This is a genomic window from Bacteroides sp. An269 (assembly GCF_002159755.1).
Lineage (GTDB): Bacteria > Bacteroidota > Bacteroidia > Bacteroidales > Bacteroidaceae > Phocaeicola > Phocaeicola intestinalis.
The window spans coordinates 1-57,671 of sequence record NZ_NFJG01000008.1 but is presented as its reverse complement, the minus strand read 5'-3'; the positions used below and the strand labels follow the sequence as shown (position 1 = coordinate 57,671).

Sequence of the window (57,671 nt, the reverse complement as noted above, 5' to 3'; positions counted from 1 at the left end):
TAAGGAGGAAGCGTCATGAAGATAACAGTTATTACGGGAAGTCCACGCAAGCATGGCAACAGCTTTGCCATGACGGACGCATTTATCAGGGAAGCGGAGACACTCGGCCACACGGTGCGACGATTTGATGCCGCACTGATGAAGATAGGCGGTTGCCGTGCCTGCCAGACCTGCTTCAAGACGGGCAAGGCTTGTTCGTTCGACGACGATTTCAACCTTATCGCACCTGCCATTATGGAAGCCGATGCTGTTGTATTCACCATGCCAACCTACTGGTATTCCATCCCGGCACAGATAAAGGGTGTGATTGACCGCCTGTTTTCATTCGTGGTGGGCGGAAAGGATATCGCCGGAAAGAAATGCGGACTGATAGCCTGCTGCGAAGAAAACGACGTGACGGTAATGGACGGCATCCGTATGCCGCTGGAACGTTCTGCCGCTCTGCTGAAATGGGAGATGGCTGGCGAAGTGCTTATTACCGGAGTATTGAACGAAGGTGACATCAACAAGACGGACGGCTGCAAGCAAGCGGCTGAACTGGCGCATAAATTCTGAACGTATGAAGGTATTGTTGATTAATGGCAGCCCGAATCAAACGGGCTGCACCTATACCGCCCTGCACGAAGTGGAAACCACCTTGCAGGCAAACGGCATTGAGACGGAATTGCTGTATTTAGGCAAGAAGCCCATAGCGGGCTGCATCGCCTGTGGAGCCTGCATGAATACAGGACATTGTTTCCGCGACGACCTCGTGCAAGAGATACAGAAACGGCTGGATGAATTTGATGCCATCGTCATCGGTTCTCCGGTTTATTACAGTGCACCAACGGGGCAACTCGTTTCGTTCCTGAACCGCCTGTTCTTCGCCACGGAGAACCGCATGGCGGGCAAGCTCGGCGCATCAGTAGTATCGTGCCGCCGTGGTGGAGCCTCCGCCACCTTCGAGCAATTGAATCAATATTTCACTATTGCGAATATGCCTATCGTAGCATCGCAATACTGGAACTCGGTACACGGCTTCACACCCGACGATGTGCGCAAGGACAAGGAAGGCTTGCAGACCATGCGCATCTTGGGGCAAAATATGGCGTGGTTGCTAAAGTGCATTGAAAGCGGACGGAAGAACGGCGTTCGCAAGCCGGAATATGAACCGAGAATGCGGACGCACTTCATCCAAGACAAATATGAATAACCAAACTTAACAAGAAAACTTATAGATTTTTGAGTAGAGGATGTTTCCTGTCCGATTTTGAATTTAACCAATGGGAGGATAGCAAGCGGTTTTGGTCTGCCCCAAACACAAACTTGCTACCCTCCCGTTGGCATCGTTTATAATCTCATGCCCTTGTCTCTCCTAAGCGGTTTAACAGTCCTTTTAATGGATGAGAACAGCCTGCCAAACTGTTCCTTGAACCATTCGCCAATCAGTTGCCCATTGATGGCAAGCGCAAGTTTGGATTTGTCTTTCGGGTCTTTCACCACTTGGAAGCCTGCTTCCTCGGTCGTGAACTTCCGCCTGTGCTCCTCCGAATAGAGTTCGCCCTCATAGAACAACGGCTTGCCGCTGATGAGCGTGGCGGTCTGCCGCTCGTTGAAGCCGACTTTAAGGCAGAATTTCTCCATGTACACCAACTCTTGGAACAGCGGAAACCATTTCTTGGCTTTTTGGATGATGGATTTCAGGAATGACACTTCCCTTTGGTGTTCCGCTTCCTTGTCCGCCATTTCTCTGCGGTGCTTGGCTTGCAGTTCCATCAGTTGACGGCTGTGTTCATCCTGCTGCCGCTGCATCTGTTGTTGCAACAACTCGATGCTTTCGTCACGGGCTGCAACCTCATTTTGCAGGGTGCGGTTGTCGGCTTCAAGTTCTTTCAGCTTGCCGCTTCCCAAAAGAGAACCGACCTTTGCCACAAGTGCCGTTTTCGCTTCGGTCTTGGCGGCTTCCAGCTTCTCCGACTTGATTTCCTTCCTGACTTCGGCAAGCAGCCGTTCCGCTTGTTTCTGTTCGGTCTGCAACTGCCTTACGTTGGTTTCAAGCTCTCCCGTCTGCCGTTTCAAGTCACGGTAGTATTGGGCTGTGGTGGTATGCCGTGCCTCTGACCCACGTATGCCACGATGCAAGCCGTACTTTGCCATCGCTTCAGCATAGCTATCGTGGTAGGCAACAAGCCGTTCACGGGTCAAGAGGTCATCTGCGCACAGGCGCACGGCGTTGGCTTTCTTGCGGTAGGTGCGTTTGCCCTCCGCTTGCTTCTTCCTCGCTTTCCTGCGCTCTCCCGTCACTATCGGAACGACCGTGGCATGGATATGTGGAGTGTGTTCGTCCATGTGCAGCACTGCCGAAACGGTGTTCTCCCTGCCGAACGTGCGGTGCAGCCATTGCAGGTTGTCATCGCACCATTCGGATAGTCTACCCTCGTCTTGTACTTTCACCATATCCTCATGCGTACCTGAAAGCACGATGCGGATTGCCCTCACTTGGTCGGACGTTATCTTACGCCTGATGCCAGCCGTGCGGATGCGGTGGCTTATCGCTTCGGTACGGTCTGCCACGCCATCGGGGAATTGCACCAGTTCACGGTTGAGATGGGTGCGTGTGGGGTCTGTGTTCTTGGGCGTGGTCTTGCGTTCGATATGGTCGGATGCGCCCGTGTCAGCCGACCCTTTCGCCTTGTTGATTTGGATGCTGATATATCCCATGTTCGTTTCTTGTTTTTGAGGTTGTACAAACTTGTTTGTCGGTGTCCGCCTGTCTGCGGTCATAGCCGCACGGGGCAAGCGGGGGTGTCCAGAGGGGTGCAACCCCGCTGGCTCATTGGGGTGTTTTTAGCATTAGCGTCAGCGGTGCGTGAAGAAAACGCCCTAATGAGCTATGGCTTTTTGTTCCCAAAAGCCTGAGGCGGTGTCGGTGGTTGCCGGGTGCCTTTTTCCTTCCTCCCCTTGCTCCGCTCCCCGATTTTCCCTACCTTTGCAAACGAAACAACCAGTAAAAATATGAGCATCATCAAGCCGCAAAATATATTATCCATACAAAGCCGCGACGAATTTCGCCAATGGCTCATGACGCATCATGCCATCGAGAGGGAGTGTTGGGTAAAAGTCAAGCGCGGGCGTCCTATGGACGACGGGACATTCTGGTACATCGATGCAGTGGAGGAAGCGATGTGTTTCGGCTGGATTGACAGTACTTTGAAACGGCTGGACGGCGAGGCATACCAACGGTTTGCGCCACGCACAAAAGGCAGCTTGTGGTCGGAACTGAACAAGGAGCGATGCCGGCGCATGGAGCGGTTGGGGCGCATGACAGATATGGGACGCGCCGTGCTGCCCGACATGTCGCCCGGAGGTTTCACCATCGACGATGAAATCCTGTCAGTCCTCCGGCAAGACCCCATCGTGTGGCGGAACTTCCAGAACTTCCCACCCCTATACCGGCGTGTGCGCATCGACACGATACAAATTAAGAAAAAACAACGCCCTCTCTTTGAAAGCCGCCTGAAAAAGTTCATCGACAATACCCGTCTCGGCATCATGTACGGTGAATGGAATGACAACGGGAGATTAATCGAATGAAGAATAGAAACACCCTTGCCCACGTCAAAATTTCTTTCTATCTTGCGCCCGTTCCCAGCCGGAGGGGAGAAGTCTCCGGCACAAGTCAATAACCACTCCCGAAGGCGGCCGACCTCAGTCCGGCACAGAGATACCCTTAGTCCGGCACCAAGGCTATCACCATGCCGAAGGGAGCCAAAACGCGAAAGATATGGCTTTTTACAAGAAACGTCAGCAGAAGACAAACGGGTTGTGGTATCCGCAATCCATTACCGTGGGCAAGCCTGCTTCGACCGATGAAGTGGCCGACCGCTTGTCCAAAATTTCCACCGTCAGCCGCGCCGACACCTACGCCGTGCTGAAGGACCTCGGCGGCGTGCTGGGCGACATCATGGCAAGCGGCCGCACCGTGAAGCTCGAAGGGCTGGGCACGTTCTACTACACGGCGAACACCGCGAAGCAGGGCGTGGAGTCGGCCGATGAGGTGAGCCCCAAGCAGATAACCGGCGTGCGCGTCCGCTTCATTCCCGAAACCACGCGCAATAGCAGCAATCAAGTCGTGACACGCTCGCTCGTGTCGAACAACATCTTTGGGGAAGAATGGGGCGGCACGACTGGCGGCACCACCACATCGGGCGGCTCGACAGACGACGAGGGTTACACCGAAAACCAACTGGGCTGACGGCAAGCCCGGAAATTTTCAAGAAGCACTGTCCGTCCGGGGGACGGTGCCTGAAAACTTCCGCAAGCCTTGTCCCCGTCGGGGATGGGGCTTACATTTTTCTGCAACCGCCGTTCCCGTGCGGGGACAAGGATTAAAATCTTTCTGCGCACCTGTCCCCGGCGGGGACGGGACTTAAAATCTTCCGGAGGAGTTATCCCCGTTTCGAACGGTACGGCAACCCTGCCGTACTCGTCCATCGTGATTGTTGCCCGTTCCATAGACTGTGCGTTATATGGCGAAACGTCCGCTTACCTTGCTTTCGAAAGCGGATATGTCGTTTTCAAGTTTCGTGTTGGTCACCTTCGCGTAAATTTGCGTCGTGGTGATATTCGTATGCCCCAAAATCTTGCTTACGCTCTCTATCGGCATACCGTAATTCAATGCCAAAACAGCGAATGAATGGCGGCTCAGATGGAATGAAACCGTCTTTTCTATACCGCATCTTTTAGCTATTTTCTTGATGCGCTTGTTCACCATGTCAAGCGAGCCGATATTGAACAGCCGCTTGTCAGTCCTGAACGCTTCATGCCGCTTGATAATCTGCATCGGGATGTCCATCAACTTGATTTGGAACGGTACGCCCGTCTTTTGGCGTTTCGACACAATCCACGATGCACCATTCATTTCAATGATGTTGTCGGTGGTCAGGTTCTTGATGTCCGTGAACGAGATTCCCGTCCAACAACCGAACAGGAACAGGTCTCTTGCCAATGCAAAGTTGGGATTGTCCAGCTTGATTGCACTCAACGCCTGAATTTCATCCTCCGTGAGAAAGCCACGCTCCTTGTGGTCAGGGTCAAGATGGTACATCGCAAACGGGTTTCTCGCTATCTTCCCGTTATAGTGGGCTGCGGTGACGATGTGTTTCAACGGTATGGAGTATACACACACGGATGATTGTTCCAGCCCGACTTCGTTGCGCAGGTACAGGCAGTAGTCACGGATGAAGTCCTCGGTCAGTTCGTTCATCGCTATGTCCGTCCGCTTGTATTTCTTCTTGATAAACTCCGCAACATATCTCCTGACAATGACATGTTTCAGATATGTGCGTTTGGAACGGTCTTTGCCCACCCGTTTGGCGAATGCCTCGTTCTCCTTATCAAAGGCACGCAACAATGTTTCATACTCCGTGCCTACACCTTGATAGGCATTGCGTACCATTTCTGCCGTGACAAACGCCTCACGGTCGGAAAGCCGCTGGTAGTGCTTCGTTATCTGCGCCTTGATGTTGTCAAGGGCATAATTGACCGCCACCGCCTCTCGGCTCTTGCCTTTCGCCCTGTTGCCTTTGGCATCCCAAAGTTCTTTTGAGATGCTCTGTTTGCAACTGAACTGTGCGATAGTCCCGTTGATTGTAACCCGTCCCATGATGGGGACAATTCCGTTCTTCTCTTTGCTTCCGTTTACATAAAAAACGGTCTTGAATGTACTCCTCATAATCCTTGCTTTTTGTTTGGTGCAAAATTAGTTTACGGGAGTTGTAAAGGCAGAATGTAAACCTACGCAGAACGCAGAAATAGAGACCGTTAGTGTTAAATGTGCATCAGGTGTCGGGTAATGATTTGGAAGTGCATCTATTTCTGCAATCTGCCTAAATCCGTTTTCCCGACCTTATGCCAATTTGTTCCATCCAAAGTCAAACTCTCTGACTGTCAGCGAGAATACTCAAATTTGCTTTATTCTGCGTTTTATCCTATTATTTTGTCGTAAAATCAGATACTTTTGTCATCCAGTACGATTTTTTCGGCATTACTTGCCGCATGCTACAGCAACCTTACGTCTTATCAGTCTGCGCATGGGGATACGGGCACATGTGAAAGCCCCTAGTGAGCTTGCGGTAAATACGATACCCGTAGAAAGCATGATGTCGCCGATACCCACCAACGGAGAAACAATGCCGCCAAAAGCAAAGCCTAACGCACCCAATACCGCAGATGCCGTTCCGGCATGTTGGCGTTCGGCGTTCATGGCTAAGGTGTTGGACGATGTGAATGTCAGCCCCAGTATCACCAACAGGCAGAGCAACAATGTTTCGTAAATCCAAAAGCTGCACGAGGAACCCATCGCTGCCAGCAGGAGGATGGAAACGGCCAGCATGCCCTGGCTTCCGCGATAGAGTACCAGCTCCGGATGGCGGAACCTGACAGATAATGCCGCCGAGAAGACAATTGCCAGCGCATTGGCACCGAAGCATACGCTGAACGTCATCGGCGAGAAGCCATAATGTTCTTGCATGATAAACGGGGCGGACGATATGTTGGCGAATAACACGCCCTGAGCAAACCCGAACTGCAGGATGTAGCATAAGTACTGGCGGTTACGCAAGACCGCGCCGAAACCGCGGAACACATCTGCCCAGTCTGTTTTTCTCCGGTTAGCTGCCGGAAGTGACTCGGTCAGGTGGAAGCTGCCTGCCAGAAGCAGGATGCCTATGCAGAACAAGCACCAGAAAATGCCTTGTCAGCCGATGCTTTCCGCCAGCATCCCTCCTCCCATCGGAGCAGCTACGGGAGCCACTCCGTTGATGGCGCCTATGATGCCTAACATCTTTGCCAGTTCGCGTCCGGCATATTTGTCGGCGGCTATCGAGCGCGATATCACAATCCCGCTTGCCCCGGCTATCCCCTGCACCAGCCGCCAGCCTACAAACTGCAGGGCGGTCTGCGAATATACGCATCCCAGCGTAGAAATCAGGAACAGAAACATGCCGGCAATCAGCAACGGGCGTCTCCCGTACTTGTCGCTCAGCGGTCCGAAGAACAATTGCCCCGCCGCCAGGCCTATCATGCTGGCGGTCAAGCCCAGTTGGACCATCGAAGAAGATGTGTGAAAAAAATCTGCCATCTCGGGGAAAGTAGGCAGATACATATCGGTGACAAACGGCCCGAAGGCGGTAAGCATACCCAAAAAGATTAAAATAAATACACGTGAGTTTTGTCTAGCCATTAATTATCCTTTCTTTTACCGCTGCAAAAGTACCAAAAATGTCGCGTGTACCTCTCTTGTTTGTCACACCCTTTGGCATAAAAAAACATTCTATAACAATATGAGGGGAACGGGCTTTCCCAAGCATGCAGAGGACACAGAACCCCGAGGCTTGTGCAAAGCCTTGGAATTCTGTGTGCCCTTAAAACCAATTCTCCTTGTCAGCTATCAATGATTGTAAGCCGACTCGCCGTGTTCGTAGATGTCGAGCCCTTCTTCTTCTACGCGCTTGTCTACGCGGAGCCCGATGGTAGCGTCTACTATCTTGAACAGGATGAAGGTAATGACCGCGCTGAACACGATAGATACCACGGTTGCTACAATCTGAACCCAAAGCTGGTGCCAGTCGCCGTAGAGAGCGCCTTGAACGCCGTCTTCGCCCGAAATGAAGCGGGTAGCGAATATACCGGTCAGGATAGAACCGATGATACCGCCTATGCCGTGTACGCCGAACGCATCGAGTGCATCGTCATACTTGAATTTCGGCTTGACCGCAGCTACCATGAAGAAGCATACTATCGGCGTGATGATACCGATGCAGAACGCGCCCAGCAGGTCTACCGTGCCTGCCGCCGGAGTGATTGCCACCAGTCCGGCTACGGCTCCCGTACAGGCGCCGATGGTGGTGGGTTTCTTGTTGCAGAGCCAGTCGATGACCATCCACGTGATAGCCGCCATAGCCGTTGCCACATGGGTTACGAGGAAGGCGTTTGCGGCAAGCCCGTCGGCGGCAAGCCCGCTTCCGGCATTGAAGCCGAACCATCCCAGCCACAGGAACGAAGTGCCCATGAAGACGAAGGTCACGTTATGCGGCGTAATGGGATGCCCTACCTTATAGTCCATGCGCTTGCCCAGCATAATCGCCATGATTAATGCCGAAATCCCGGCATTGATGTGCACCACCGTACCTCCGGCAAAGTCGATGGCTCCCATTTGCTGCAGGAAGCCTCCGCCCCATACCCAGTGTGCCATCGGGAAGTAGGCAAGGATTACCCACAACGTGATGAACACGATATAGCCCGAAAACTTGATACGTTCGGCAAAGGCACCCAATATCAGCGCGGGGGTGATGATGGCAAACATGCACTGGAACATCACGAATACCAGTTCGGGAATGTTGCCCGCGGTCAGCGTATCCAGGGTGATGCCGTGGAGGAACGCCTTGTCGAATCCGCCTATCACACACGCCAGCGGGTTTCCTGCATCGGCAAAGCTGGTATCGAACGCCCAGCTATACCCGAAGGCTATCCATAAGATGCTGACCACGCCTACGATGAAGAGGGTTTGCATAATGACACTCAATACATTCTTCTGGCGCACCAAGCCGCCATAGAACAGGGCAATGCCCGGAATGCTCATCAATAACACTAAGATGGAAGAGGTCAGAATCCACGCTGTATTGCCCGAATCGAGCGCGGGCATATCCGCTCCGCTTGCCTCCTGTGCCAGCAGGGAAGGCGTGGAAATCAAAAGCATAAGAATCGCCGCGGCATACCTCATCCAGCATCTGCCGCCTTTTGTATATGTATCCATAATAAAATCTCGTTTAGATATTGTATTTGTATGACTTATGTGGCTTATTTCTCTTGTTCGGCGTTATAGAGCGCAATGTCCCCCCGTTCGCCGGTACGGATGCGGATGGCGTCCTCTACCGGGATGACGAAGATGCGCCCGTCGCCTATCTCGCCCGTCTGGGCGGCTTTCAGTATCGCCTGGATGGTTTTCTCTACATTCTTTTCGCGCACCACGATGGAGAGCAGGATGCGCTCTATCGAGCTTGTGTCGTACACCACGCCGCGGTAAATGCGGCCTTCGCGGGTCTTTCCTACGCCCCGCACGTCGTAATAGGAGAACCACTCGATGTCGGCATCCAGCAATGCTTGTTTCACATCGTCGAACCGTGTTCTCCGGATAATCGCTTCAATCTTTTTCATCTTGTATTTGTATTTTGTAGTTAGTACTTTGCCAGAAATGTTATCCCTCAATCTTTTACCTCTCGTTTATCCTATCAAAAACTTAAGCCTGCCACGAAATAGGCGCCTTCTGTTGCCGGGTTCCATATCGCCTGCGCAAAGACGGGCAGGGTCCACGAATCGGTGATTTTCAGTTCCTTGGTGGCTTTAATGCCTACCTCGCTCACGGCAAATCCGTTCTTGCCTCCGTTGTAGAAATCGTTCTCCCAGGGCGTGGCGCCTACCGTGGCTTCCCAGTCAAGCCCGCCCAGACGGAAAGGAGCCGAAAGGGCGATGTATGAAGCATACGCGCGGTCGCCGTCCGAATTATACCCTACATTGCCGGCGAAATTGGTGTACCAGTTTACGGCAAGCACGCCGAAATCATATCCCACTTGCGCCTCGAACGTGTGGTTCGTGTCGTGTGCTCCGTAATGGAAATACGCCGGCCCGTTGTTGAACCAATAGTCCGTTACAGATACGCTGAACCCGCCGATGCCATACCCCAGCGTAAGGTCGAACTCTTTCGTATCTGACTTCTCGAACCCTACCGACCCCCAAGCCGAGAGCGAGAACCCTTTGTAGGCGATGGAGAGCGAGGGTTGGATGCTGACATTCCCCAAATCTTGCCCGCGCCAGATATATCCGCTCACCAGGTCGGCTCCCACACTTGCTTCCACTTTGTCTTGTGCCATCAGCACTGCTGGAGATAGTATTGCAACTGCAATCCATGCTCCTCCTTTTTTAAGTAATCCTTTCATAGTTTCCTGATTTAATCATTCATACCATTTAAACTAACACATTTACAGTTGTTATCCCGGATAAACATCTTTTTGTTTTTATTACACTGCAAATTTATGTCTTTTTGTTTTTGTTTTAAGCTGAATGAGTGCACTTTTTAAGCATAATAGCTTGTTGTGTTTTAAATTGAAAGGATTTTCTATATAATGTGTTGCAAAATGAAAAATATTTTGATGAATTGTGGACGAAATGAAATCAAATAAAGATTTAATGTAAGTAAAAAGATTCAGTATTCCTTGTTTTGTTTTCTTTTTGTTTCTTGTGGGTGAGATTTTGTGTGCAAAAAGAAATGTCAGAAACTGTTTTGAATTTATTGTGTACTGATTTGGAATATGTTTTTGAGAACCCTTCCCGACCTTCCATTATGGGGGGAGGCTGGGAAGGGATGTAATGAGGAAGATAGCGGGTTGTTTGTTTTTTACCTGTTTCCCATATTTATTCGTCGGTAAGTTTCCGGGTCATCATGAGCTATCCCTTCTTCGTCCAATTCGTCAAGAATCATTGTGTCGGATGTTAATTCAACAATTAGAAAAGCTTCCTCATAATTACCGTATTCGTCTGTCCATGAAATATACAAACGGTCTCCATTTAGATAGTAAGTGCCATACTCATCTTCAGAAACAACCTGTCCATCGCTCATAAATATCCATATGCGGGAAGTATGAATTTCAGATTGCCATGCGCCTACAATCGAACTTTCAAGGTCATTATCATCATCCGAGCAGCTTACTGCCATCAATGCCATAACAGTAAATAGCCAAAATAATCGAATTGTTTTCATAAGTATTAAGATTAAAGAAGGTGTGCCGAAATAGGATTTGGCACACCTTACTCTTTGTTTGGTTTATATATCAGAAGTTTAGTCCCAATGTAATGGAAGTGGTTGCGAATTTTGTTTTTTCGGCTATCTCGTTGAAGTCGGTTCCATATTCTACTCCTACATGTAGTACACGGTAATCAAATCCTACACCAAGATGCCAGCCGGCTTGGAAGCGTCCCCAAGCTTCGTTGTCCATATCGTCATCGTCAAACAAATTCCAATCTTCCGAATCTGTATTACCGTCATAACTTATCTCGTATTTGTTTTTACCAAGCAAATTAATGCGAAAATCCAATCCGAAATAAGGACTGATAGAAAAATCATCTGTGATGTTGAACCGATACAATAAATTTACAGGAATATTCAGCGACAACATGTTGTATTTGTCAGAATAGCTGGCTTCATATCCGCCATAAGAATCAGATTCTTCGTCCTTATAGCTTCTGTACTGAACGCCTGCACCTACCTCCATGTACAAGGGTAACTTTTGGGTAAGCCCGAAGCCTCTTAACCAACCAACGGTCAATCCTTTGAATTTTATATCATCCGCATCGTCATAATCAAATTTCAACTTTGAAGGATTGTACGATACATAGATGCGATTCCATCCGCTAGTCTTTACGGAAGTGACATCAAATGAACTGCTGTTTGATGTGCTACTGGATGTGCCTGAATTAACGAACTGTGCAGAAGCACTGGTTGCCAAGCCTATAAAAGCCAACAACACAAATAACTTAAACTTTTTCATGATACATAAATTTAAAAGGTATTAGTAATTAAAGTTCATTCGCCAGATATTGGCTGTACCTGAGGTACTTCCACGTTGGGAAATAAAATAGATGTATTTCCCGTCTCTGCTCCATACGGGGCTGAGGTCATCGGCGGCATGGTAGGTGAGTTGTGTCATGTCCGTGCCGTCTGTTCTTGCTACAAATATGTCGGTATTCAAATAAGTGAATGTCCCTGATGTTATTTTGCTGCTTCCTACAAACAACAGCCATTTCCCATCGGGTGAAATTATTGGAGAAGTGAAACTTCGTTCGGGGTCAGAGATAATGCATTCCTCTGTGCCTGTATGATAATTTATTTTCCATATTTCGCTTTTTCCTGCTGCATTGGGACGGGTACATACAAATGCTTGTTCTGATTTTACAGGATACGGATTCATGCCACTGGTGAATGTTGAAAGGAAATTGTTTTGTACATTATAACTCCAGATACTGACACTTTTCAGCTCTTGTCTGGCAAAGAATATTTGTGTCATGTTTGTTGAATAAACGGGGGAATAATCTTGACTTCCACTGGTGATTTGCCGACACACATATCCCTCTTTGGCATCGGTGCGGAATATCTGGTTTGTTCCCCCGCGAGTTTCTGAAAAACAAATGTATTTTCCATCGGGTGAATAAGAAAAGTCCAGCACAGCCGAACGATTGGTTCGTTGTACAGAACCTCCTTGTTTGTTTAAATCTTTTATAAAGATGTTGGTCGTGTTGTTGCGTGCTGAAAGATAGGCGATATGTTGCCCGTCGGTTGAAGTGTCTAATATGCGATTGGAGAGCCAGTCAATGCGTTTGTTCCCGTTCCGTTTTACGATGGGCATACATACACAATCGGCATCTGATGTGATACGGATGAATTGGTTACTGGATTCTTCTGGAACTGAAACTACGGAGTAGTCTACTTGTTGTGCTTGGATATATCCGCCGAATCCGGTGAAAATGCATATGCTTGTCAATATAATTTGCTTTACTTTGTTGTTCATATTTTGTGTGTTTGACTGTTTAGATATACAAAGAAAAAAATATATATTAACAAAATGAAGTAAAAGTGTCCCCAATAAGTGTATATGTTTATATATTGGGGACATTTTACTTTAATTCATTCGAATAGCTGGCAAAGAAATCGTGCTTTAATAAAATGGAAATGCGCAATAACAAATCAGTGTCGATGGATTTCTTGTCGTATATTTTGTATACATTTGTTCTGCAATACGACAATTCTCTGGCCAGCCAAGATACTGTTTTTCCTTGTTTGTCCATTTCTTGTTTGATGAGTTGACCGATATGCATTGTTTTCATATATAATTAAGGTATAACAAAAATATAGGTAAACATTAAAAAAGATATGGGAATCTGTTTTCCGGTTTGTCTTGTTTCTTGAGAGTTTGCGTTATTCCCTTAGGAAAAGACAAGTATGAATGTCTTCATTCCGGAAAGATTGACATATCTTCATTTTGTTATCTTTTATCAGTTATGTTTTGCAATTATACTCTGCGCGGTATGGATTTGTGCATTTTTGTTGATGTTGTCACGGAACACAAGGGCTCACAGGCAACACTGCAAAGACAATTCCTTTTTTGTTTTTACAATATTCAGGAAGTAAAAGATAAACGCATGAAAAATATCTTTCTTTACATGTAATACCGTCTGCCATTATTCATAGTAATTGGTTAGACATAACAAAGATATAAGTAATCATGGAAAATTCAAAATTTTCATACATGCAATTTGTCAAAAACGGAATTTTTTTCATACATTTTTCCTATATGCTGGAGGAAATGTATGATAAGATGGTGTGCTGAAATAGGATTGAACTATCAAAAAGTATGTCTGGAGGAGCATAGCGAAGGATTTCGTATGCATCGGTTTATGTTTTCGAAATCCTTCACTGTGCTGGCAGTGATAAAATGAAAGCAGACTTTTATTTTGGTGCGGCTTCATGTCAGTAGTTCGGTTTCAGGTCCTACTTGGTTGTTCGTGGGTCTCGCGTTTCCATTGTTCTATCGGCATGCTATAGAGCCAGGAGGTTTTCTCCTCTTTGCGTTCTACGAAATAGACGTACGAGATATCGTTTTCCACAATATGGATGTTGTCGTTGGGCGTCACTACAAGGAGTTGGAGATGGAGTTGCTTGCACAGGGTGATGAGGTAGCGTGCCTTGTCTTCGTCCTGTGCCTTGAATGCCTCGTCGATTGCCACGAACCGGAACGAATCACTTTGCAATCCACTTTTGGTAAGTCCGAACTGGTAGGCAATGGCGGAACCGAGGATGGTATACGTCAGCTGCGCTTTTTCTCCTCCCGAAAGGTGTCCCATATTCTCATAGGTGGTTTCCTTGTGTCCGCTCTGGCGGTTGAATTCTTCTGCTTTGTAGGTGAACCAGAAGCGTACGTCCATAACTTTGGCTCGCCATTCCTCGTCTGCCAGACGGCTCATAAACGGTTCTACGTGTTCGTAGAAGTGTATTCGCCTGCCGTCGGATGTGGCATTGATTTTCTGTACATTCGGAACCGCTTCGTCCATAAGCCGTCTGAACTCGCTGGCTTCTTCACTGATTTGTGTAAGGGCGGTGAGCTGGATGTAGGTAACGGGACGCATCCGGTAATCGATGGCTTTCAACGAGTCATTGAGCATATCGATGTTGCTCTTGATGGTATGCATCCAGTTGATGAAGAACATCCGGAACTCGCCCACTTTATCGGTGAGTGTCTTTTGCAGATAGCCGTCGAATTGCTTTTCGTACTTGGGCAGGTTTTCTTTTTCCAGCCTTTCCAGCATTTGCCGGTAGGCGTCTATCAGTTCGATATGAGTGGCATCAGGCAAAGTGTCTACATCGGCACGCCAGTCTTTAAAACGGGTGAGGATATCCTCATCGGGATGCTTGAAGGCGGTAATTTTCACTTTTGCCTCGTCTTCGTATCCGCGTTTTTCCGTTTCCAGTTTTTTGCGCTCACGTTCGTTCTTTGCCTGGAACTTGCCGCGCTCTTGTTTCAATTGGTCGTAAGAAAGTTCGCACAAGTAGGCATAATTCTTTTCGAAATCAGTGAAGAGTAATGACCGGATGGACGAAATTACCCGTTGGTTTTCGTCTATTTCCCGTTGCAACTGTTCGATGCGGTATTCGGCATGAATCATTTTCCGGGTGTGTTCCGGAATGTCAGTCACCGAGAGGCGGTGCTGTTCTTCGTGTACATTTTCCAGTTGTGTCTGGAGGGTGTGCAGATGGTCATTCCCTTTTTCCAAGGCTTCTTTTTCTTCCTGTTTGCGTTGGATTTCGCCTACGAAGCTTTGCCAGTCTATTTTCTTGAAGTCAGGGAATAAGTCTACCAATCGGCGGTGCAAGGCACACCGGGCTTCTCCTTCTGCAGCTTCTTGCCGGATGCGGTCTATCTCTCGTGCAAGCGTGGCGTCCTGTTCCTGAAGTTGGAGCAATTCTTGTTGCAAGAGACGTATCTTTTCTTTATTCTCCCAGCCCAGAACAAAATTCTCACGGCGCAAGATGTGTGGACGATCGTCTTTCTCGTGGCGTTCGCCGGCAAATTTGACCAGTCCTTCGCGGGTAACCACTTTTTCTCGGTAACGCTCGAATGCGGACAGTGTATCGGCACATGTGTAGTTGTATTTTTCCAGAATCATGTCGCGCACCCATTCTTCGTATTCGCTATCGGGACGGATTTCAATCTTGTCGATGACTTGTCCTTCTTCGCCAGCGGAAAGCTGGTACGTCTGCATACCGGCAAGCGAACCTGAGGGCGTATAGCGGTAGAACATCACCCGTCCTTTCAAGTTGGTGGTATTTACGTATTCGTTGACCTGATGGTAATATTTGTCGGGCACAATAAGGTGGAGTGCGAAGTGGTGCAGGATTTTTTCCAGTGCTATTTCCCATTCTTTTTCGTCTTCAGCCACCCGGCATAATTCGCCAACGAAAGGAATTTCTTCTTTCGAAGCTCCTGTATGCGCTAAAATGGCGTCACGGATTTCGGTTTCGCGCAAGGGAATGTTGTTCTTGTTTTTCTGGAGCATTTCTACTGTGTGTACCAGCTCTTCTACCTGCTGTGCCAGTTTTTTCTGTTCATTTTCTGTCTGGACTTGTTTTCGGATACATGTTTCCTTGGTTTCCGTCCATTCTTCAATCTGTTGTGCAGCCTGGGCCCGCTGGGCATTGAAGGTCTTTTCGTCGGGGTTGGGTGAGAATCCGGATTTGCTGGCAAGTTCGTTGTAAGTGTCCATTGATGCCATTCGCTCGTTGCGCACTTTTGAGAGGCGTTCGATGTCAGTTTCCAATTCTTTCAGTTTACGTCCGACTTCGTCTTTCTCGATGGCAAGCGAGAGTGTGCGTTCTTCCTGCTTCAGTTTTTCTTCACGCTGGCGCAGGTGTGCGATTTCGGTTTCCAGTTTTTCTTTTTCCTTCATTGCCACATCGAGTTTCTCCTTGGCAAGGTCTATCAGTTGTTTGGCAAACCAATAGACAGCTGTGTCTTTGTCGGTCATCAGCTGGTGAAGCCGTTCGTCGGCACTTTCTATTTGGGATGCCAGGCTGGCTATCGGCTGGAGCATCTCTATTTGGGTGCGTGCTTTCTCAATGTTGACTTTGGCGTCTATCAGGGTAGTAAAACTATCTTTCAGTTGTAGGTACTGGGATTCGGCATCGTGTTCTTCCAGCATATTGATGCGGATAAATTCATCGAGGTCGTCAAGCACTTTCACGCCCACAATCTGGTTGAACAGGCTCAGTGCCTTGACCGAACGCATACCGAACAGTTGGGTGATGCGCTCGGCATAGCCTACTGGTCCGTCGAAGAACTCAACCAGCGTGCGTGCTCCTTTGTAGGATGCCTCCAGCCTGCGCCGCCATACACCTTTGCCATCGAAGGGCTGAAAGTCTTTTTGTATTTCCAGGGGGACATGGGCAAGCCCGAAACTACGTCTCAGTTCTCCACCCGAGAACCAGCGCACCTGGAAGATGGTAACTACCCGCTGGTCTGTATTCGAAAACGAGGCGAGCAGCACCGAGTAGGCGCTTTTGTCACGTAAGGCTTGCGTGGTGACTCCCCGTTCACCTTCTTTCTGTATATTACCGTAATGTCCCAGTACATAGGTTTCTTCGGTACGGTTCCCTTTCTTTTCCACGCCCGAAGACTGATTATAGAAACGGTCTTTCTTAGCTGGCACCAGTAAAGTGAGCAACGCATCGATGATGGTGCTTTTGCCCGAAGCATTGGCTCCGGTAAGCAAGGCATTGTTGCCTTGTGGGGCAAGTCGGAAGATGCGTTCGTGGAATGTGCCCCAGTTATAGATTTCCATATAGTCGAGGCGGAACCCCGCCGTATCCGAAGATGTACTAAACAGATTCAACATAGCTTTCGAGTTTCTTTTTAAATTCTACCAATTGGTCGAGTGTGACCTTTTCTTTGATAATGCGGTGGATTTGATAAAAGGTACGCCCTTCTTGCTCTCTTTCTATCAGGAACCCCAGTTGCACCATACGGGCGATGTACGAGTCAAGTTCGTTTAAGAGCTTGACACGGTTGAAGCGTTCGGGGAGGAACAGTTCGATGCGTTCTTTCAGTTCCTTGCCGGTGATGTAGCATGCGGTGGTATATAGCTCGTCAAGGTTGCTGTCGAATTCTTCGAGCACCTCACGGAGGATGATGGCGAGCACTGAACATTCGAACCCCAGCGGCTTGCGGGGCACCAGTCCCAGGGTATTGCCACTCTCGTCGGTCATCTGTTTCAGGTAAGCGAATCCTTCGTCGCGTTTTACAATCAGTTCCAGCCCGATTTGTGAAATATATTTCTGGATTTCTGTCTGGTAATGTAACAGGTCGTTCCAGCATCGGTCGGTGGTATTTACCGGACCTTTCAACAGGCAGACCACTGCCCGTGCGTATGGGGAAATGTAAGATTCTAAGTTCATTCGTTTTTGAGTTTTAAGTTCTTGGGTTTTGGAGTTTGGGCTTACCACAGAGGAAATAATTGAAATACTCAGTGTCCTCTGTAAACATGCACTTCATCGCACGACAATGATTTCGGGAATAACAATTGCTTTGTGCTGTGTTTCGTCGAACGTTACGGTCTGTGTCCGCTCGGCATGGATGATATGCCGGAAATCGCGTATTACACTGATGTAGCCGAATAATTCCGACAAGCCCTGCTGCAAGCCACCATTTTCCTGGATGACATCGCCTAATGTAGTCTGACGCTTGTGTCGCAAGGCATGCTGAATGTGTTGTTTCAATGTGCGTCGGTCTATACGGTTTTGCACGAACAGGTTCTCTGCCGAATGGGCTTCGCTGATGTCCGAACTTGCCATTTCCAATGCTTGTCGATAGATGACTTCTACGTTTCGTTCCAAGGTAAGTTTCCGTTCCAGAGGCATATTGATATCAGGTAGTGTTTCTACTTCCAGCGATACATCGGGCGTGATGCCTTTTTGTGCCAATGCTAACAGGGACGACTGGATGTCGGTTATCACCCGTTGGGTGGCAATGGTAGGTATCGTTCCGTTTTCGCAGATGATGCGGCTTAGTTTCTCTGCCATCTTGTCATTTGCCTGATATACTTTTTTCCCGGCGGAATAGAGGTATTGCTTCATATTTTTCAGGAAGGTGTCGTTCACCTCCAACCGCTTGTCGTCCAGCGTGTCGTAGAGGTGTTCCACCAGTTCATCCCATGTGTGTTGTAATGAAGGGGTCAGCAGGAAATCCCAAAAGGCATAAAAGCTTTTGCCTTGCGGACTCTGTTGTAGGTTTGCCAAGGCATCGAAGGTAAAGCCCAGGATGTCACCTTTTGAATATGCTCCATCGGCATGTCGGCGGTAGATGTCCTTGGTAATGCTTTTAAAGTTTTCTTCTACCTCTTTGAAGTCGGAAAGCAATTCTTTTGCCGACTGGCTGATTTGCTTGAAGCGAGGCAATATCTGGTATTCCTCGAATATCTGTGCGTCACCTCCTGCACGGATGGACTGAATCTGGTGTTCTATCTCGCGCTTTTTCTCTTCCAGCATCCGTATGCGCTCTTCCTTGTCTTCGTTGGTAAACTCTACCAGTTCCTTCAGTTGTCCGAAGAGATTCATGAATTTCGATTCCGTGCCCACGAATTCCTCACGTTTCAGGCTCAGCAGCCAGTCGATGGTTTTGCTGGTAAAGAGTGATAGCTCGTAAAATACTTCGCCTGTTTCTTCCTGATAGTTGCGCAAGAATCCTTTGTCGGTCCACCGTTGGATGTATTTGCCTGCCTTTTCCTCGAATGAATCGAATTCTGTGATGCCGCTTTCTTCGTCCTGTTCTAGTCGTACAGCGCTCAGGTAGTCGGCCAGTTGCATGCGTAAGGATTCGAAAGGCACGGCGGTCTGCCTATGATAGAACATTTTGAAAAGAAATAGGATAATCAGTTGCCGGTTGCGCAAGCGGAGCAGTTCCACGCAAGGCGAAGTTCGCAGGATTTCGGATAACACTTCAGTTTGTAACGCCATTCTTATTTTCAATTAGTGTGCAAAATTACAAACTTCTTGTGGAAATCAATGGCAGTGCTTGTGGAAAATTTTAAGGACTTCCGGAGAATATCCTATTCATATATCACCACAGAGGCCATGGGTAAAATGATTTCAGTGTGTCCTCTGTGGTGAATCGGTGTATCAGATACAGTTGAGGCAGGGTTATTCCGCCAGCGTGAAGTCGAGCTGCTTCTTCTCCAGGTTGGCGCGTGCCACCTTGATTTTCACCGGGTCGCCCAGGCTGAACTTGCGGTGATGGCGGCGTCCGATGAGGCAGTAATTTTTCTCGTCGAACTCGTAGTAATCATCGCCCAAGTCGCGCATCGGCACCATGCCTTCGCACTTGTTCTCGTTGATTTCCACGTAGATGCCCCATTCGGTGACGCCCGAGATGACACCGTCGTACACGTTGCCGATACGTTCGCCCATAAACTCTACTTGTTTGTACTTCACGGAGGCGCGTTCGGCGCTTGCCGCGGTCTGCTCCATGGCGGAGCTGTGGTCGCACAATTCCTCGTACTTGTCGGCTTGGGCGGTGCGACCTCCGGCTTCGTAGCGGGTGAGGAGGCGGTGCACCATCAGGTCGGGATAGCGGCGGATGGGCGAGGTGAAGTGGGTGTAATAGTCGAACGCCAGCCCGTAGTGCCCGATGTTATGGATGGAGTAGCGGGCTTTCTGCATGGCGCGGAGCGATACCGTCTCGATGAGGTTCTGCTCTTTCTTGCCCGACACGTCGCTGAGCAGGCGGTTGAGCGAGCGCGACACTTCGGTCTTGCTTCCCCCCGTGCGTATCTTGTAGCCGAAGCGGGCGATGAACTGGTTCAGGTTTTCCAGCTTCATCGGGTCGGGCAGGTCGTGGATACGGTAGGGGAATACTTTCGGCTTCTTGTTTTTGGGCACTTTGCCGATGTGTTCCGCCACGGTGCGGTTTGCCAGCAGCATGAATTCCTCTATCAGCTTGTTGGCTTCTTTCGATTGTTTGAAGTACACGCTCAGCGGCTTGCCTTTTTCGTCGATTTCGAATTTCACTTCCACGCGGTCGAAGTCGATGGAGCCTGCTGCCATGCGCCGTGCGCGGAGCTGCTGGGCGAGGCGGTTCAGTTCCAGTATTTCGTAGGTATAGTCGCCCGTTCCGGTCTCGATGATGGCTTGCGCCTCTTCGTAGGTGAAGCGGCGGTCCGACTTGATGACCGTGTGGCGGATGCGGTAATCCTTCACTTCGGCGTTGTCGTTGAGGGTGAAGATGACCGAGTAGGCGAGCTTCTCCTCGTTGGGGCGGAGCGAGCAGATGAAGTTGCACAGGCGTTCGGGAAGCATCGGGATGGTGCGGTCGACCAGGTATACCGAGGTGGCGCGCTTCACGGCCTCCTTGTCGATGGCGCCGCCTTCCTTCACGTAGTGCGACACGTCGGCGATATGCACGCCCACTTCCCACAGCCCCGGCTTCAGCGGGCGGATGGAGAGGGCGTCGTCGAAGTCTTTCGCGTCCTTGGGGTCGATGGTGAAGGTGGTCACGGTGCGGAAGTCCTCACGCTCGGCATAGTCCTCGGGGGTGATTTCCGCCGGGAGCTTCTCCGCCGCGGCTTCCACCGATGCCGGATAGGTATAGGGCAGCCCGTATTCCGCCAGGATGGCATGCATCTCGGTATTGTTGTCGCCTGCCTTGCCCAGCACGTCCACTACTTCGCCGAAAGGATTCTTCGCCTCGTCGGGCCACTCGGTGATGCGCACCACCGCCTTGTCGCCGTTCTTTCCGCCTTTCAGCTTTTCCTTCGGGATGAAGATGTCGTTTGCCAGCGTGCTCGATTCGGTGAGCAGGAAAGCGTAGTTCTTGGTCACTTTCAGCGTGCCTACGAAGGTGGTTTTGGCGTGTTCCAGGATTTCGATGACCTGCCCTTCGGGTTCTTTGCGCTTGCGGCGTGCACAAAGGCTCACTTTTACCCTGTCACCGTTCATGGCGTGTGCCGCGTTGCGTTCGGCGATGAAGATGGGTTCTCCTCCGTCATCGGGCGTAAACGAGTTCTTACCGTTGCTTTTGCGCTGGAAGATACCGGTCAGCACTTGTCCTTTATCGTTCAGTTTATATTGTCCGTCTTCGGTTTTGATGAGGAATCCGTCCTCAGCCATTTCTTGCAGGATATCCGTGCAGAGCATTTTCAAGGGGTGTGTAGTGAGTTTCAACCCCCTGAACAATTGTTTCAGCCCGAAGGCCTGTCCTGCCCGCAGTTGGAAATAACTGATGAGCAGTTCGGCGAGTTCTTTTTTCTTCATGCGTTTCCCGCCTTTTTTTTCTTTCTTCTTCTTAGCCATAGTCGGTAGTTTTTTTTCTTCCTACAAAGTAAAGAAAATAAATGGAATCTTGTTTGTTTTGAGGCATTTTTATTTAGATAGTCTTCAATCGTGGCAGATATTCATGAAGGCTAATTGTAATTGTAATGATTGTAACGCCTTTTGTGTAATCTGTGGTGAGAACTAAGCTCCGAAGTCTCCCCGCAACGTCCGCTTGATGCGCCGGATGGCTTTCGCCCAAAAGCCGTTGGTGCGGTGATAATAGCGGGCGAAGGCACGGCGGGCTTCTTGGTTCTCCGCGATGGGGGAAATAGGGACGACGGGGAGCGGATGCATCCACAGGTCGGAAGCATAGAGGCCTCCGCCTCCGCAATTCGTGCCCGTGCCGTCGAATCCGGTGTTCTGCACCAGCGATTTGCCCACGTTCAGCGAAAGGATACCGGCGAGGAACAGGCTGGCGTTCCAGCGTATTGCCCACGAATTGTTCTTGCCGGCTATCTGGCGGCGCAGCATGCGGGTGAAGGGATAATTCCCGTTGAAATCAAAGGTGTGGGTCAGGCGGCGTTCTTCCAGCTGGGCGAGCAAGGCTTTCCCATCGGGATTGAAATGCCGCCAGGCACGTGCCCACGTTGCCCAGCCCCAGCTTCCGGTCCACTTGATAAGGAAGGTGTCGGGCAGCGAAGGGTCTTTCGTGAAGTCGCACGCCTGGATATGTCCTACTCGCTCTTCGTCCTTGTACGTCTCCAGCGCATCGTTCATAAAGCGCAGGAAGTAGGGCGACACCACCAGGTCGTCTTCCAGCACAATCACACGCCCGTAGGCATTGACCTGCGTGCTTACGCCATCGATGATGTTGCGGGCAAGACCCCAGTTCTCGGAGCGTTCGATAAGTGTAACCTGTTTAAAGCCTCCGATGCTCCGGATGTACCGGCGCACTTCGTCCACATTCGGACGGTCTGCCTCGTTTCGGGCTTGGTCGGCATAGATAAAGAGGCGGCTCTCTATTGCCTCAGCATTGGTTTGCAAAGATTCGATAACCCGGCGTGTATGTTCGGGGCGGTTGTAGACGAAAAGGAGAATCGGAGCGTACATGCTTTAATGAATAATTAATAGTTAATAATTAATAGTGGGTTGTTTCATTCAAGTAAGAAGTGCGGCGCTTCCATGCGGGTTCGCCGGCGGATGCATATAACTTCGTGCGTCTTTCCACTTAGCTTCAAGGCGAGATGCAGATAAGTGCATCCGTCTTTCCACTTATGATGCATGAAGGCGAGCAGGCTTTTCTTCACGCAGGCAAGGACGCTATAGGCGAAAGCGTTTCCGAAGGTACGGTTCAGGTTGGTGTACTCGGAGAGCAGATACACGTACTCGGTGCGGAAAAACACCTCACGGGTCATGGGGCGCGACTGGCGGTCGTGGTTCCCGTATGCTTCCGGCACATAGCCCACTTTCAATCCGTGGCGGTGCAGGCGGTTCACGTAGTCCTTGTCTTCGCCATAATGGTAGAAGAGGGGCGAGAATCCGCCCAGCCTTTTCAGCGTGCGGACGGGGATGAACCAGAATGCCGCGTTGATGAAAGGGGCTTCTATCACGTCCTGGTCGTGCGGAATGCGTGCAGGGTCGGTCTGATGCACATAGCTGGCGAATCCATGGTCCAGCCGGTTGCCCGTTCCGTTCAAGTGTACAGGCGAGAGGATGCCGTATTCGGGGTGTTTCTCTGCCTGGGCAGCCAGGAATCCGATGCTGTCCGGTGCCATCCATGCGTCTTGGTTCAGCAGGAATACGGCATCATAGCCTTCTTCCAGCGCAAGGCGCATGCCGATGTTGTTCGCCTGTCCGAAACCTAAGTTCTCTCCGTTGGCGATGAGGCGCACATGCGGGTGAGCGTTCCGGATGGTTTGCATGGTATCGTCTTGCGACCCGTTGTCGATAACCAGCACATCGGTGGGATAATCCGAGTGGGACAGGCTCTCCAGACAAGGTTTTATCCATCGGGTGAAGTTATAAGATACAATGATAGTCAGTATTTTCATGGTTTTATTTTTATATTTTACAATTTAGATTTACTATTTCTCCATGCGGCATTGTAAATAATGCCAATCAGGAGTTAAAAGGGAGTTATAGGTAGTTATCGCCCGCCAATGCGGGCTGGGAGTTAGATGCCAATACCTTTTGCACCGCTTTCAGAAGTAAAGCTATTGGCTTTTAACTCCTGAACGAAGTGATAACTCCTGTGAAACATAACTACGTTTAACTTCTGATTCGCATAAATAGTAAATAGTAAAATCGTAAATCAATCGAATCGCATCTGCAAGGTTGTCCACCGGTCGCGCAGACGCTTGACGAGGCTCACGGCAGGCACGCCCGTCCACGCTTTTGCCTTTTCCCAAAAGCGGGCCTCATCGCCCAGGCCTTTTTGCTTTTCGAGGAGCCGGAAGAGGCGGTACAGCCCCCGCTTTTTCTCGTAAGGCAGATGCCATACGGCAAGATGCTCGTCTCCGGGACGGACGTTGTTGAATTGCGGAGAAGTCCACATCCGCTTTACATAACGGTTTGCTATGGCATTGCGTAAGTCCAGCCGCTCGGCAAGCATGCTGAGCACGTGCGCTTCTTCGTTCAGTTTGGGAGCTTGGAGGCCGGCTCGGGCAAGGTTGAATGCCCAAAGTTCAGGATATGCCTCATTGATACGGCGTACGTTGTCGCCTCTCAGCCCGATGAATTCCCCTCCGTAGTAAGCAAGTGGCAAACGGGGAGGTTTGCTGTAGCAGGCTTCGTAGAACCTTTCCATTTGCGGCAGGGTGATGCCGTTAATTGTAGCGGAACGGTCGGTGATAAACTCATAGAGTGCACTCCCATTGTTGCGGATTTCATCGAAAAGTGGGTCAAGCGGCATACGGCACAAACAATCAGCATCGCACACCAGCAACGTATCATCCGCCTGCATCCGTCCGTCCATCTCGCTAAGAATATCGTATAGATAGAATTGGTTCTGCCATGCTTCGTACCATCCCTTCGGCGGACGCCGTGTATAAGGAAGTGTGACGGTCTCCACGCTTAATTCATCGAACAATTCCAGCAGGAAACGGGGCAATCCTTCACGCTTCAGATTCGTGAAGAACAGCAGCCGTGCCGCAGGGTTATAGTGCCGGAAGGTGCGGAAGAAAGGCACCTGTATCTGCATATACACCGAGTGCACCAGTGCTGAGTCGCCCTTCTGCCCCATCTGCGGGTAGAAGCTCGCCTCGTCCGCCGATTCGCGGTAGAACCAAGTAGCTATGTAATCGGTCATAATTGAGTTGTCTTAAATTCACGTCCAAAGTTAGTTTTATTTTCCGATAATCCACCTTCGAAGCAGAGGAAAGTGTCTTCCGGTCCCCAAAAACCGTGTCCCGAAAACATCCGTGTGGATAAGTTGGCACATTCGGACGTATGCAATATGCCTCTACATGGGATGTTTGCGGTATTCTTTTTTATGATTGTAAAAATCACGGCAGGTAATGCCTTATCCACTCGTTTACGTCGTAGGCGGCGCGGACGGTTTCGGGCACTTCGGCAAGGGGGCTTTCGATGAAGGCGCGGAGCTGTTCTTCCGGATCCTTGCCAAGGATAAAGACGTTTTGCGGACGGTAGAAGTCATAGCGTGCTATCTCCGGATTATCGGTCAAGAGCTTTTTGCCGTAGAAGAGGGCTTCGAGGGGGCGGCGCGTCAGGCCGGTCTGTCCCTTCTGGCTGATGTCGATAACGCAGCGCGTGCGGGCAAGGCGGTCGAGATACTGGGGATAGGTGAGCTTCTCCGCCGGCGTGCGGGGGATAACGAAATCGCACGTGAGGCCTTCGGCTTCAAGGCGTGTGCGGAGGCGTTGCAGCGTGCCGGCGCGGTCTTTGGGCAGGCCGCAGAAGAAGCAATCGGAGTCGATGTTGTCGGGCTGGTGTTCAGGATAACGGAAGTATTGTCCTGTACATGCCATTCCGTAGCGTTCCGCCTCGCAGGGGTCGAAGCTCGTCAGGCGGTATCCGAGGGCGCGGATGGCTTGCAGTTCTTCGGCAGGACGGCGGAAGGTGGTGCCGACGGGGTTGCAATAGTAAATGTAGCAGGGCACTCCCTCGGGCAGGTAAGGGCGGATGGCGCGGAGCACCCGCACGTTGCACGCTTCGTAAATCAGGATGGCATCGCCCGCCTCGGCATGGATAATCCGGTCGAAGTATTTCTTCGGGAACCAATAATATAAGATTCGCTTGGGCAAGGGGATGCGTCCCGCCAGCAGGCTTCGGGTGATTCCTTTGAACCGTCCGGAGGGATAGCGCAGGAAGTCGGGCTGCATCACGATGTGTTGCTTCACTTCGGGACGAATGCCTTCGAATATCTCGCGTGGCGGGCTGATGACGTAGAGGGTGGGCATGCTAATTCTTGAAACGCAGATTTCCGCAGATTTTTATGTCATTTTCGTTGTTACGCCGGATTATAAATCCAGCATAACAGAAGTTTCACTCGCTAATATCTTGTATTGTATAGCTTGTGGATAAAGATGATACTGCAACACCTCTTTCTTCTCCCTTTATTGTAAAAGGCTCTTTATTATAGCTAACAGATAATCTTACGTAATATTCAACATTATTTCGTATTCCACCACTTTCTGCTTCTGCTTTAAGATAAAGTTGGGTATTTGCTTTAAATGGACCATACGTTCCTTCCCAACTCGCATTAGAAGTACTGATAGTTTGTTCACCATTTTCAGACACGAAAGTTATTTTTCTTGAAGTTTTTTGAGAAGTGAATCCTCCTAATGGCATATAGACTTCATATTTTGCATAATATCTTGCTTCTTCCGATTGGGAATTATCTTCTATTATATTGTTGTTATCGACAGGATTATCATCAGAACATCCAGTTATCATCGTAAAGGAGAATGCAAATAAAAGAAGTAACAATTTATTTTTCATAAAATAATAATTAAGTGTTTAACATTATGAATAGAGCAAAGATACATCTTTCTATTTCAAATAAAGTAGAAAAAGAGAAGAAATTTTAAATAAAAGCCTTTGGGATGAACGGACGGTTTATGGTCATTTCTTTTTTAACAAATAATCGATGCATTCTTGCAGGATTTCGGCACGGGCGATCCTCATGACGAGGAAATAGCACCCTGCCGCTACAATGACTTTCGTAAGAAAAGTGACGGCGAGCGGGCCTCCTGCCATATAGGCACTCAGCCACCCTGCCGAGCAGGCAAGCAATGCGGAACAGAGAAAAGGAAGCAGGTCGAGTAGTAAGGCTTTTACTTTTAGTCCGATGAACCGCCGGGCAAAGCCTTGCCACACGAACAGCCATACGATGTTGAGGCACACGTTCACGACCACCATTGCGTAGATGCTTCCGCCCAGTTGTATTAATACTAAGACGGTGAGGAGCTGGAGCACGACCTGTGCGATGATATTTCCCATATAGATGTCCGATTTCCCCTGGCTGATGATGAGGCTGGAGAAGAGGGTGTTGAGGGGAACGAAGGCACCTCCGATGCAGAGCAATTGCATCAAGGGGATACTGCCTGTCCACTTTTCGCCTACGGTCAGGAGAATCAGCTCGTGTGTCACGATAGAGAGTCCGAACATCGCCGGAAAAGCAAGGAAGGCACAGAAGCGGAGTATCTTGCGGAACACGCGCAGGGAGCGTTCGCGGTCGTCGCTGATGCTTGCCAGCACGGGTTGTGCCACGCTGCCCATCATTCCTGTAATAAATTGATGCCCCGTGGCGTTCCATTTATTGGCTTGGTTATAATTGCCCACCGCCTGCGGGTTGAAGTATTTTCCCAGTATGACCGAAAGCAGGTTGTTGTTCAGCTGGTTGGCGATATTGGTGATGAGCAACTTGCTGCTGAAAGCGAAGAGCGGCTTCAGCGGGCGGAAATCAATCCGGAACGTAGGACGCCACGGCGAGAAATACCAGCTGCATATCGTCACGACAATCAGGTACGTAAGGCTTTGTGTGGCGATGCCCCAGTAGGAAAATCCGTGGTAGGCAAGCGTGATGCCCAGACATCCCGATAGGATGTGGGCGATGATGCCCGAAAGTGCCTGCTGGCGTACTTTCAGATTGCGGAAAAGATAAGCTCCTTGCGCCGTGCCCAGGCTGGCAATGGGAATGGCAAGAAAGCAATAACGCGCCAACGGGATAAGGGCAGGTTCATGATAGAAACGGGCTATCAGCGGGGCGCAGAAGAACAATACGAGGTAGGCACACACGCCGATGCCGAGACTGCACCAGAATACGGCGTTATAGTCTTCGTGCCGGATGTGCTTTACATTTGCCAGTGCGGCACGGAAGCCGCTTTCTTGCAATGAGTTCCCGATAAGGGTAAAGACGGTGAGCATCCCCACCATGCCGTACTCCGCCGGTCCGAGCATCCGCCCCAGGATGATGCCGAATACGAGCACGAGCAATTGCTGGGCACCGTTGTTAACGGCTCCCCAGAATAGTCCTTTCGCGGTCTTTTCCTTTAATGATTGTTCGGGCATAGGGTTGGTGTTTTTTTCACCACAGATTACACAGATTTATTTATTAGGATTGCCTCTGTGTTTTTATTTTAATTACTTAATCTGTGTAATCTGTGGTGAAAATAAAAAGCTACTTCACTTCGCTACCCGGCTTCACTTCGCGCAAGACGGAAGTGACCGCCAGTGAGCCGTCGAAGTTTTCGGCACTCAATATCATGCCTTCGCTCACTAAGCCGTTCTTGAACTGGCGCGGGGCGAGGTTGGCGATGAACAATACCTGTTTGCCCACCAATTCTTCGGGCTTGTAGTGCTGGGCGATGCCGCTCACGATGGTGCGGTTTTCCAGCCCGTCGGCTATCTTGAATTTCAAGAGCTTTTTCATCTTGGGCACGTTCTCGCATTCCAGCACCGTGCCTACGCGGATGTCCAGCTTGTCGAAGTCCTCGATGCTGATGGTCGGCTTCACAGGGTTTGCCTTGTAGGCGGCAGCTTCGTTTGCCTTCTTGGTGGCAAGCAACTTGTCCACTTGTGCCTGGATGACGTCGTCTTCTATCTTTTCGAAGAGCAGTTCCGCCTTGTTCAGGGCGTGTCCGGCTTCCAGCAGGTCGGTGCGTCCCAGTTGTTCCCAGCTGAAGGTTTCCATGTTCAGCATCTTGCGGAGCTTTTCGGAGCTGAAAGGCAAGAACGGTTCGAAGGCGATAGAAAGGTTTGCTACCAGTTGCAGGGCGATGTTGAGGATAGTTGCCACGCGGTCCATATCCGTTTTCGCTAATTTCCACGGTTCGGTGTCGGCAAGGTATTTGTTGCCGATGCGGGCAAGGTTCATTGCCTCCTTCTGTGCATCGCGGAACTTGAATACGTCAAGCAGTTTCTCTACTTGTGCCTTCACGTCGGCAAATTCCTGCAGGGTTGCTCGGTCGTAATCGTTCAGTTCGCCGCAGGCGGGTACCTTGCCTTCGAAGTATTTGTGGGTCAGCACGAGGGCACGGTTCACGAAGTTTCCGTATACGGCTACCAGTTCATTGTTATTGCGTGCCTGGAAGTCTTTCCATGTAAAGTCATTGTCCTTTGTTTCCGGAGCGTTGGCGGTGAGTACGTAGCGCAATACGTCCTGTTTGCCGGGGAAGTCCTGCAGGTATTCGTGGAGCCATACCGCCCAGTTGCGTGAGGTGGAAATCTTGTCTCCTTCCAGATTCAGGAACTCGTTTGCCGGCACGTTGTCGGGCAGGATATAGCTGCCTTCCGCCTTCAGCATGGCGGGGAACACGATGCAGTGGAACACGATGTTGTCCTTTCCGATAAAGTGTACGAGGCGTGTTTCGGGGTCTTTCCACCATTTCTCCCACGAGTCGGGCAGCAATTCCTTGGTGTTCGAGATGTAACCGATAGGTGCGTCAAACCATACGTAGAGCACTTTTCCTTCGGCTCCCTCTACCGGAACGGGGATACCCCAGTCGAGGTCACGGCTTACGGCGCGCGGCTGAAGTCCCATGTCGAGCCACGACTTGCACTGGCCGTACACGTTGGGGCGCCATTCCTTGTGGTCTTCCAGAATCCACTGGCGCAGCCATGCCTCGTGCTTGTCGAGCGGCAGGTACCAGTGCTTGGTTTCCTTCATTACCGGCTGGCTTCCACTGATGGCACTCTTCGGGTTGATAAGTTCGGTAGGCGAGAGCGTGGAACCGCACTTCTCGCACTGGTCGCCGTAAGCACCCTCGGCGTGGCAACGCGGACATTCGCCCGTGATGTAGCGGTCGGCAAGGAAAGTCTTCGCTTCCTCGTCGTAGTATTGCATCGAGGTCTTTTCTACGAACTCGCCCTTGTCGTAAAGGGTACGGAAGAATGCCGATGCCGTGTCGTGGTGCACCTTCGAAGTGGTACGCCCGTACACATCGAACGAGATGCCGAACTCCTTGAACGAGTCGCGGATGAGCGTGTGATAGCGGTCCACGATGTCCTGCGGCGTGCATCCTTCCTTCTTGGCGCGGATGGTGATGGGCACGCCGTGCTCGTCCGAGCCTCCGATGAATAATACTTCTTCTTTCTTCAGGCGCAGGTAGCGCACGTAGATGTCGGCAGGCACATATACGCCCGCCAGGTGTCCGATGTGGACCGGCCCGTTGGCGTAAGGCAATGCCGAGGTGACAGTAGTCCGTTTGAATTTCTTTTCCATATAGCGTATGTTTTTTCTTTGATACTAAATAACTTTTGCAAAGATAGCGAATTTAAATGAAGAATGAAGAACGAAGAATAAAGAATCTTGCGGTTGCGCTTTTTCCTTCTTTTCCCTAAATTTGCAGAGACCAAAACCTTATGTGCGTATGAAACCGATGATATGTTTCTTATTGCTTGCCTTAGGAGCTTGCGGAGGACAGCAGAAGACCGAAAGTCCGCTTGCGGCTGAAACCGATACGATACGGGTAAAGGAACCGGACAAAGAACCGATAACCTTGGAGCGTGAGACCGGAAAGCCGGTCTATGACATGATAGAAGGAGATACGGTCTACAGATATGCGGACAGCGGGCCGGAGTTTTCCATTCCTAAGCCTTACGGCTCGGAATATAATACGGGCTTGGAACACTACATACAGGAAGCCGTGAAGGACATCCACATCGGTGAAGGCATCTCTGTGGTCTCTTTTGTGGTCAATAAAATGGGATTACCTTGTCACGTCACCCTCGCAAGGTCGGCAAAGGTATTTGCGCCTGATGCCCGTTCATACCGCCAAATGGATTCCATTGCTTGCGAGGTGGTCCGCAACCTGCCCTACTTCATCCCTGCCAGCCTTAACGGGGAGCCGGTCAACCATCTGATAGGAGTAGCGGTAAGGTTTAAATAAATGGGTAGTATTCAGATTATTTAAAAGGTTGTTATTATCTTCTTTTCTCAGCGCAGATAACTTCGTCTGGTGTAAGATTAATAATCTTCCGCTTGTAAGATTAATAATCTTGCAGCCTGAAGATTATTAATCTTACAGCGGATAGACCTATATGCGTTGAAAGCTATGAATACCATTCCTGCAAACTCTTTAGGGCTGTAACAGGCATGAAACCATAGGCAAAAGCGTAATGTCCAAACGTATGGACATAAAAAAAGGAGTACCGCTGTACTCCAACCTTTGTTAACCTTAAATCTAATACTATGAAAAACACGTTGCAAAGGTACGGACTTCTGGGAAATATGCAAATGTTTTGACTAAAATAAAATGTTTTATAACAAGAATTAAGGGATGACAACCTCTGTTTTCAGTACGGCTCTTTTTTAAGCGGTGTTTTTGTGTTTTCTTTTGAAATCTGGAAAGAAACATGGTGAACTGTTTTGAATTTATCGTGTGCTGATTTGGAATGAGTTTTTGATGTATATTCGCTTGTGTGATATATGTAGCTTTTTTGTTAAAGAAATGCAAAATGCAGCACTTGTAAGGTTACAACTTGCGGATTGTTTTTCTAACTTCGCGCCGGATTTAGAAAGAGTCCGCCCTACGAATATGACACAGAAGAAAACTTACATCGTCCGTTTTAGTAACAAAATTCATGATTTCCACGCATGGGGCGTGGCGGCTTTGATTTGATGGCCGGCTTCGGTATACGACAACGGGGATTTCTATTTTTTCATTCAACCATTTTTTAATCAGTTACATTATGAGCAAAAACTTTAGGCTCATAGTGCCTTGCTTGGTGGCACTATGCAGCCTGCATCTTTGTGCCCAACCGCGAGTGATGGGCATCGATGAACTGTTCCGCCTTGCCGATGTGAACAGTACAAGTATACAGGCGTATGCGACAGGAAAAGAAGCTGCCGCCGAAGCACTGAAGGCGGCAAAAGCGCAACGTCTGCCTGACATCAGCGCCTCGCTTTCGGGCAGCTATTGGGGCGACGGGAAGCTGTGGAACCGCGATTTTGGCAATGCCACCCACATTGACATGCCCCACTGGGGGAACAATTTCGCCCTCGAAGCCCAACAGGTTATCTATGCCGGAGGGGCGGTGAACAGCGGTATCGAGCTGGCAAGGCTTGATAAGCAAAAGGCGGAACTGGACTGGGAGAAGAACCGGCAGGATGTCCGCTTCCAGCTCGTGGGATATTACCTCGACTTGTACAAGCTGAACAACCAGGCGCAGGTGCTGGAAAAAACCCTCGCCCTCGTCCTGCAGGTGATAGCCGACATGCAGGCACGGCGCGAGCAGGGCACCGCTTTGCAAAACGACATCACCCGCTATGAGTTTCAGAAAGAAAATCTGAAACTGCAATTGGCGAAGGTGAACGATGCGTGCAAGATAGTAAACCACCGGTTGGTGACTATCCTGCACTTGCCCGAAGAGACGGTCGTCGTGCCTGACACAACCCTGCTTGCCACCGAAGTGCAGACACTAAGCGAAAATGACTGGCAGGAGCTTGCCACACAGACCAACATCGACTTGCGGAAGGCGGCGACGGGCATCGAGACGAGCAAGCAACTGGTGAAACGCGAACACTCGGAACGCTTGCCTAAGGTGTCGCTCTTTGCCGCCGAACATCTGGATGGACCTATCACTATCGAAGTACCCGTTTTGGACAACAACTTCAACTACTGGTACGTGGGCGTAAGTGTGAGTTATAACTTCTCGTCGCTCTTCAAGAATACCCGCAAGCTGAAGCAGGCACGGCTGAACGTGCGCCGGGCGCAAGAGACACACGGGCTGGCACAAGAGCAGGTGGAAAATGCCGTGCAGGCAAGCTATACTTCTCTGCTGACTGCTTTTACCGAGCTGCGGACTCAGGAGAAGAACGTGCAGCTTGCTAATGAGAATTACAGCGTGACCAGCAACCGTTATCGCAACGAGCTTGCCCTGCTGACCGACATGTTGGATGCCGGCAACACCAAACTGAGCGCCGATCTTGCACTGGTGAACGCCCGCATCGACTTGGTTTACCATTATTATCAGATGAGATATGTGACACATACGTTGTAATTTTAAGGAGTTAAAAGAGTTAGAGGAGTTATCACTCCGCTTCGCTTCGTTAGAAGTTAAGCCAATAGTTTTTACTCCTTAACTTCTTAACTCCTTAACTCCTAAACTCCTTAATTTCTTAACTCCTTAATTTCTTAACTTCTTAACTACCAAACTCAATAGACTTATGCTTACAAGAAAGACTAAAAAACAGATTTATAATACCGTAGTGATTGCCCTGCTTGCCGTGGGACTGGTTTACGTTTGCTCGCGCTTCATTCATTTGGGCGTGGAATATACCGATAATGCGCAGGTGCGCCAACATATTACGCCCGTCAATACCCGTGTGCAGGGTTTTATCAAGAAGATTTGTTTCGAAGAATACCAGCCGGTGCGCAAAGGCGATACCTTGCTGGTAATAGAAGACACCGAATTCCGCCTGCGTCTTGCTCAGGCAGAAGCTGACCTTGCCAACGCCCTTTCGGGACGCCGTGCCACATCGACCGGTATCGCTACTACACAAAACAACCTGCGTGTAAGCGATGCGGGCATCGAAGAAGTGCGGGTGCAGATGCAGAACGCCGAGCGTGAATGGCACCGCTACGAGAAACTTCTGAAGCAAGATGCCGTGACACCCCAGCAATACGATCAGGTGCACACGGCATACGAAGCTATTAAGGCACGTTATGAACAGCTCTTGCGTGCCAAGCAATCGACCGCCCTCACCCGTGATGAGCAGACGCACCGGCTGGAGCAGAACGAAGCGGGCATCCGGCTGGCGGAAGCAGCCGTGGATTTGGCAAAGCTGAACCTGTCGTACACCGTGATTGTCGCCACTTGCGACGGCGTGACGGGGCGCAAGGATATTCATGAAGGGCAGCTGGTGCAGCCCGGACAAACAATGGTGGATATCGTAGACGGGCAGGACTTGTGGGTCATTGCCAACTACCGTGAGACCCAACTTCCGTACATTCATGTAGGCTCGGAAGTGATGCTTACCGCTGATGCCGTTCCGGGTGTGACCTATACCGGCACGGTGGAATCTATCTCGGATGCCACGGGAGCCGCCTTCTCGCTCATCCCACAAGACAATGCTACAGGCAACTTTGTAAAGGTGGAACAGCGCGTGCCTGTCCGTATCAGCCTGAAAGGTAACGATGTGGAGAAGCTGAGTCTTCTGCGTGCTGGGCTGAATGTGGAATGTAAAGTGAAGCGTTGAGATGGGAGCGCCTGTACTTAACGGACCGTTCACGATGCCGATGGTCCGCGGCTTTGTGCCCCGTCTCATGCAGCCCTGGCTTTATGTCTTTATGGCAGTCACGTTCCAGCTTTCGGGAGGGCTTTATCTGGGTACGCTGGCAGAGATGATGGGTGAAACCACCCTGATGCGCGAGGACTTGCTAATGTGTCTTTATGCCAACCTGGCGGGAATGGCGATTTATTTCCCTCTGCTGTTCCGGATGAAGTTCCGTTTCACCAACAAGACGTTGCTGGCGGTATCTGCTACGGGTGTGTTGGTGTGCAACTTGGCTGCACCACACGTTACGTTCCTGCCCTTGCTTTGGGTAATCTGTTTCGTGGAGGGCATCTGCAAGATACAGGGTACTTTCGAATGTATGTCCACCATCCAGCTTTGGATGACGCCAAAGCGTGATTTCACGGTGTTCTTCCCCATGCTGCACATTATTATATTAGGGAGCATGCAGGTGTCCGACCTTCTTGCCACTTATCTGATGCATTACTATCATTGGTCGTACATGCATTGGTTCATGGCGGGGGTGATGATGGTTGACTTGTTGATAATCACCCTTTGTACACGGCATTTCCGCATCGTCAAGAAGTTCCCGCTTTTCGGCATCGACTGGCTGGGAGCCTTGTTGTGGGCGCTGCTCTTGCTGGAAGTGGCTTATTTCTTCTGTTACGGAGAGTTTTACGACTGGTGGAACAGTCCTGTTATTCGCGTGCTGGCAGTGATGATTGTGTCCACGCTGGCGGTGTGTGTCGGACGGATGCTTCATGTGCGCCATCCTTTCCTCGAACCGAAGATGTGGACATACAGGCATCTTTTCCCCATCTTGCTGCTCATTATGCTGGTCGAAATGTACCTTGCCGCCGAACGTTCGCTGGAAGAAGTGTTCTACGAGAGCGTGATGCATTATGAGGCGTTGGTCAGCGTCCGGCTCGACTGGCTGGTGCTGGCGGGTGTGGTGGCAGGCTGTCTTTTCGCTTACTGGTGGATGCACGTAAGACGGTTCAGTTATTTGCGCCTTCTGGCGGTAGGCATAGCTGTGCTGGCGTGTTATCTTGTAGGCTTTTATTTCACGCTTTCGTCAGAAATTCATATTTCTCAGCTTTATCTGCCTGTAGCGTGCCGTGGATTCGCCTATGCCGTACTGAGTGCTACGTTTATGGTCTGTCTGGAAGAAATTATGACGTTTCAGCACTTCTTCCAGGCGTTGAGTGTGTTCAATATGCTGCACATGGTGGTAGGCGGTGTACTGGGGGCAGCCGTCTATACCGAAGGTCTGTCTTACTACATGGCGGATAATCTGGCGCGTTACGGCACTGCTATTGATAACGTAGCAGTCAGCTCCTCGCCTTTCGATTTAGGCGGATATATGCCGGGGTTCATCGAACGGATGATGGAAGTGAGCATCAAGCAAATCTATGGCTGGGTGATTTACGCCTGCCTTCTGCTGTTCCTTCTCTTCTTGCTTTACGATGCTCCTATCCGTCGCGAACTGAAACAGATGCCCGGCTGGCGTGCTTTGAGGCGTGAGGCGGAAAAAGCTTTCAGGTAAACGGGTTTGGAGATAACATACAGACGGACACAGATTTTTCTCGATACCTTTTATTATATAAGGTGTTTATGTAAATTCTGTGTCCGTCTTGTGTTTCATTGATGCGTTATGAAGTTAAGGGGCTGAGCAAAATTTAAACAGGTTAAAGGATGCCGGTTGTTTTATTCCACTACTGTTTCTACAGGTGTTCCGATACAGCCGTTGGGCATCTGTATGCGAAGCAGGGCACAGACGGTGGCGGCAATGTCAGTCATGTGTACAGGGTGGAAAGTATTACCCGATTCGATGTGCCAACCCATGAAAAACAGCGGGATATGTGCATCATAAGGATTCCATACGCCGTGGTCGGTACCACCTGTTTTATCAGGTCGGTCAATGTTGTACCAGCCGGGTTGCATGATGAGCTGAATGTCACCGCTGCGCAGTCGGTTGTAACCATTGATGGCACGTTCGCGCACATCGGCAGGTAGGGTGGCGTTACTCAGGTCTTCCATGTCTGCCACGTAGGCAAATTGTGGGTAACTTTTCAGGAAATCAATGGCGCAGGCTTTTGCGGCGCGTAAATCAATGTTTGCTTGGCGGATGTATGCATGGTCGAAGAATACTTGATAGTTAAGGATGTCTTTCACCAGTGGATGGCCAGAGCCGAACTGTTTGTCAAGCACAGCATTGAGCGAATCTTTGACAGTGCCCGCATACCAGCCCCCGGCAGGAATTCCACAGTCTTGCATCAGGCGGAAATTGTGGGCGGCTGCATGGTCGGCAGTAAGGAAGAGAAGGTAGTTATTCTTACCTATCGTCTCGTCCAGCGTACGGAAAAAGTCGGCAAGGTCACGGTCAAGACGGAGATAAGTATCTTCTGTTTCGATGGCATAAGTTCCGAACTGGTGTCCTACGTAGTCGGTTGACGAAAGACTGACGGTGAGCATATCAGTTTCGGAACCTTGACCCAGTTGTTCACCTTTCAGTACAGCCTTGGCTAGTTCCAGCGTGAGCGAGTTGCCATAAGGAGTGGTGCGGATGACACTGTAGCCTTTCTGTTCGAACAGGTGTGAGGTGGGCACGGGCAGTATAGGAGTGTCGGCAAGGGGTAATTCGTAAGCAGTGCTGTCGGCTGTGCTTGCAGTGTAGGTCTCGATGGGGTAGAGGGTGTCCCAGTCTTGCAAGAGATATTGTCGGGCAAGGTCACGTTGGTTGAAGTCGTTCAGCCATTGGGGAAGTGATTTCCGGTAATAAGTGCTGGTGATGAAGCGTCCGGTCTCGTCATCGAACCAATAGGCTGCATCGGGTGTATGTCCGGCAGGAAGAATCGAAGCGCGGTCTTTCAAGGCTACGCCGATGACGCGCGAACGGAAGTTGGTAGCAAGTTTCAGTTCGTCGCCGATAGTGGTGACCAATAAGTTGCGTGGTGACATTTTGCCGGCAGGACTGTTGCTTCCCACACCTGTTACGGTAGGATCGTCGGTACAATATACCAGTGTATCATTCTTGTAGAAATTGTTTCCTGCAATGCCATGGATAGAGGGTACGGAACCGGTATAGATAGACGAGTGCCCGATGGCGGTCACGGTGGGTATGTAGTTGAGATGAGTGTTGTCGCAACTGAAGCCTTCGTTCATCAGGCGCCGGAAGCCTCCTTCTCCGAAACGCGGATAGAAACGGTAGAGGTAATCCCAACGCATCTGGTCGACTACAATGCCGATTACTAATCGGGGACGCTCTACGTGTGGCGAATTGGTTTGTGCCTTTATCACGAAGCTGCAACACAAGCATAATAACAGGGTGATGAAACTTTTTTTCATAATTTCTTGTCTTTTTTGATTCGGGTGCAAAGGTGTAGTTTTTGTGTTACAGGGGCGTGAAACAGGTATTACAAAAGTGATACGAATCAGATTGTCGGGATTCTTGTCCTGTCTGTCAAAAATATGAAGATTCCTTATGCTTCGTTCTTTATTCTTCATTAGAATTGCGTATCTTTGCCCCATGCTTATGTAAAAAATGAATGTGATATGAATGAGACTGATGCTGCTGTCCGCCGGCGTGCCATATACGGGGTGACGCTGGCAGGCAGCGTGGTAAATGTCGTGCTGGTGCTGTGTAAGTTTGCTGCAGGCATATTGGGACGCAGTGCCGCGATGATAGCTGATGCGGTACACTCATTATCCGATTTGGCTACAGATGTGATTGTATTGGTGTTTGTGCGTATTTCAGACAAGCCGGAAGACAAAGGACACGATTATGGACACGGAAAATATGAAACCTTTGCCACCTTGCTGATTGGCGTGGCATTACTGGTGGTAGGTATTGGTATCCTATGGAGCGGAGGCGAACAGATTTACGCTTTTTTACAGGGGGAAACGTTGCCTTCGCCGGGTTGGATTGCCTTGTGGGCAGCATTGTTTTCAATTGTGTCGAAAGAGGTTCTGTTTCATTACACACGTCTGGTAGGAAGGAAATACGATAGTCCGGCGGTGATAGCTAACGCCTGGCATCACCGGAGTGATTCGTTTTCGTCTATAGGGACAGCAGTAGGTATCGGCGGCGCCATTTTGTTGGGCGAAGACTGGCGGGTACTCGACCCTTTGGCGGCAGTTATCGTAAGTTTTTTTATTATTCATGTGGCGATAAAGCAATTGGGACCTTGTCTGGACGAACTGTTGGAACGTTCGTTGCCCGATGATGTGGAACGTCATATCACCGACTTGGTGCTTTCGGTACCTGGTGTATCACAGCCGCACCATTTGCGCACGAGGCGTATAGGCAACCGTTATGCGATAGATGTGCATATCCGGATGGATGGCAATATGCCTTTGAGTGAGGCGCACGACCGTGCCACGCAAGTAGAGCAGAAATTGCGTGACACATATGGGAAGGATACATACATCAACATCCATGTAGAGCCGATGAAATGAAGAATTAAGAATGAAGAATATAGGAAACATGAAGATATTAGTGACAGGCGCAAGCGGATTCATCGGCAGTTTTTTGGTCGAAGGAGGATTGGAACGTGGCATGCACGTATGGGCAGGTGTAAGGCAGAGTAGCAGCCGGAAATATCTGCAGGATGAGCGTATCTGTTTTGCCGAACTCGATTTTACAGATTCCGATCATTTGGAAGAACAGCTGAAGCGACATAAAAAAGAGCATGACGGGTGGGATTGCATTATCCACTGTGCGGGTGTGACAAAATGCCTGCATCAGGCAGACTTCGAAATAGGCAATTATTGGGCTACGCGTCATTTTGTCGAAGTGTTGATAAGATTGGACATGGTGCCACGTCAGTTCGTTTACCTTAGTTCGCTGAGTGTGTTCGGTCCCATACACGAACGTGACTATCTGTCCATAGGTGAGTGCGACACGCCACAACCCAATACGGCATACGGGGTGAGCAAGCTTCATACCGAAGCATACATACGTTCACTGGAAAACTTGCCGTGGGTGATATTCCGCCCTACGGGAGTATACGGTCCTCGTGAGCGTGATTATTTCCTGATGGCTCAATCCATATCGCGCCATTTGGACATCGTTGCCGGTTTCCGCCGGCAAGATCTTACGTTTGTGTATGTGACCGATTTGGTGCAGGCCATTTATTTGGCTGTGGAAAAGCAGGTGACGGGACGCGCTTATTTCGTAAGCGATGGCGAAGTGTATAGTAGCCGCACGTTCTCCGACTTGATACGGACCGAATTGGGACATCCTTGGCTGGTACGTTTTACGTGTCCGCTTGGGTTGTTGAAGATTATTTCGTCTGTGGCAGGAAACGTGGCGAAACTGATGCATAAACCCAGTACGCTTAATCCCGACAAATATAAGATTATGAAACAGCGTAATTGGCGGTGCGACATAGCTCCGTTGGAAAACGAACTGGGTTACCAGCCTGCATATCCGCTGGAGAGAGGAGTAAAAGAAACAATCAGATGGTATAAGAAAGAGGGATGGCTATAAAATTATTCGAACGGGTAGAAAGCGGTAAGGAACTGTTTGCCGTAGAGACAATCAGCTTGATTTATAATGCACTGACCAGTTTTTTGGTTTTGTTGCTGTATCAGCGTATGGACCATCCGGGCACAATGTTACTGGAACGTTTGGGTATTGTGATTCTGACATTTGTGCTGATATTCCTGTATCAGGCGTTTCCGTGCAGGCTGACAGCATTTGTCCGTATGGTGGTGCAGATGAGTCTGCTTGCTTATTGGTATCCCGATACGTTTGAATTCAATCGTTTGTTCCCGAACCTTGATTATTTGTTTGCACGCAATGAGCAGGCATTGTTCGGGTGCCAGCCTTCGGTAGAGTTCAGCGAGCATTGTCCATCCATCTGGTTCAGCGAGCCGTTTAATATGGGCTATTTTTTTTATTATCCGATGATGCTCATTGTGGTACTTTATTACTTCGTGAAGCGTTTCGAGTGGTTCGAGAAGATTTGCTTTGTGCTGGTCACTTCGTTCTTCATTTATTATTTGGTTTATATTATGTTACCTGTGGCAGGACCGCAGTTCTATTTCCCGGCTATTGGGATGGACAGGGTGAATGCGTGCGATTTTCCTCCTATTGGCGATTATTTCAATACGAATGATTACTTGATACCGGGACCGGGGTTCGACCATGGTTTTTTCTTTAATTTAGTGGAGGCTTCACAAGAAGTGGGCGAACGGCCTACGGCGGCTTTCCCCAGTTCGCACGTAGGTATATCTACCATTGTGATGATTATGGCGTGGCGGGTCAATCGGAGGCTGGCATATTTCCTGGCACCTTTTTATGTGTTGTTGTGTTGTGCAACGGTTTATATTCAGGCGCATTATCTGGTCGATTCCATAGCCGGTTTCTTTACCGCCTTTTTCGTTTACCAGCTTGCCACCCTGATGTATAAGCGCTGGTTTATCTCGCCGGCGTTCAAGTACTTTAAGTAATTAAGAATGAAGAATGAAGAATTGCTTCGCCCGCATGGAAATTCTTCATTCTTCATTCTTAATTTTTCATTCAAAAAGATTCTTTATTTTTCCGTAACTTTTTTCGCGACTTTGCGTCTAACAAGTAGAACATAAACAATTAAACGAACAGAAACTATGAAACATTTTTCAATGATTGTGGCATCATGTGTCTTGGCAATGATGCTTACCGTTTCCGGATGCTACGCCGGAAGCAGAAACGTGGTAAAACCCAGCAAGAATTATGTGACCCAGAAAGTATCGCTTACCGGCATTGATGCTATTCGTTCGTCTTCATCGGTAGATGTAGTCTATACGCAGGCTTCGGGTACACCCTATGCCGAAATCTATGCACCTGATAACATTGTGCCTTTGATAAAAGTAGAACAGGAAGGAAGTAAGTTGCATGTAGGTTTCAAGAGCGGTACATCTATTACTGGAAGATATAAATGCGAAGTGCGTGTGTATGCTCCCGAAGTGACTTCGTTCTCCACATCCAGTTCGTCCGACATTATCTTGGCAAACGGCTTGAAGACCCAAAAGGCTGTATCGTTCCGTGCATCGAGTAGCGGCGACATCAAGGCAAGGGCTGTAGCTTGTGCCGATGTGGAAATGATTACGCAGAGCAGCGGCGACATCGTGGTAGATGCTGTCCGGTGCGGGCAGCTGAGTCTGGATACGCAGAGCAGCGGCGATATCAAGGTGAATACCGCCCAATGCAGTGGAGCCGTTATCGAATCCAGTTCGGCAGGCGACTGCACGGTAAAGAACCTGACCTGTGAAGGTGATGTGAAAGCATCTACCAGCTCATCGAGCGATATCAAGCTTGCCGGCACATGCCGTAACGCTACGTTCAGTGCCAGTTCGGCAGGCGGCATCTATGCCAAGGACCTGCTGGCGAAAGATGTAAAGGCGACCGCCTCTTCGGCAGGCGATATCGAGTGTAACGCCAGCGGCGTGCTTTCCACTTCGGTGTCAAGTGCCGGCGATATCCGTTATAAAGGTACCCCCACCCGTGTAGAAGGCAAGATAAAAGGGGTTTCTAAAATGAAGGATTAAAGTGTGGCCTCAGTACGTCATCCGCAGGGTGAACAGCAGATTGCGGGGGCGGATGTGGTAGCTGCGTGATACGGTGCTGGCTTCATCGGTGAAAGAGGTATAGGCGTATTCTCTTTCGTCCAGCAAGTTGGTGGCGGCAAGCTCCATGTCCATCCGTTTGGAGAGTTTGTATGACACCACGGCATCGGCAAGGAAGAAATCCCGCTTGCGGCTATCTGCTTCCCGGTTGCGGTAATGCCCGCCTTTTAGTAAAATGCTGAGCTTTGCGGCGGGTGTTATCCGCAGGCTGAGGCTTTGCTCTAATGAGGCGGTATTCGTTTCGCTTCCTTCTTCTTCCAGCCTTAACTTGCTTTTCCCATAGTTTAACTCATAGTGCAGGGTAATTTTTTCCGTCAGGTCCGCTTCGATGCGCGGCCCGATGCTCCACATTGTGCGCACGTTCGGTATCCGTTCTTCGTTGCGCACCAGCACCGCATGGCGGTTGGTGTACATCCCTTTCAGGTAGATGTAGCAGTTTAGGAAATCGAATCCTTTTGATACATTGCCGTTCACGTCCAGCTGGCGTGCCGTGTTTTCTCCCTGCTGGTATGAAGTGACGATGAAATCTCCTTCGAATTGCTGATGGGTCAGGTAGGGCAGGCTCATTCAGTTGTGCGACACCGATACATCGGCAAACAGTTCGTCCAAAGGACGCTTGTAGTAGATGCCACCTTCGATGTATTTGCTGGTGCTCAGCCCGTATACGGGATAACCTTTCATCAGCGTGCGGTAAGAATCCATCAGGTAACCCGGATAGAAAGAGGCATCACCGAGCGGACGGCTGGTGATTCCGTCCGAAAGGTCGATGTCCCAGCGTGCGCTTAGGGTATACGACAGGTACAGGTCTGGATTGAACAACACACGGGTCGAGGGGCTTTTCAGCCCGTTTGCCTTTTCCTTATATAGATAATGGTAGAAGTTGACGGGCAGCGCAAGTCGGGTCTTCAGCCTGCGCCACGTATATTCCAGTTTGGGGGTGAGGTAGAGCTGCGTGTAGTTCATGCCCGAACCTTCCTCGTCATTATCGGTCAGCGTTACGCCCTCCAGTTCCGATGCCATGTCGCGCCACATCACTTTGGCTCCGGCTCCTAGGCTTACCGTGACTTGCCCTATGGCGAATCCATAATCCACTTTGTTGTCCGAGAACAGTTTTCGCTGCTCTATCCGCTGGCTGCGTGTTTCGTCTCCGTACGTCACGTCCATCCGTTGCGGATGGTCTTGCACGAAGGTGTACGAGGTGAAGATGATGAACTTGTTGCCGAACCGCTTCAGCAGGTAGAGGTCGTTGGTCAGCTGTTTGTCGGGCGACCAGGCATCTTGGGTGTTGGGGATGGTTCCGCTCACGCCGTCATTCTTGTCCAGCCATGCGAAGTCTGCCATCAGGCGTTCGGTCAGGTTGTAGGTGTCTTCGTTCGCTTCCAGCCGTATCTCGGCGGAAAGCTGCTGTTGCTCGAAGAGCGAACTCTCTTTTTCGCGGATGGTGGTGGTATCGGCATTCGCTTGGAAATATTGCGTCACGGTCTGCTTGTCCGATTCGGTTCGGTGGTTCATGTAGCCGATGCCTACGGTCACGTTCATTCCGTTCTTCAGTTGGAACAGGTTGTTCGAAGTCGCCTGATGGGTGCGGTTGAACAGCTCGCGCTCTTTGTTCAGTGCCTGTACTGCCGGAGGCACGATGCGGATGTAGTCGGTCAGCTTTTCGCGCCGGTAGCGTGTGGCGTTGATGTCGAACGATTTGAACTCGCGGGTTACGTCCCTGCCCGTGTTGTTGGTCTTGTAGGTGTTGAGCGACTGGAATTTCTTGTTGAACTGCATGGCTATCAGTTCCTCGTCCCATAGTACCGATGCAGGCGCGGCAAGCCCGATTCCTCCTTTCACGCTTCCTATCCACCGTTGCTTCACGTTCTCTTTCAGGCGCAGGTTGATGGCTGCCTGGTCCGAAAGGCTCAGTCCGTTCAGTGCCTTGATGGGCTGGTGGTTCTCCATCACCTCCACGCTGTTCACGTCTTGGTTGGAGATGCTGTTGGTGGCGATGCCGTACTTTCCGCCCAGCAGGTCTTTGCCCTCGATGTAGAATTTGTTGATGGGCGTGCCTTGGTACGAAATCTTCCCGTCATCCGCTACCTGTATGCCGGGCAGCTTCTTCAGGATGTCCCCGATGGTGCGGTCGCCCTCTTTCGAGAAGCGTGCTACATTATAGATGATCGTATCTCCTTGCGCCCGTATCTTCGGTGCTTTCACGATGACCTCCCGGATGCTGATTTCTTCGGGTTGCAAGCCGATGCGGTAGGTTTGGTCTTGCGGCTGGATAGGGCGGGTCACGGCTGCATAGCCCAGGCAAGAGAAGCGTATCACCGCACGGCTTGCCTTTGTGCTGTCCACGTTCAGGCTGAATGTCCCGTCCTCGTCCGTAATGGCAAAGGCAAGGATGCTTTTTCCGTCTGCCCGGCAGACTGTTACACTTACTCCTTGTAAGGAGACTTGCTTGGCGGAATCGGTCACTTTGCCCGTTAATGTCCGTTGCTGGGCGCAGAGGGAAGAAGCGAGGCATGTCGCTAAGAGGCAGAAGATAAGGTTTCGCATGAGTGAAGGAGGAATGTTATGGGGGTAAAACAGTTTCTTAGTATTGGTGATAATCAGTTTCCATAAAATCGTATTTGTCAATTCGTGGTAGTTGTTTCAGGAAATCTATACGGCTTATCTTTTCTACTTCAGGCTGAAGTTCGCTTCTGATATTGTAAAAGCATACAGGGGTAAGGTTGTTCTTTTTTATGTTTACCAATGTAAAATGATAATGGTTCTTCGTATCATACACTTCAGTAATCAGCCCAGGCAAGCCATTGAACTTCCACGGTCCATCCGAGTAAGGAAGCTGGGTAGTGTACCATGCCTTGTAATCTCTGCCTCGGAATGAACAGGTGGCTAAATGGCATTTGTATCCGCATACGGTCTTTACGCTATCATCCACTAATGCCCATGCTTGTTTTTCGTAATCTTCTTCTATCTGGTAAACCGTGGCTCTGGGCGCCCATGTGGTGAGTTTGCCTTTCGGGTAATTTTTATAATAGAATTCATTTACAATTTTCGATGTAGGTATAACTATTGTACCGGTGGTATCTTCCATCGCTGCATCGAATAGCTTGCCGAACAATTCCCTTCCATCAGGAGTATTGACTAACGAATCGACAAAGAAAGTCGATTGCGGATAGCATTGGCTTACGTTTTTTCCGATGCGCAAGACCATCGTATCTACCACTATATCCGTACCTAATGTGTCTTTCTTTTGTACCCATTTGTATCGGCATTCCAACAGAGCGGGTTCGATTACTTGGGTGATGGTTTCGATTTGCGCTTGTGCGGCTTGCAAGGCAAGCAGCAAGGTGAAGGGAATAGTTATTCGTTTCATACTGATAAGTTTTTTGAATATCCGCAAACATCCCATGTAGGGGCGTATCGCATACGCCCGAATGCGCCAACTAATCCACGTAGATGTTTTCAGGGCGTATACGATACGCCCCTACATGGGAAATTGGGTAAAATGCGGACATTCATTTAAGGTTTTTATTGGTGGTAATCCAGTTCTAAAAAATCGTATCGTGTATATTTCAGTTTGTCGGCTGCTTTGTCTTTTGACTGGCGGTCTTTTCTTAGGTAGTCCAAACGGGTTGTCTTTTCGAATACCTTTTCCCAATAATTGTAGAAAGTAACGGGTTGCAGATTCTGGGTTTGGATGCCGGTCAGAGTATAGTGGTAATAGTCTTGGCTGTCGTATGCTTCCACTATCAAGCCGGGAAGTCCTCCGAGTTTCCACGGTCCGTTATCAATAGGGATATCGGGGGTAAACCAAGCGTACCATAACCTGCCTCTGAACCGGGTGGTGGCAAGCTGGCAAGTATATCCCAGTACTTGTTTGGTGGAATCTTGCATTTCCCATGCCTGCCGGGGTGTTTCTTCCGAGAAATAAAGATATACGATAGGAGTTTTCATGTCTTCTCCTCCTTGAGTGATGTAAGTTGTGATAATTCCTTTTTGTGGATATGATTTATAAATGTATCCGTTTGTCCGTTTGCATATCAAGTTATCATTGTTGCGTGTACGAATGGATTCGAGTGTTTTGTCTATGGCAATCTTTCTTCCTGTCAGGTCTGTCCACATGGAGTCTCCTTGCAGGGTGTACCAGCTATAGAACTGGCTGACATTCTTTCCTATCCGCAAAATCATCTGGTCTTTCATCACTTGGCTGCGGTCGAGTGTGTCTCGTACAGCAGTATGGTCGTACTGGCATTCCATGATGGCTGGCTCTATCACCGTCCGCTTCTCTGCGAATGCTTGTGAAGCGAAGGTGAAGAGTAACCCTCCAATTAGATAAAGTGTGTTCATAAAAGATATGCTGTTATTCGTGGTAATCAGTTTCCATGAAATCAAAGTTATGTTTGTTCTTTTTTGCCGATTCCTTCAAAAACGCAATTCGGTCTTTCTTAGGCACTTCCTGTAAGGATTCGGCTTTCAGCTTATAGAAACATACCGGAGGGAGATGGTCTTTTTTTACGCTGACCAAAGTAAAGTGATAATGGTTCTTGGTGTCATACACTTCGGTAATCAGTCCGGGCAGTCCGTTGAATTTCCACGGTCCCTCCTGATAAGGGATTTCGGTAGTGTACCATGCCTTGTATTCCCTTCCTTGGAAGTGGCAGGTGGCAAGCTGGCAGGAATAGCCCAAGATAGTTTTCGTGCTGTCCGCCACGATAGTCCATGCTTGTTTCTGGTAGTTTTCTTCTATTCGTATCGGTGTGGGTGCAAAGGTGTTGAACTTCCCATCGGGATAATTCTTATAATAATACCGGTTGATGATTTTGGTTCCCGGTCGTGGTCTTTTTTTGCTCATAAAGTCCATCATCTGTTGCATGAATATTTCGCCTCCATTGGGTGTGTTGACCAATGAATCCATAGAAAACGTAGATTGTGGATAGCATTGGCTTACCTTCTTGCCGATACGTAAGACCATGGTGTCCACGGCAATTTCCGTTCCTAAAGTATCTGTTTTCTGTATCCATTGGTACCGGCATTCCAGCAGAGCTGGCTCGATGGTTTGTATCATGCTTTCGATTTGTGCTTGTGCGGCTTGTAAAGCGAGCAGCAAGGTGAAGAAGATGGTTATTCGTTTCATACTAATCAGGTTTTTATTGGTGGTAATCTAATTCTAAAAAATCGTAGTTCGTATATCTGATCTTATCCGCATATTTTATTTGTGATTTATGCGCTTTTTTAAGGTAATCAAGTCGGGTTGTCTTTTCGAATACTTTTTCCCAATAATTATAGAAGGTAACGGGTTGCAGGTTTTGGGTTTGGATGCCGGTCAGGGTATAGTGGTAATAGTCTTGGCTATCGTATGCTTCCATAATCAAGCCGGGCAATCCTCCGAGTTTCCACGGTCCGTTATCAATAGGTATATCGGGTGTAAACCAAGCGTACCATAACCTGCCTCTGAACCGGGCGGTAGCAAGCTGGCAAGTATATCTCAACACTTGCTTAACGGAATCCTGAATTTTCCATTCCTGACGGGGTGTTTCTTCCGAAAAATACAGAAATGTAACAGGGGTTCTCATATCTTCCCCTCCTTGGGAAGTGTAAGTTGTGGTGATTCCTTTTTGAGGATATGAATGATAGATATATCCGTCTGTACGTTCACCTATAATATTTTCATGATTCTGTGTACGTAAGGCTTCAAAAATTCTTTCTGCGGCAATCTTTCTTCCTCTTGGGTCTGTCCACATGGAATCTCCTTGCAGGGTGTACCAGCTATAGAACTGGCTGACATTTTTTCCTATCCGCAAAATCATCCGGTCTTTCATCACATGGCTGCGGTCGAGTGTGTCTCGTACAGCAGTATGGTCGTACTGGCATTCCATGATGGCTGGTTCGATGGCTTTTTCTTTCTCAGCCGAAGCTTGTACATAGCAGCCGAAGAAGAAAATAAGGATAAAAATAGATGTTTTCATAATTGACAGTATTATTGGTGATGGTCTGTTTCCATTAAATCATATTTGTGTTTTAAGTTCGATATCTACAAAAGTAGGGAAACCGCTTGAACCAAAAGCTATAAAACAGTTCGGTTTTTGTTCGATGCTACGGTTTTAGGATTCGGTTTTTGTTCGATGAAAATTTTTATACTTTGCGCGGTATGAAAGTGTGCATTTTAATGAAACATAACTATTCACCACAGAGGCCACAAAGAACCACAGAGGAAAAATTTAAAAGACTCTGTGTACCTGTGCCTGTGGTAAGAAAATGCACAAATCTATACCGCATAGTATAAGAAACTATTTTGAATTTATCGTGCGATGAATGACCGCCATTAAGAAAATATCTATGAAACTGCTGAAAATATGATGATTACTGAATGTTTGCGAAAAGAGCTGGAAGTGATGGGAGCTTCCTCACTGCCAGTATTTTATTCCAGAAAGGCTCCATTCTTCTGCAAGGCAAATATGGTATTGCCTCACACCGGTAAATGACAGGCATGAATAGTAATAATACCATACTACGAATAAGACTTAAAGTAGTCAACCTTTTCTACAAAGCTGCACGACCTTTTCTACAAAGCTTAATCTTTTCCGGTCCTGATAGGCTGGGACTGCAGTTTTACCCTATTGGTACTGCAGTCCTATACTATCTAGGACTGCAGTCCTGGCAATATGGGATTGGGGGAGGACTGGAATGTATTTCCTCACGCTCCTTTTATCTACTGGCATTTTGAGGATATTCATATTTTATTGTGCCAGCGTGTTTTTGATAAATGCTTTTTCTTTCAGTTCATGCAGGCGTGACTTGGCAAGGTCTGCCAGCTTGTAGAGTGCCTCGGTGGCATCACTGGCACAACCGAGTGAATCGATGAATGCCTGATAGTTTCGAGAGCGTCGTAAAGGTTGAATGCCCTTTCGGCATATTCTCCTTGCAGGTAACATTCCGTAGCTTGGCGCGAGAGGCTTGTCGGGAGTGTGGCATTGCCTTGCGCTTTCATGTGGAAACAGCTTGTCATACTTGCCAGCAGAAGCAAGGTATATTGTATATAGTTTTTCATGGCTGGGTATTTATTTGTGTTGCCCGGTGCTGCTGGATGTACAGGCATTCTTGTGATAATCTCTCTCCAGGTAATCGTGGGCGATGTGTTGCCTTTGGCCGTCTTCCGTTTTTTTGCTGCCCAAGCTTGTCTCGCGCAGGAAAGTAGGTATGCCGGCATTTCCTTCGGTGGCTAGTTGCAGGTAGCGGATACGGTCGATGCGTTCGGCATTCCGTGGGTCGGGAGTGGTATAATAGAAACATACGGGAGCGATGTTTGTCCGTTCTATTCCTTCTATCTGGAATTGATAATGGCATTGCGTGTCGTACACTTCCAGTATCAGTCCGGGCAAGCCTTTGAACTTCCACGACCCGTTGGCAATCGGTATATCCGAGGTAAACCATGCCTGGTAGTCTCGTCCGCGGAAACTGCACGTGGCAAGTTGACAGGGATAGCCCAGCAGGGTCTTGTTGCTGTCCTGCAAAGTCCAATCCTGTCCGGTGTAGTCTTCTTCTATCCGTACGCTTGTTATTCCCAGCTGGGCATACGTGCTGAGTTTGCCTTCGGGATAGTTTTTATAGATATAATCGTTGGTTATCATGTTGGCATTGGGCATTTGGGCATGGTTTCTCGAACAGATGGCACGTACCATGGCATTGCCCCAAATCCGTTTTCCGTTGGATGTTTTCCATATCGAATCGGTGCGGTAAGCCGTGTACGAGTAGAATTGGCTGATGTTTTTCCCGATGCGGAGTATCATCCGGTCTGTTTTCGTATCGGTCCCTAATGTATCAAGTTTCATGGTGCACCGGTAGGTGCATTGCAAGATGGCAGGTTCCAGTTCTTTGATAAAGTCGACGGTCTGTGCATATGCGGGCATCAGGAAACACAGCATGAAGAGTGAATAGAACATGGGTCTCATGGCATTTTTCGTTTTTGGTTTGAAGCAAAAGTAGGGAAAACTGCTGAATAGGGTGCTGTAAACGGGTTCGGTTTTTGTTCGAAAAAGCATTTGCGAATTCTGATGGGACACAGAAAACACGGAAAGACACAGACGGGCTTTTAATGTGCCAATAAATAATAGAACAATGTGCTAATTTATTTTCACATTATCACATTTTCACATTATCACATTATCACATTTTCACATTATCACATTATCACATTGTCACATTATCACATTGTCACATTATCACATTAGCACATTATCACATTATCACATTATCACATTAGCACATTATTTATTGCCCCATCCACAAAAGGCACAATTTCATACCGCGCATGGTATAATCCGTGTTATCTGTAGTGGAAAAACTGGGCAGTTGGCGGATGCTTTCAGAAAGCCCGGATAAAGCGGTCGAAGTCTTCTGCCGAGCCTTTCTTGCCGCATAGCTTTTCGAATAGGTTCTTGCGGGCGGATGTGATGGTGGACTTTACACGACCAGTTAGTTGGGCGATGCCGGTAGGCTGGATTTCGGCCTTTACCAGCAGGCAAATGCGAAGTTCGCGTTCGCTGAGGGGAGAGAGTGCGTAGAGGCGTGCGGTGAAACGGTTGAAGGTTTCATCGATGGTGCGTTGCAGTTCCTGCCAGTCGGTTTCCGATAGCTCGCTGAAGTCTGCTGCCTGATGGAAACGGATGTAAATATCCGATTGGCGGAACGTATGCAGTGCCAGTTCCTGTTGGCGCATTTCGGCTTCGGCACGGATGTTGCGTTGGCGCAACTGTTCTTGTTGGGTCTGCAGGCGTTCGCGCATCTGCGTGTTATCTGCCGAGGTAGAAGCCAGTCGGGTCTCCAGTTGGCGGATGATGGCATTGTTCTGTTCAATGTAGGCACGGCTTCGGGTGTATTGTTCTTCCTGTTGGCGCTCCAGTTCTTTGATACGTTCGTTTTGCTTCTGCCGGCTGGTGCGCAGGTAGAGCAGGTAAATAGTACCACCTCCTACGATGAGCACACCAGCAAGCAGGTAGACCAGTATCAGGGTGTGCTGCTCGGCGTTTTTCAGTTTCAGCTGGTTGTTCTCCCGCTCGCGTAACCGATAGTTGTAGGTCGATTGTGCCTTGCTGATGGCAGCGGTACGGATAAGTTTTTGCACCGAGTCGGTATAGATGACGTATTGGCGGTATTGGTTGACGGCATCCTGAAAACGTTCTTGTCCGGTAAAGATGCCTGCCATTTCCAGGCTTGCTGCCTGCCGGTCGTACACCGAACTGCCCTCACGGGTCAAAAGCCGGCTATAGTAGAGGGCAGAGTCAGGTTGTCCGGTGCGGTGGAAAAGCTGAGCTTTCAAGCGGTAGAGCGTTGCCTGCACACTGGCATCCATCTCGGCAGGTGGAGCATCGAGCAGATGCCATGCCTTGTCGTATTCGCCCAGACGGAGATGGAGTGCTGCTATGTCTTCTTTTACGTAGAAGCGGACGGAAGCATTGCAGGCGGTTTCGGCTTTCTGCAACGCTTCCTGATAATAAAGGAAAGCACTGTCGGTCTTTCCCTGTGCCGCGTAAGTGGCTCCTAAGTCTTTCAGAATAAATACTTCCGACACACTGTCCACTGCCAGGTGTTTGTAGCCAAGGGCTTTCCGCTGGGCATTCAGTGCCTCGCCGTACACGTCCTGATGCAAGAAGATGTGCCCCATCTGGAAATAGATGCGTTGCATCAGCTTTTCATTGCCTTGCGCAGCAGATGCGTCCAAAGCCTGCTGGTAATAGTCCAGTCCCCGGAGGGCATCGCCAAAACTGGCATATACCCGCCCGGCAAGGTAATACACTTCGGGCAACATCCGGCGCTCGTTCTTCTCCTCGTAGTAGTGCACGATGCCTTTTATCAAGCTATCGGAAGGATGGCGGAAATTAATCTGGTCTTCATATTTAATAGTAAGGAAGTCGTAATACATCCGCACAGCTTCGGGTTGCCTTTGGACCTTAGGCTTGTAGTCTTGCAACATATAGTATATTCCCGGTTTGTCGCTTTCGATAGCTTCGTTGATTGCTTTCAATTCGGCTGGGATTTTCGGTTCTTCCTTACAGGCAGGGAGAAGCAACGCCAGGCAAAGCAACGGCAGGATGATTCTTCTTAACATAGGCGGTTCTGTCTTTTAACGGTGCAAAAGTAATAAAAATGATGGAATCGGCTCATAATTTTACAACGATAAGAATGCCTTCCCTATCTGAAGGATGATTATTCTATTTTTCACCACAGATTACACAGATTATATCTGCATTTTTCTTAATTGCCTATAAGAGGGTGTGCCGAAATTGGAATCAACTTTCATTTTGATACACCTTTTCTACAAAAAATCATCCCCAATCATCGCACGATAAATTCAAAACAGTTTGTAAGTTTTTGAGTTTATGAGTGTTTTTGAGTTGAAACTTTTAAGTTGAAACATACAAACTCAAGAACTTAAGAACTCAAAAACTTACAAACTCAAAAACTTAAGAACTCAAAAACTCACTAAACGAATCCTTTCTTTGCCCATTTCATGCTGTTCCAGCGGCGGACGAAGATAATGGCACGGATATTCTCGTCGAGCAGGAAGGCGCACCACATGCCTATCAGTCCCCAGCCCCAATGGATGCCGAGCAGGTAGCTGACGCCTACCGACACGCTCCACTGCACCACCAGCCCTACATAGAAGGGGAAGTTGACATCGCCCGCAGAACGGAGGGCATTGGTGGCATAGATGTTCACGGCACGTCCGATTTCCACAATCACATCGATAATCATCACGGTGACACCCAGTCGGATGATTTCCTGGTTGTCGGTCAGGAGGCTGAAGATGAAGTGCCCCGAAGCTGCCCAGATGCACGAGAGTATGAGCGACACCAGAATGGAAAGCCGCATTACGTACTTGCCCAAAAGGTAGGCGGCACGGACCTTTTTCTGTCCTACCAGGTGTCCGATGGTGATGGCACCTCCTTGCGCCATGGCGATGGCAAAGAGGTAGACAAACATCACGATGTTGACCGTATAGGTACGGGTGGCAAGGGCATTGTTGCCTAATATATTAATAAGGTAGGTGATGACCACTTGCGAGAAACTGTACGAGATGTTTTCGCCGGCAGAAGGAAGCCCGATTTTCAACAGGTTTTTCAGCTCTATCCATGGGAAAGGGCGGAAATAGGCAAGGGGGAACTTGGGGATGTGTTTGCGGAAGAGGATGACAAACAATACAACCATGCTTACGCCACGGGCGAAAGCGGTAGAGATGGCAGCACCTTCGGCTCCCAGTGCCGGCATGCCCCACTTGCCGAAAATCAGCGAATAATTGCCGATGATGTTCATGATGTTGACCAGTACGGTAACCAGCATCGGGTAAATGGCTTTGTTGGCACTGCGTAACGAGGCGGAAATGGTGAGCGAGATGGCCTGGAAGAAAGCGAATGCTCCCACAATCTCCATATAGCCGATACCATATTGTAACAACTCGGGGCGTAGTCCCATCCAGCCCAACAGTGTAGTGGCACCAAAATGCAGGATGGCACTGACTGCCAGTCCTACTACCAAATTGAGCAATAAGGCTACCCCCACTACCTGTATCATGTTTTTTTCTAATTTAGCTCCCAAGTACTGCGAGCAGAGTACCGATGTGCCGATGTTGATGACCTCGAATACCAGAAAGGCAAAGGTCACAATCTGGTTGACCACGCCTACGGCAGCCACGCTCTCATCGGAGTATTGGCTCAGCATGATGGTATCTACTGCTCCCAGCATCATGATGAGCAAAGTTTCGATAAAAATGGGTATAACGAGTTTGACCAGTCCTTTGCGGATGCCTGTTTGTTGAGTCATAGTCTGTTTTTTATTTTAGGGAACGAGGCGACCCGTTGACAAGGGGCGAGGTCCAGCATACTCAAGACTATCTAAAGCCTTGTCACCTTGTCAACTGGTACCTTGTCAACTATCTTTCTCTTCGGATAAGATTCATGAATTCCTCGCGTGTCTTTGCCTGGTTGAACGCTCCAGTGAAATCGGAGGTGGTTGTGATGGCGTTTTGTTTTTCTACTCCTCTCATTTGCATGCACATGTGTTTGGCTTCTATTACTACCATTACGCCTAATGGGTGCAGCGTTTCCTGAATGCATTCTTTGATTTGCAGGGTCATGCGCTCCTGTACCTGGAGGCGGTGCGAGAATACATCTACTACGCGGGCTATCTTGCTCAGTCCCGTGATGTATCCGTTGGGGATATAAGCTACGTGGGCTTTCCCGTAGAAGGGAAGCATGTGATGTTCACACATGGAGAAGAAATCGATGTCTTTCACCACTACCATCTGGCTGTATGCCTCCTTGAACTTGGCACCTAACAAAATTTCTTTCGGGTCTACCTCATATCCCCGTGTAAGCGTCAGCATGGCTTTGGCTACTCTTTCAGGGGTTTTCACCAGTCCTTCCCGTTCAGGGTCTTCACCCAGCAGGGAAAGTATTTCTTTGTAGTGTGCCATCAGTTTCTGTACTTTCTCTTCCGGGAACTTCAACAAGTTTGTATCAATCATTATTCAATGGGAATGTTAATTTGTTCACGTACAATCGCTACTTCTTTGAATTCGCCGCTTGCTCTTAGTTGGCGCATGGCTACGTGTGCCTCTTCTATGCTCTTGAAATCTCCTACACGGCACAGCCAGCGTGGAGGTTGGAAATACGTATATACCGGCATTTCCGGAAATGTTTCTTTTATCTTCCCGGCTATCCGATTTGCTTCGTTGCGTGCTACGCGCGAATTGTTTCCGGCATATACCTGTACGCGGAAACCTCTTGCCTTCAATGTTTTCGGGGCTGAAGCGGCATAACGTGTACCTATTAGCGAAGTGATGTAGGATTCTGCATGTACCGTTACTACTCCTTCGCCTGCACGGTGTGTCTCCAGGCTTTCCACAATGGTGCGCTGGGCATGCATTGCCGAAACCCACAAGAGTAAAAAGAGGGATAGTAAGTATTTCATGATGTGTGTGTTTTAGGGACTAGACAATCAGGTACGGGGGAACTACGTTCTAAATAGTTTTACTAAATCTATCTAAAACCTAGTCAACCAGTACCTGGTTCCTAGTCAACTATAAAGAATTATTTGAACGCATCGATGATGCCTTTGAAGTCGGCAGCTTTCAAAGCAGCACCACCAATCAATCCGCCGTCTACATCGGGTTTAGCGAACAGTTCTTTGGCATTCGACGGCTTGCAGCTTCCTCCGTACAGGATAGAAGTGTTTTCTGCTACTTCCTGACCGTACTTGGCAGCTACCAGCGAACGGATGTGTGCATGGATTTCTTCTGCTTGTTCGGGAGTAGCGGTTTTACCGGTACCGATAGCCCAAACCGGTTCGTATGCCAGGATAACCTTGCCGAAGTCTTCTGCTGAGAGTGAGAATACAGAAGCCAATTGAGCTTCTACCACTTCGTTTTGCTTGTTTGCTTCGCGTTCTTCCAACACTTCACCGATGCAGAAAATAGGTTTCAGGTTGTTGGCAAGTGCCAATTTCACCTTTTCTGTCAGGATTTCAACGGTTTCGTGATAATAAGCACGACGTTCAGAGTGACCCAGGATAACGTATTGGGCACCTGTAGAAGCTACCATTTCTGCCGAAACTTCGCCAGTATAGGCACCTGAAACTTTGTCTGCGCAGTTTTCTGCACCTACGCCGATGATGTTTTTATCGACAATCGGAGTAACAGAAGCCAGGTGGATAAACGGAGTACAGATGATAACGTCGCAGTTCGGTTTGTCTGCGGTCAACACTTCATTCAGTTCTTTTGCCAAAGCAATACCTTCTTGCAGGTTCTTGTTCATTTTCCAGTTTCCTGCTACAATGTTTTTTCTCATTTTGTTTTAAGTTTTAAAAGGGTTAATATACTATTTTGTCGTTAAGGGGTTAAGAAGTTAAGCCAGTGGCCTGATTCGTATGTATTGACTTAACTTCTTAACTTCTTGACTCTTTCTTCTTTTTCTTCTTGCTCCATTCCAGCCAGCCTAAATCGCATAGGGTCAGGAAGATGAGTGGACCGAAGAACCAGCCGAACACCAATATGATTTTATGCCATGTGTTGGGAGGTTCCAACCGGCCGATGGGAAGTTGGTCTAAAGGTGCATTCAACTGATATTCGTCGGGGATGTTGTTTACGCTCCACTTGTTCAGAATGGTTCCGTCCTTCAGAAGCAACAGGCCCGGATTGGAGCGGATAATGGTTTTCAGGGTAATTTCGTCCATGATGGCAAAAGGATATTCAGCACCGGTATTGTCTTGCCACATCGCGATGTCTTCGTCGGATGAAGCGGTGACACACAAGAAGCTGTATCCATATTCTGAACAGTAGTCGTACACTTCGTTGAATAAATCCATCCCGCTCTCATCGGCGTGCCGCAGGTTGGGCGAGATAAGTAAGAACGTGTAATTGTCATCGTTCAGGATTTCTTCGGTCAGGTCGGTGCCGTCCTCTTGTGAGGTGAGGTGAAAATCGTGAGTAGGCGGTTCGTAGCCTTTCTCTTTTACCCGCGTTTGGGCTTCGACGAATGTCCATGTCGAGTCGGAGGGAAAGTTGTCGATGGTAAATTCTTGCTCTTTCCCGTCTTTAGCATAGATGAATGTTGTCTCGTAAGTTGTGAGTTTCACCCCTTCGGGGATTTCCATTCCTTGGCGGATGTTCATGCCGATGTGATAAGGACGGAAATCGAATACGGGCAGTTCGCGGACACAGTAGATGGAGAATACGATGATGAACACTACGGTGTAGAGGGCTATCAGCCAGTCTACCTTTTCGGTGACCAGTTTCCTGATGTAGGTTTTCCGATAGCGGAATACAGTGATGGCGGCAAGTAACAGCACGATGTTCTTGCCAAAGGTTTCCCAGTTGGTCAGGATAATAGCATCGCCGAAACAGCCGCAATCTGCTATCGGATTGTCAATGGCAAGCCATAGGGTGAGTGGAGTCATGAATGCCATGACCAGCAGGAGCAATGTGGAGGTCGCTTTGCGGTGGATGCCAAACAGCAGATAGACACCCAATGTAAACTCGAATGCTCCCATTGCCATGGAACCTACGTATGGGACGAACTGTGGAACAACCTGAAGCAGGCCCCACGCTTCCAGATAATCTTGTATCTTATAGGCGGTGCCGAAAGGGTCGTTCGCTTTCACGAATCCGGAGAAGATGAATACGGCTGCCAGCAGGAAACGGCAAACGTTTACTCCGACGACAAGGGCTCTATGTAAGCATTTATTCTCCAAATTCCAGTTTGATTAAAGCGAATACTGCATAATTAATCATATCCATGTAGTTGGCGTCTACGCCTTCCGAAACCAATGTGTTCCCACTCAATGCTTCAATCTGCTTGGTGCGGTACAGCTTCATCAAAATCAAGTCGGTGTACGACGTAATGCGCATGCTGCGCCACGCTTCGTCATAATCGTGATTCTTTCTCAGCATCAGTTCCATGGCATCTTTGGCATATTTGTCGTATAGTTCCAAGGCTTGTGCTTCGGTGATATCTTCCTTTTCTGCATAGCCCAGTTCCAGTTGGATCAGTCCGATGATACCATAGTTGACTATTGCCATAAATTCGGGGCGTATGCCCTCGTTTACCAGACTGACACCTTTGATTTCGATGCTTCGGATACGGTTCGCCTTGATAAACAGCTGGTCGGTTACTGAAGAAGAACGCATAATGCGCCATGCGGCTCCGTAATCGTGCAGCTTTTTGGCGAACAAATCCCGACAGGTGGTGATGACGTGCTCAAATTGTTCTTTCGTATCTTTCATACGCTTGTATCATGAATTTATGTCGCAAAGTTACGATTTTCCTGGTAAAGCGCGTAATAAATCGGTAAGATTTGTCGGATTTATGTAGGAAGTTAAAAAAGGGCAGAGTCAACCAGCGAGTGCAACATTACGAAATATTTTTGAAAAAGACCTCAGCCGGAGTCAAGAAATTGAGTTTTTCTCTCGGTCTGGCATTAATTTTCTTCCTG

The 57,671-nt window shown here is 49.0% G+C and carries 51 protein-coding genes and 1 pseudogene (1 of these 52 running past the window's edge); 14 read left to right on the top strand and 38 right to left on the bottom strand.

The window, feature by feature from the left end; genetic code table 11:
- The 3 genes in view from B5F71_RS03470 to B5F71_RS03460 are tightly spaced (at most 12 nt apart) and all read left to right on the top strand, a layout consistent with a single transcriptional unit that may run on beyond the window.
- Positions 1-3, top strand: partial view of a nuclear transport factor 2 family protein gene (locus tag B5F71_RS03470; protein ID WP_021928857.1) — the 3' end only. The gene continues 381 nt to the left of window position 1, outside the view; the window shows 3 of its 384 coding nt (coding positions 382-384); its start codon lies beyond the left edge, outside the window; its stop codon occupies positions 1-3.
- 12 nt (positions 4-15) lie between these two features.
- Positions 16-555 carry a flavodoxin family protein gene (locus B5F71_RS03465; protein ID WP_087207705.1) on the top strand — a complete coding sequence of 180 codons (540 nt, stop codon included), beginning with the start codon at positions 16-18 and terminating at the stop codon, positions 553-555.
- A 4-nt stretch (positions 556-559) separates the two neighbouring features.
- Positions 560-1,192, top strand: a complete 633-nt coding sequence (locus B5F71_RS03460) for a flavodoxin family protein (protein ID WP_021928855.1) — start codon at positions 560-562, stop codon at positions 1,190-1,192.
- A 137-nt stretch (positions 1,193-1,329) separates the two neighbouring features.
- On the opposite strand, the gene mobV is transcribed toward B5F71_RS03460, so the two are convergent.
- Complete coding sequence (gene mobV / locus B5F71_RS03455; RefSeq protein ID WP_087207703.1) at positions 1,330-2,700, bottom strand: MobV family relaxase; 1,371 nt, start codon at positions 2,698-2,700, stop codon at positions 1,330-1,332.
- A 303-nt stretch (positions 2,701-3,003) separates the two neighbouring features.
- On the opposite strand from mobV, the gene B5F71_RS03450 reads away from it, so the two are divergent.
- Together B5F71_RS03450 and B5F71_RS03445 are read left to right on the top strand one after the other, a co-directional pair.
- The gene (locus B5F71_RS03450; RefSeq protein WP_087207711.1) at positions 3,004-3,573 is read left to right on the top strand and encodes a YdeI/OmpD-associated family protein; all 570 of its coding nucleotides are present in this window, start codon (positions 3,004-3,006) and stop codon (positions 3,571-3,573) included.
- Between the two features lie 190 nt (positions 3,574-3,763).
- On the top strand, positions 3,764-4,234 hold the full coding sequence (locus B5F71_RS03445; RefSeq protein ID WP_087207701.1) for an HU family DNA-binding protein: 471 nt from the start codon (positions 3,764-3,766) through the stop codon (positions 4,232-4,234).
- Here B5F71_RS03445 and B5F71_RS03440 read toward each other — a convergent pair.
- From B5F71_RS03440 to metG, 21 genes and pseudogenes are all read right to left on the bottom strand, one after another.
- Positions 4,210-4,494 (bottom strand): hypothetical protein, encoded by a 285-nt coding sequence (locus tag B5F71_RS03440; protein WP_143269838.1) that lies wholly within the window; start codon positions 4,492-4,494, stop codon positions 4,210-4,212. The genes B5F71_RS03445 and B5F71_RS03440 overlap by 25 nt on opposite strands.
- 10 nt (positions 4,495-4,504) lie before the next feature.
- The gene (locus tag B5F71_RS03435; RefSeq protein ID WP_087207695.1) at positions 4,505-5,713 is read right to left on the bottom strand and encodes a site-specific integrase; all 1,209 of its coding nucleotides are present in this window, start codon (positions 5,711-5,713) and stop codon (positions 4,505-4,507) included.
- 312 nt (positions 5,714-6,025) lie between these two features.
- A pseudogene (locus B5F71_RS03430) lies at positions 6,026-7,222 on the bottom strand (multidrug effflux MFS transporter).
- A 207-nt stretch (positions 7,223-7,429) separates the two neighbouring features.
- Positions 7,430-8,794, bottom strand: a complete 1,365-nt coding sequence (locus B5F71_RS03425) for an ammonium transporter (RefSeq protein WP_206423821.1) — start codon at positions 8,792-8,794, stop codon at positions 7,430-7,432.
- Positions 8,795-8,838: 44 nt separating this feature from the next.
- The gene (locus tag B5F71_RS03420) at positions 8,839-9,195 is read right to left on the bottom strand and encodes a P-II family nitrogen regulator (protein ID WP_013618448.1); all 357 of its coding nucleotides are present in this window, start codon (positions 9,193-9,195) and stop codon (positions 8,839-8,841) included.
- Positions 9,196-9,269: 74 nt separating this feature from the next.
- Complete coding sequence (locus B5F71_RS03415; protein ID WP_022040779.1) at positions 9,270-9,974, bottom strand: hypothetical protein; 705 nt, start codon at positions 9,972-9,974, stop codon at positions 9,270-9,272.
- Between the two features lie 458 nt (positions 9,975-10,432).
- Positions 10,433-10,795, bottom strand: coding sequence for a hypothetical protein (locus B5F71_RS03410; RefSeq protein WP_022040778.1), 363 nt, complete (start codon positions 10,793-10,795; stop codon positions 10,433-10,435).
- A 70-nt stretch (positions 10,796-10,865) separates the two neighbouring features.
- A complete protein-coding gene (locus B5F71_RS03405) occupies positions 10,866-11,582 on the bottom strand; it encodes an outer membrane beta-barrel protein (protein WP_022040777.1) in 717 nt (238 codons plus the stop codon).
- 21 nt (positions 11,583-11,603) lie between these two features.
- The gene (locus B5F71_RS03400) at positions 11,604-12,599 is read right to left on the bottom strand and encodes a PD40 domain-containing protein (RefSeq protein WP_087207691.1); all 996 of its coding nucleotides are present in this window, start codon (positions 12,597-12,599) and stop codon (positions 11,604-11,606) included.
- Between the two features lie 106 nt (positions 12,600-12,705).
- Positions 12,706-12,915 carry an XRE family transcriptional regulator gene (locus B5F71_RS03395; RefSeq protein ID WP_204246982.1) on the bottom strand — a complete coding sequence of 70 codons (210 nt, stop codon included), beginning with the start codon at positions 12,913-12,915 and terminating at the stop codon, positions 12,706-12,708.
- Between the two features lie 657 nt (positions 12,916-13,572).
- Positions 13,573-16,977 (bottom strand): SbcC/MukB-like Walker B domain-containing protein, encoded by a 3,405-nt coding sequence (locus B5F71_RS03390; protein WP_087207687.1) that lies wholly within the window; start codon positions 16,975-16,977, stop codon positions 13,573-13,575.
- Positions 16,961-17,536, bottom strand: a complete 576-nt coding sequence (locus B5F71_RS03385; protein WP_022040772.1) for a DUF4194 domain-containing protein — start codon at positions 17,534-17,536, stop codon at positions 16,961-16,963. The genes B5F71_RS03390 and B5F71_RS03385 overlap by 17 nt, the downstream gene beginning before the upstream one ends.
- A gap of 93 nt (positions 17,537-17,629) precedes the next feature.
- Positions 17,630-19,093 carry a DUF3375 domain-containing protein gene (locus B5F71_RS03380; protein ID WP_087207685.1) on the bottom strand — a complete coding sequence of 488 codons (1,464 nt, stop codon included), beginning with the start codon at positions 19,091-19,093 and terminating at the stop codon, positions 17,630-17,632.
- Positions 19,094-19,276: 183 nt separating this feature from the next.
- Complete coding sequence (gene rnr / locus B5F71_RS03375; RefSeq protein ID WP_022040770.1) at positions 19,277-21,424, bottom strand: ribonuclease R; 2,148 nt, start codon at positions 21,422-21,424, stop codon at positions 19,277-19,279.
- A 162-nt stretch (positions 21,425-21,586) separates the two neighbouring features.
- On the bottom strand, positions 21,587-22,495 hold the full coding sequence (locus tag B5F71_RS03370) for a glycosyltransferase (protein WP_087207683.1): 909 nt from the start codon (positions 22,493-22,495) through the stop codon (positions 21,587-21,589).
- A gap of 44 nt (positions 22,496-22,539) precedes the next feature.
- Positions 22,540-23,436: a glycosyltransferase family 2 protein gene (locus B5F71_RS03365; RefSeq protein WP_087207681.1), complete on the bottom strand. Its 897-nt coding sequence runs from the start codon at positions 23,434-23,436 to the stop codon at positions 22,540-22,542.
- Positions 23,437-23,696: 260 nt separating this feature from the next.
- Positions 23,697-24,692: a hypothetical protein gene (locus tag B5F71_RS03360; protein ID WP_087207679.1), complete on the bottom strand. Its 996-nt coding sequence runs from the start codon at positions 24,690-24,692 to the stop codon at positions 23,697-23,699.
- 196 nt (positions 24,693-24,888) lie between these two features.
- Positions 24,889-25,803, bottom strand: a complete 915-nt coding sequence (locus B5F71_RS03355) for a hypothetical protein (RefSeq protein ID WP_087207677.1) — start codon at positions 25,801-25,803, stop codon at positions 24,889-24,891.
- An 85-nt stretch (positions 25,804-25,888) separates the two neighbouring features.
- Entirely contained in the window at positions 25,889-26,344 is a 456-nt protein-coding gene (locus tag B5F71_RS03350) for a hypothetical protein (protein ID WP_087207675.1), read from the bottom strand.
- Between the two features lie 123 nt (positions 26,345-26,467).
- Positions 26,468-27,916 carry a lipopolysaccharide biosynthesis protein gene (locus B5F71_RS03345; RefSeq protein ID WP_087207673.1) on the bottom strand — a complete coding sequence of 483 codons (1,449 nt, stop codon included), beginning with the start codon at positions 27,914-27,916 and terminating at the stop codon, positions 26,468-26,470.
- Between the two features lie 109 nt (positions 27,917-28,025).
- Positions 28,026-30,068, bottom strand: a complete 2,043-nt coding sequence (metG, locus tag B5F71_RS03340; RefSeq protein ID WP_087207672.1) for a methionine--tRNA ligase — start codon at positions 30,066-30,068, stop codon at positions 28,026-28,028.
- Between the two features lie 148 nt (positions 30,069-30,216).
- Between metG and B5F71_RS03335 the strand changes: the two genes are divergently transcribed.
- The 4 genes from B5F71_RS03335 (at position 30,217) to B5F71_RS03310 (ending at position 35,628) form a co-directional block, all read left to right on the top strand.
- Positions 30,217-30,735 carry a hypothetical protein gene (locus B5F71_RS03335; RefSeq protein ID WP_143269837.1) on the top strand — a complete coding sequence of 173 codons (519 nt, stop codon included), beginning with the start codon at positions 30,217-30,219 and terminating at the stop codon, positions 30,733-30,735.
- Between the two features lie 802 nt (positions 30,736-31,537).
- Positions 31,538-32,848, top strand: coding sequence for a TolC family protein (locus tag B5F71_RS03320; protein WP_087207666.1), 1,311 nt, complete (start codon positions 31,538-31,540; stop codon positions 32,846-32,848).
- A gap of 166 nt (positions 32,849-33,014) precedes the next feature.
- Complete coding sequence (locus B5F71_RS03315; RefSeq protein ID WP_087207664.1) at positions 33,015-34,046, top strand: HlyD family secretion protein; 1,032 nt, start codon at positions 33,015-33,017, stop codon at positions 34,044-34,046.
- Position 34,047: 1 nt separating this feature from the next.
- Positions 34,048-35,628 (top strand): hypothetical protein, encoded by a 1,581-nt coding sequence (locus B5F71_RS03310; RefSeq protein WP_087207663.1) that lies wholly within the window; start codon positions 34,048-34,050, stop codon positions 35,626-35,628.
- 161 nt (positions 35,629-35,789) lie between these two features.
- Here the strand turns inward: B5F71_RS03310 and pafA are convergent, their stop codons facing one another.
- Entirely contained in the window at positions 35,790-37,430 is a 1,641-nt protein-coding gene (gene pafA, locus B5F71_RS03305; RefSeq protein ID WP_158098028.1) for an alkaline phosphatase PafA, read from the bottom strand.
- 207 nt (positions 37,431-37,637) lie between these two features.
- Here pafA and B5F71_RS03300 point away from each other — a divergent pair, with 207 nt between their 5' ends.
- From B5F71_RS03300 to B5F71_RS03285, 4 genes are all read left to right on the top strand, one after another.
- Positions 37,638-38,540, top strand: coding sequence for a cation diffusion facilitator family transporter (locus B5F71_RS03300; protein ID WP_022038624.1), 903 nt, complete (start codon positions 37,638-37,640; stop codon positions 38,538-38,540).
- Between the two features lie 10 nt (positions 38,541-38,550).
- A complete protein-coding gene (locus B5F71_RS03295) occupies positions 38,551-39,573 on the top strand; it encodes an NAD(P)-dependent oxidoreductase (RefSeq protein ID WP_241148543.1) in 1,023 nt (340 codons plus the stop codon).
- A complete protein-coding gene (locus B5F71_RS03290; RefSeq protein WP_022038622.1) occupies positions 39,564-40,538 on the top strand; it encodes a phosphatase PAP2 family protein in 975 nt (324 codons plus the stop codon). The genes B5F71_RS03295 and B5F71_RS03290 overlap by 10 nt, the downstream gene beginning before the upstream one ends.
- 156 nt (positions 40,539-40,694) lie before the next feature.
- Positions 40,695-41,615 carry a DUF2807 domain-containing protein gene (locus B5F71_RS03285; protein ID WP_087207659.1) on the top strand — a complete coding sequence of 307 codons (921 nt, stop codon included), beginning with the start codon at positions 40,695-40,697 and terminating at the stop codon, positions 41,613-41,615.
- Positions 41,616-41,624: 9 nt separating this feature from the next.
- Here B5F71_RS03285 and B5F71_RS03280 read toward each other — a convergent pair whose 3' ends face one another.
- From B5F71_RS03280 to B5F71_RS03255, 6 genes are all read right to left on the bottom strand, one after another.
- The gene (locus B5F71_RS03280) at positions 41,625-42,260 is read right to left on the bottom strand and encodes a TonB-dependent receptor (protein ID WP_087207658.1); all 636 of its coding nucleotides are present in this window, start codon (positions 42,258-42,260) and stop codon (positions 41,625-41,627) included.
- The gene (locus B5F71_RS03275; RefSeq protein ID WP_087207656.1) at positions 42,261-44,318 is read right to left on the bottom strand and encodes a carboxypeptidase-like regulatory domain-containing protein; all 2,058 of its coding nucleotides are present in this window, start codon (positions 44,316-44,318) and stop codon (positions 42,261-42,263) included. It lies immediately after the preceding gene.
- Positions 44,275-45,060, bottom strand: coding sequence for a GLPGLI family protein (locus B5F71_RS03270; protein WP_158098027.1), 786 nt, complete (start codon positions 45,058-45,060; stop codon positions 44,275-44,277). The genes B5F71_RS03275 and B5F71_RS03270 overlap by 44 nt, the downstream gene beginning before the upstream one ends.
- A 155-nt stretch (positions 45,061-45,215) precedes the next feature.
- A complete protein-coding gene (locus B5F71_RS03265) occupies positions 45,216-46,034 on the bottom strand; it encodes a GLPGLI family protein (protein ID WP_143269836.1) in 819 nt (272 codons plus the stop codon).
- A 13-nt stretch (positions 46,035-46,047) separates the two neighbouring features.
- On the bottom strand, positions 46,048-46,821 hold the full coding sequence (locus tag B5F71_RS03260) for a GLPGLI family protein (RefSeq protein WP_087207650.1): 774 nt from the start codon (positions 46,819-46,821) through the stop codon (positions 46,048-46,050).
- Between the two features lie 13 nt (positions 46,822-46,834).
- Complete coding sequence (locus tag B5F71_RS03255) at positions 46,835-47,653, bottom strand: GLPGLI family protein (protein WP_087207649.1); 819 nt, start codon at positions 47,651-47,653, stop codon at positions 46,835-46,837.
- A 387-nt stretch (positions 47,654-48,040) separates the two neighbouring features.
- On the opposite strand from B5F71_RS03255, the gene B5F71_RS21145 reads away from it, so the two are divergent.
- Positions 48,041-48,169 carry a hypothetical protein gene (locus B5F71_RS21145; protein ID WP_262483239.1) on the top strand — a complete coding sequence of 43 codons (129 nt, stop codon included), beginning with the start codon at positions 48,041-48,043 and terminating at the stop codon, positions 48,167-48,169.
- A gap of 293 nt (positions 48,170-48,462) precedes the next feature.
- Here B5F71_RS21145 and B5F71_RS03250 read toward each other — a convergent pair whose 3' ends face one another.
- The 9 genes from B5F71_RS03250 to B5F71_RS03210 all read right to left on the bottom strand — a co-directional run bounded on the left by B5F71_RS03250 (position 48,463) and on the right by B5F71_RS03210 (position 57,462).
- Positions 48,463-48,735 (bottom strand): hypothetical protein, encoded by a 273-nt coding sequence (locus B5F71_RS03250; protein WP_087207647.1) that lies wholly within the window; start codon positions 48,733-48,735, stop codon positions 48,463-48,465.
- Positions 48,736-48,745: 10 nt separating this feature from the next.
- Positions 48,746-49,636 carry a GLPGLI family protein gene (locus B5F71_RS03245; RefSeq protein ID WP_158098026.1) on the bottom strand — a complete coding sequence of 297 codons (891 nt, stop codon included), beginning with the start codon at positions 49,634-49,636 and terminating at the stop codon, positions 48,746-48,748.
- 413 nt (positions 49,637-50,049) lie between these two features.
- Positions 50,050-51,792, bottom strand: coding sequence for a hypothetical protein (locus B5F71_RS20095; RefSeq protein ID WP_087207643.1), 1,743 nt, complete (start codon positions 51,790-51,792; stop codon positions 50,050-50,052).
- A 374-nt stretch (positions 51,793-52,166) separates the two neighbouring features.
- Positions 52,167-53,504 carry an MATE family efflux transporter gene (locus B5F71_RS03235; protein ID WP_022038851.1) on the bottom strand — a complete coding sequence of 446 codons (1,338 nt, stop codon included), beginning with the start codon at positions 53,502-53,504 and terminating at the stop codon, positions 52,167-52,169.
- A 109-nt stretch (positions 53,505-53,613) separates the two neighbouring features.
- A complete protein-coding gene (folE, locus tag B5F71_RS03230; protein ID WP_022038850.1) occupies positions 53,614-54,207 on the bottom strand; it encodes a GTP cyclohydrolase I FolE in 594 nt (197 codons plus the stop codon).
- On the bottom strand, positions 54,207-54,653 hold the full coding sequence (locus tag B5F71_RS03225) for an SPOR domain-containing protein (RefSeq protein ID WP_022038849.1): 447 nt from the start codon (positions 54,651-54,653) through the stop codon (positions 54,207-54,209). Before B5F71_RS03225 ends, folE begins: the two co-directional genes overlap by 1 nt.
- 119 nt (positions 54,654-54,772) lie before the next feature.
- Complete coding sequence (gene tpiA / locus B5F71_RS03220) at positions 54,773-55,528, bottom strand: triose-phosphate isomerase (RefSeq protein ID WP_022038848.1); 756 nt, start codon at positions 55,526-55,528, stop codon at positions 54,773-54,775.
- Positions 55,529-55,625: 97 nt separating this feature from the next.
- Entirely contained in the window at positions 55,626-56,930 is a 1,305-nt protein-coding gene (locus B5F71_RS03215) for a BT_3928 family protein (RefSeq protein WP_022038847.1), read from the bottom strand.
- Entirely contained in the window at positions 56,920-57,462 is a 543-nt protein-coding gene (locus B5F71_RS03210; protein WP_087207642.1) for a DUF1599 domain-containing protein, read from the bottom strand. Before B5F71_RS03210 ends, B5F71_RS03215 begins: the two co-directional genes overlap by 11 nt.
- Positions 57,463-57,671: the final 209 nt, after the last annotated feature.

Coding starts and splice junctions, on each gene's coding strand:
- B5F71_RS03465 (WP_087207705.1), top strand. CDS start 16: ATGAAGATAACAGTTATTACGGGAAGTCCACGCAAGCATGGCAACAGC.
- B5F71_RS03460 (WP_021928855.1), top strand. CDS start 560: ATGAAGGTATTGTTGATTAATGGCAGCCCGAATCAAACGGGCTGCACC.
- mobV (WP_087207703.1), bottom strand. CDS start 2,700: ATGGGATATATCAGCATCCAAATCAACAAGGCGAAAGGGTCGGCTGAC.
- B5F71_RS03445 (WP_087207701.1), top strand. CDS start 3,764: ATGGCTTTTTACAAGAAACGTCAGCAGAAGACAAACGGGTTGTGGTAT.
- B5F71_RS03440 (WP_143269838.1), bottom strand. CDS start 4,494: ATGGAACGGGCAACAATCACGATGGACGAGTACGGCAGGGTTGCCGTA.
- B5F71_RS03435 (WP_087207695.1), bottom strand. CDS start 5,713: ATGAGGAGTACATTCAAGACCGTTTTTTATGTAAACGGAAGCAAAGAG.
- B5F71_RS03425 (WP_206423821.1), bottom strand. CDS start 8,794: ATGGATACATATACAAAAGGCGGCAGATGCTGGATGAGGTATGCCGCG.
- B5F71_RS03420 (WP_013618448.1), bottom strand. CDS start 9,195: ATGAAAAAGATTGAAGCGATTATCCGGAGAACACGGTTCGACGATGTG.
- B5F71_RS03415 (WP_022040779.1), bottom strand. CDS start 9,974: ATGAAAGGATTACTTAAAAAAGGAGGAGCATGGATTGCAGTTGCAATA.
- B5F71_RS03410 (WP_022040778.1), bottom strand. CDS start 10,795: ATGAAAACAATTCGATTATTTTGGCTATTTACTGTTATGGCATTGATG.
- B5F71_RS03405 (WP_022040777.1), bottom strand. CDS start 11,582: ATGAAAAAGTTTAAGTTATTTGTGTTGTTGGCTTTTATAGGCTTGGCA.
- B5F71_RS03400 (WP_087207691.1), bottom strand. CDS start 12,599: ATGAACAACAAAGTAAAGCAAATTATATTGACAAGCATATGCATTTTC.
- B5F71_RS03395 (WP_204246982.1), bottom strand. CDS start 12,915: ATGAAAACAATGCATATCGGTCAACTCATCAAACAAGAAATGGACAAA.
- B5F71_RS03390 (WP_087207687.1), bottom strand. CDS start 16,977: ATGTTGAATCTGTTTAGTACATCTTCGGATACGGCGGGGTTCCGCCTC.
- B5F71_RS03385 (WP_022040772.1), bottom strand. CDS start 17,536: ATGAACTTAGAATCTTACATTTCCCCATACGCACGGGCAGTGGTCTGC.
- B5F71_RS03380 (WP_087207685.1), bottom strand. CDS start 19,093: ATGGCGTTACAAACTGAAGTGTTATCCGAAATCCTGCGAACTTCGCCT.
- rnr (WP_022040770.1), bottom strand. CDS start 21,424: ATGGCTAAGAAGAAGAAAGAAAAAAAAGGCGGGAAACGCATGAAGAAA.
- B5F71_RS03370 (WP_087207683.1), bottom strand. CDS start 22,495: ATGTACGCTCCGATTCTCCTTTTCGTCTACAACCGCCCCGAACATACA.
- B5F71_RS03365 (WP_087207681.1), bottom strand. CDS start 23,436: ATGAAAATACTGACTATCATTGTATCTTATAACTTCACCCGATGGATA.
- B5F71_RS03360 (WP_087207679.1), bottom strand. CDS start 24,692: ATGACCGATTACATAGCTACTTGGTTCTACCGCGAATCGGCGGACGAG.
- B5F71_RS03355 (WP_087207677.1), bottom strand. CDS start 25,803: ATGCCCACCCTCTACGTCATCAGCCCGCCACGCGAGATATTCGAAGGC.
- B5F71_RS03350 (WP_087207675.1), bottom strand. CDS start 26,344: ATGAAAAATAAATTGTTACTTCTTTTATTTGCATTCTCCTTTACGATG.
- B5F71_RS03345 (WP_087207673.1), bottom strand. CDS start 27,916: ATGCCCGAACAATCATTAAAGGAAAAGACCGCGAAAGGACTATTCTGG.
- metG (WP_087207672.1), bottom strand. CDS start 30,068: ATGGAAAAGAAATTCAAACGGACTACTGTCACCTCGGCATTGCCTTAC.
- B5F71_RS03335 (WP_143269837.1), top strand. CDS start 30,217: ATGAAACCGATGATATGTTTCTTATTGCTTGCCTTAGGAGCTTGCGGA.
- B5F71_RS03320 (WP_087207666.1), top strand. CDS start 31,538: ATGAGCAAAAACTTTAGGCTCATAGTGCCTTGCTTGGTGGCACTATGC.
- B5F71_RS03315 (WP_087207664.1), top strand. CDS start 33,015: ATGCTTACAAGAAAGACTAAAAAACAGATTTATAATACCGTAGTGATT.
- B5F71_RS03310 (WP_087207663.1), top strand. CDS start 34,048: ATGGGAGCGCCTGTACTTAACGGACCGTTCACGATGCCGATGGTCCGC.
- pafA (WP_158098028.1), bottom strand. CDS start 37,430: ATGAAAAAAAGTTTCATCACCCTGTTATTATGCTTGTGTTGCAGCTTC.
- B5F71_RS03300 (WP_022038624.1), top strand. CDS start 37,638: ATGAATGAGACTGATGCTGCTGTCCGCCGGCGTGCCATATACGGGGTG.
- B5F71_RS03295 (WP_241148543.1), top strand. CDS start 38,551: ATGAAGAATATAGGAAACATGAAGATATTAGTGACAGGCGCAAGCGGA.
- B5F71_RS03290 (WP_022038622.1), top strand. CDS start 39,564: ATGGCTATAAAATTATTCGAACGGGTAGAAAGCGGTAAGGAACTGTTT.
- B5F71_RS03285 (WP_087207659.1), top strand. CDS start 40,695: ATGAAACATTTTTCAATGATTGTGGCATCATGTGTCTTGGCAATGATG.
- B5F71_RS03280 (WP_087207658.1), bottom strand. CDS start 42,260: ATGAGCCTGCCCTACCTGACCCATCAGCAATTCGAAGGAGATTTCATC.
- B5F71_RS03270 (WP_158098027.1), bottom strand. CDS start 45,060: ATGAAACGAATAACTATTCCCTTCACCTTGCTGCTTGCCTTGCAAGCC.
- B5F71_RS03265 (WP_143269836.1), bottom strand. CDS start 46,034: ATGAACACACTTTATCTAATTGGAGGGTTACTCTTCACCTTCGCTTCA.
- B5F71_RS03260 (WP_087207650.1), bottom strand. CDS start 46,821: ATGAAACGAATAACCATCTTCTTCACCTTGCTGCTCGCTTTACAAGCC.
- B5F71_RS03255 (WP_087207649.1), bottom strand. CDS start 47,653: ATGAAAACATCTATTTTTATCCTTATTTTCTTCTTCGGCTGCTATGTA.
- B5F71_RS21145 (WP_262483239.1), top strand. CDS start 48,041: ATGATGATTACTGAATGTTTGCGAAAAGAGCTGGAAGTGATGGGAGCT.
- B5F71_RS03250 (WP_087207647.1), bottom strand. CDS start 48,735: ATGAAAAACTATATACAATATACCTTGCTTCTGCTGGCAAGTATGACA.
- B5F71_RS03245 (WP_158098026.1), bottom strand. CDS start 49,636: ATGAGACCCATGTTCTATTCACTCTTCATGCTGTGTTTCCTGATGCCC.
- B5F71_RS20095 (WP_087207643.1), bottom strand. CDS start 51,792: ATGTTAAGAAGAATCATCCTGCCGTTGCTTTGCCTGGCGTTGCTTCTC.
- B5F71_RS03235 (WP_022038851.1), bottom strand. CDS start 53,504: ATGACTCAACAAACAGGCATCCGCAAAGGACTGGTCAAACTCGTTATA.
- folE (WP_022038850.1), bottom strand. CDS start 54,207: ATGATTGATACAAACTTGTTGAAGTTCCCGGAAGAGAAAGTACAGAAA.
- B5F71_RS03225 (WP_022038849.1), bottom strand. CDS start 54,653: ATGAAATACTTACTATCCCTCTTTTTACTCTTGTGGGTTTCGGCAATG.
- tpiA (WP_022038848.1), bottom strand. CDS start 55,528: ATGAGAAAAAACATTGTAGCAGGAAACTGGAAAATGAACAAGAACCTG.
- B5F71_RS03210 (WP_087207642.1), bottom strand. CDS start 57,462: ATGAAAGATACGAAAGAACAATTTGAGCACGTCATCACCACCTGTCGG.